Source organism: Lewinella sp. 4G2 (assembly GCF_001625015.1).
Taxonomy (GTDB): Bacteria; Bacteroidota; Bacteroidia; order Chitinophagales; family Saprospiraceae; genus Neolewinella.
In genome coordinates, this window is record NZ_LVWJ02000014.1 from 2,249,188 (window position 1) to 2,306,858 (window position 57,671).

Genomic DNA, 57,671 nt, shown 5'->3' on the forward strand with positions numbered 1-57,671 from the left:
CACCCGCGGCAGCGCCCAGGATATTTGGGAGGGCGATGTGCATACCATTAATGTAGGAGTCGGGCGCTATTCCGGTGGAGGAATGCAATTCGTGCCCCACGCCGATCCGTTTGGCCACCAATTGGCGCTAACGGTAGCCCAAAAACTACCCCGTTGGAAGGTGATGGCCAACAGTTGGCGCTTCTATGCCGGAAGCATTGGCCAGGTGAAGGGTGTCCGAACCAGCCACTTAAACAGCGTTCACCTGCAGCCTACCGCCGGCACCCTAGAGTGTGAAGCCGACGGCGAATGGCTGGGCAGTGGCCCCGTTACCGTTTCCGTGGCACGTGACCGCCTCCGCGTACTAACGGCTATTTAGCTTCGCCCAGGATACGCTCCAAAATGCGTAGCGTGCACAAGTAAACCGGCTTCACGCCAGATACACCGAGCGGGCCCGAGGCCAACGTATGGCCGGTCTGTAGCGGATTATCCGAAGCGTAATACGCGTAGCGCAACTTAAGATCAGGATTGACGGACCGGCGAATGTGCGTCGCCGCCTGGATGGCTTTCTGGTAATGTGCGCCCTCCATTTCCAGGCCGGCTGCCCGCCAGGAACTGGTGAGGAAGTAATCCAGAATGGGTATGTTTTGCAGACTCGTCCCGAGTACCGTCACCATCGGGCCGGTATATACGCCGAGGCCCTGATCCTCAAAATCGGCGGCGCTGAAGTCATTTTGGAAGGGGTAATTATCCGCCGTTCCTTCAAAGATGTGGGCATCGGGTACCATGATGTCGCCCTTCTTCCCCTCGAGAATACCGGCCTTTCCCATGATATTGATGCTCTCTACCGGCATGTCGTATACCCGTCCGGATGCGGGGTCGTGATAAGGGCGGAGGAGTTCGTCCATGCTCTCGTACGCCTGCTCGCCGAAGGCGTAATCCATTACCAGGATGACCGGCGCCTGGTCCGGCACCCGCGTGGGGCGAAATCCAATTTCGGCGCTGATCACCTTCGGGTCGAAGGCCGCCGTATCGAGGATCTGTACGCCCAGGTTCGTGCCGCTCGTATCTGCAATCTCCGTCAGCCCATTCTCGAAGGCTAATTTGAATACTTCCGGACGCAAGTGCTTGAATTCCGCCTGGCTCATGGACCGGGCGTACTCAAACATTCCCTTCAAGTTTTTAATCTTGCCGGAAAGGGCCGCCGGTGAAAAGAGGGCATTGACGACGCTGTGCAAATTGGCGCTGATGATGTGCAGGGGCCGCTCGATCAACTTGCGCTCCAGGAGCACTGCCTTGATGTTCTCCGCCCAGAGTTCGCCGTGGTAATGGTGGCCGGTATTTTCCCGGAGGGTATTGGAAAAGGATATCTCTCGGTCGTCATTCTTCTCCTCTTCGGCCTTTGCCAGTGAGCCCAACCAGTAGGTGATGTGGAAAAGGCTGTTCACTTTTTCTTCGGCGGCAAACCGCTGGCAACTGCTGACGACTTCGTTATACGTCCGCCCCAATAAAGTGCTGAGGTAGGTATAGGCCGTCTCCAACTTGAATTCGCGGCCAATCCGTTCATCCTCCACAATTTTGCCGAGTAGGGCCCACTCCCGTTTGGGTCGGCCCTTGCTGTCGAGACTGTTGCGGTAGATTTTCGTTCCTTCGGCGTACAGGAAAGTGAGATGGGTGAGGATATCGTAAATATCGCTGCGGCCCCGCGTCATTTCGATGTACATTTCATTGTTATCGATCCGAAAGGCATTGCGCCGCCGGGCCGGAGCAACGATGGGTTCGAAGTGGCTGTTTTCGTACCCTTCACGGCTGATGAGTTTCAAAAACTGACATTCCTCAATTCCCTTCGGTAGGCGGGTCATGACGTAGTGCAGACCGTTGAGTTCCACCCGCTCCTCGTCGGCAATCGTCCCGTATATCTCGGGTTGTAGGACCATTAGGTTGTCCATCAGCGTCTTTCCACTCATCCCACCCGGCTTGTAACTGCCGCGGATCAGCAGGTGACGCATGGCGATATAAAGCCGCTGTACGGCGGTGCGAGATTCTTGGGCGCGGGTTCTGGTGGGCATAAAAATTCTTGTTTTCGGAATAAAATCACCTATCTTAGGCAAAAGGTACCACCCTTCGCAACTATTTGTGGCGGGCGGGCTTCCTATCACCGCGTGGCACGGCGAGTAGTTGTGTACACGTGCGTTTAAAGAATTGTTGACCCCACCCAGTATTGAAATATTTAGTAGGCGATTCCTACCGTCTCTCAAGAAAAAGCTTTCGAGTTTTCTGCCCCTCATGCTTCACGGTATGAGGGGTTTTCTGTTAAGGAAAAGCCCCTCCGTTCGGTTGAAGGGAGGGGCTTTGCAATCTGGAATCAGATCCTTGTAATCTGTTTGGATTATTTGATCTCAAACAGCGACTGGTCGATGTCGGTATTGACTTTTGCGTCGGTCACCTTCATTTCGATGGGGAATGGGGCAACGCCGGTCATTTCCATGGAGTAGGGGAACATCACGCCACCTACCTCGCGGTAGTCACTCAGCTCAAAGGTAGCCGTAACCGGACCTTGGGGCTGTACGTAGCGCACTTGGAGACCACTCTCTACGTCGAAGTAGTGCTGGCTAGTCCCACTCGCCTTTTTAGCAGAAATGACGATCACGTCTTTACCGTTGATCTTCTCCATGCCGCTCACCTCCAAAATATCAGGGGTATTCAGGAACTCAGCGATGGGGAACAGGGCGGCCTGCTCAGCCATGGCGTTGGTGATCTCGTCGCTCTCCGGCATCATTTGGCCCTGTTGCATCATCATCGCCTTCCCGTTGTTGTAACGCTGGTCGGCGGCGACCTGGCCCATCATTTCGGTCTGGCTGGAGAAGAGTTGCCCACCTTCTTTATACATGGTCTGCTTCATGGTCATACCCTGGATGGTGGCCTCCATGACCATTGCGTAGTTATTCACCTTGGCCAGTGCATCCTTGCCACCGATGGCGTCAACGTACTTCATGATGACGTCCTTCGGGGAGACATCGGTCGGCGCAGCCATGGCGGCCATGTCTACCATTTTGCCGTTCTCATCGTAGTAGTTCACCTTTCCGCTGGCGGCAAATTTGGCCAGTTTATCGGCAACCGCCTTATCGCCGACCACGATGATGTGGACGTTGTTGGGGCGAATTACATCTTCGGCTACTTCCAGTAAATCGTTAGCGCTGGCCTTTTCTACTTTTTGTAAGTAGGTAGGGTAGAAGTCGCGGTCCAAACCGTAACGTACCGTGTTCAACGCGTAGCTGGCGATGCGTTGGGGGCTTTCCAGTGCGCGGCCGAAGGAGCCGGTCAACTGAGCTTTGGTGCGGGCCATTTCCTCGGCGGTAACGGGCTCGGAACTGATCTTGCGGAGTTCATTCATAAATTCCATCACGGCGGAATCCGTCACTTCGGAGCGTACGCTGGAGTTAGCGGAGAAGCTACCCACCAGTTCGTCGTCGTTTACGCTGGAGTAGGCGCCGTAGGTGTAGGCTTTGTCCTCCCGTAGGTTCTGGAACAAACGGCCGTTGAAGCCGCTACCCAGGATGCGGTTCACGATGTCGGCACGGATAGCTTCCTTAGTTCCCGGTTCCAGCTCTACCGGAGAGGTAATTACGATGTTGGACTGTACGGCACCGGCGCGAGGAACGAAGTTTACGGTCGTACCCTCAGGGGCGGCGGGCATGGGGAAGTCCGGCTCGGGAACAACTTTGGATTTCCAACTACCAAAATGCTTTTTGGCCATCATCTCCGCTTCGCTGCGGGTGAGGTCACCCACCATTACGAGGTAGCTGCGATTGGGTACGAAGTACGTGTTGTAGTATTCCTCGAGGATGGGCAGGTCGATCTTTTCGAGCGACTCTTCCGTCATGAGCTCACCGTAGGGGTGGTTTTCACCGTAGGTCAGTACGCGACGTACGCGGCTAGCGATGGCATCGGGGTTACCCAGTTGGCTCTTGAGACCGGCGCGGGCGTCATCCTTTACCTTCTCCCATTCTGAAGCCGGGAATTTGGCGTCCAACACAACGTCAGCCATCAGTTTGATGACGTCATTCTTGTACTTGGAGATGGTTGCTGCGTAAGCGCCACTTCCACTAGTGGAGAGGCTGGCACCAATGAAGTCGACCTTCTCGTCGATCTGTTCCTTGGTCATCGTGGAGGTCGCCCGGCGGAGCATATCGCCCATCATACCGGAGGCACCGGCGTAGTCACCCTCTAAGTGCGGTGGCACGTCGATGTAGAGCTGGTAGCTCACGCGTGGCAGCTTGTGGTTTTCCACGAGAACGACCTGGAGGCCATTATCCAGTGTGAAATCCTGAAAATCGCCGAGTTGTATTTCCGGGGCTTCCCCTGGTTTCGGGGCCATTTTGCGGAAATCTTCCTGCGCGGTCATTTGGGCGCTGACGCAGGTGCACAGTAATAGGGCAAGAAAGCCATTAAATATATTCTTCATTTGTTAGTTGTAATCGTTATTGAAAGTGTTTGGAGTAGCGAGTGTCGAGTTGCGAGTTTTAAGTATCGAGTTGCAAGTATCAAGTAGCGAGTACTACTCGCAACTCGCTACTTACAACTTGCCTACTTACTTAGACGCTTCTCCCGGCATCCAGTACAGGACGACGCGGTTATTACTGTTGTAGTACTTCTTCGCTACCCGCTGGATGTCCTCGCGCGTGACGGCGTTAAACCGCTCTGTTTCAGTATTGATCAGGTTGGCGTCACCCTGGTACATTTCGTAATCAGCAAGGCTCTCGGCGATGCCGGACATGGAGCCGTAACCGCTGATCGCGTCCACTTCTACGTTATTCTTCAGCTTTTGGAACTCCCGCTCACTGATGAGTTGGTTCTGCAGTTTCGCTACCTCGGTATCGAAGAGCCCCTCGACCATCTTCAGGTCGGTACCCGGCTTGACGATGGCAAAAGCAATAGCTAGGCCCGGCGCCTGGGTGAAGCTTGGGAAGGTGCCCGCCTGAACGGCGACCTGCTTCTCGTCCACCAATACTTTATTGAGGCGGGAGCTTTGCCCGGAGCTCAGTACTTGATTCATAAGGCTGATGGCGTAATAGTCGGGGTGGTTGCGCTCCGGCGTCCGGTAACCCATCACGAGGGCGGGTAGGGGAGCCTTGGAGTCGTACACCGTATCGCGGACTTCACCGGCTAGTGGCGGCTCCACGATGGTAACACGGGGTGGCTCGGCGCCGCGGGGGATTGTACTGAAGTACTTCTCTACCAATTTCTTGGTTTCGTTAATGTCAATATCTCCGGCAATGGAGAGGATCGCGTTGTTGGGCACGTAGTAGCGCTCGTAGAAGAGTTTGTAATCCTTCTCTTCGGCGCTCTCCAGATCCTTCATGTAGCCAATGTTGGGATCTTTGTAGGGATGCTTCGTAAAGCCGTGCTTGAACAGTTCGTAGAGCAGGGAACCGTAAGGTTGGTTATCCATCCGTTGGCGGCGCTCTTCCTTCACGACGTCGCGCTGCGTATCTACGCCTTCCTGGGTCACCTTAGCGTGAAGGAGACGCTCGGATTCTAACCATAAGCCCAGTTCCAATTGATTGCTGGGGAGGATCTCATAGTAGTAAGTCCGGTCCTGGCTGGTATTGGCGTTGAGTACACCACCAGCATCTTCTACGTATTTAGCGAATTGGCCACGTTCAGTGATGTTTTCCGAACCTTCAAATAGCAGGTGCTCGAAGAAGTGAGCGAATCCCGTCCGGCCTTCGAAGGAATCTTTACCACCTACTTCGTACATGATGGAGACGGCAACGATGGGGGTTGACCGGTTTTGGTGCAGGATGACCTTCAGGCCATTATCGAGTTCGTACTTGGTGAACTCAATGTTCGTCTTTTGGGCATTCATTCCGGTTACCATTAGGCAAGCGAACAATAGTCCACAGCATTTTTGTAAAATCATAAGGAGTGGTTGATTAGTGGTTGAGTCGTTAACGGGTTAATGAGTGTTCCACCTTCCAAGAGGTAGAAGCATGAACAATAGAGCAACGTGTTTTGGGCCTTTGGGTTGGAAATACACCCGGTAAACCCTACGTACACGCACAATAAGTCGACCAAAATGCCATTGGCGACCGACCAACAAAGAGAAAACCCTTCCGCCGCAAGGCAAAAGGGTCTCAAAAAAGGGTTTCGGTGTTTGTTTCATTTCTCTGCTGCGACGTAATCGACGTCAAAACGGGTGCTTATTGCTGGACTTTAAAGAATATCTTTTACGGTGCGTTGGCTCAAATCTAGGGTTACCATTTGGACTTTTGCCGCCGCCTGCTCTATAGACGTAGGGGAGGAGCGGCTTCGTTGGTCAACTCTTAAAATGAGTTAAGAAGATGCACCTAAATTCCATTTTGGTGGCTGGGAATTGCATTAACGATCGAAACGACCAACAGGTGCTTGACATTCATCGCTAAAGAATTTTAACGTTTGCCGTCAAAACAGGAGCGCTTCTACCCAAATTGATGGATAGAAGCGCTCGGATGCTTAGCGAATTAAAAAAGCGTTAAGCCATTATTTGGGGAGGAATTACTCCGTTACCAAACGGCTGGGGCTACCGGTAGCCGCCCGGCGCAATTCCATTTCTTCAGCGTATGCCTTGGGCGTGAGTTCCGTAAAGTCCTTGAAGACCTTGTAGAAGGTACTCTTGTTTTTAAAGCCGGAACGCTGGGCAATGCCGAAGAACGTCTGGTTGTAGTAGTCTCCCCGATCAATCTGCCGTTTGACCTCCTCAATCCGGTAGTTATTGATGAAGCTCAGGAAATTGCAGTCGCCGTAGTGGTTGATCACCTGGCTCAGGTACTTCGTATTGGTATCGAGACGGATGGAGAGCTTACGCAGGGTCAGGTTAGCGTCGAGGTACAGCTTTTCCGCCTGAACGATTGATTTGATTCGTTCGAAGAGGCGAACCTCCGTAGCGCCCCGTAGGCTACTCGTCCGGTAGCGGTGGTCCAGGTTCATTACCGAGATCTCGCTGTCGTTGGGCGTGCGGCCGTGATCTACCTCGAAAGCAAGGAAGTTGACGAGTTCGTCGTGCTTGTCGAAGATGGGATGAATGACGAGACGGCACAGGTAAGGCTCACCGTTCTTACGGTAATTGGTGATGGTTTCCTTGAAGGATTCCCGACTAGCGAGACCTTTGCGGATGCTTTCTACCACGTCCGGTTCCGTGCCGGGGCCCTGAAGTACCTGGCCGGGCTTCATGCCCAGTACCTCGTGCAGTTCGTAGCCAGTGATGTACTCAAAGTCTTTATTGACCCAGAGTATGGATTGCTTGGCGTCCGTTAAAATTGTAGCAACATAGTTCATGATGAGAGGTGGTGTGACGTTCACTTACGCTACAAAGCAAAGATCGGTGCGAAAAGAAGAATAGCTAAAGAATGACCACGTGGTCCCTCTAAAGATACGGTTATTTGATCGGGCAAGTCACTGGGTAGGAGGCTGGGCACTCAGGAAATCGCAAAAGCAAAGAATAAGGAAGCGGATTTAAAGAAAATTTTTAGCCAAAAGACTAGTTTTGTCGCAACCTAGTATGTAATCAACATTACAAAGGTATGAAAAGTTGAATGCTTCTTTACGCGTTTAGCCACGAATATCTTTCTCCCTAAACCCGATCTATGGTTGTCTACCCCAATCCTCAACCTCACGCTGACAATTTTGCTTTCAGGGGATTGGGTAAGGAAGAGTGGCTCTGTCAAATTATCAGTCAGGCGGTCGCAGACGGTAAACAGGTAGGCATTAACCACTTTGATGCCACGGCCAGGGATCGCGCCTTCTACCGCATTGGTGAACTGAGGCAAATGCAGGATAGGCCATCCAGCGTCGTTGTTAGGAGGACCGTTTTCGGGCAGTATACCTTTAGTGAAACGGTAGGCATTTGGCTGCAGAGTGGCCGCAACTCCGCCGCCCTTTTACTCAGTCCTTTTCTGGATACTGAAGGCTTTACCTTTGACGCCGCCGAGTACCTCGACCTCAAAGACCGCCTCCAACTAGCCGCCCGGAAATACAGCGCTGCCTCGGATAGCGCTCAGGGGCTCGGTAACCTGAACACTGGCTTCTTTCGCCACCAATCCGCCGCCGAAGCTGCCACCTTCATCCAACAACAGGTTGCCGCCTTTATTGCCAGCGGCGAGGCACTACAACAGGATTACCTAACGGCCATCAACCGACACGCTCGCGAAGGAAGTTTTGCGGCCCGGGAAGCTATCCGGCAGAACGCTGCTGAACTGTCTGCCTTTTCTGCGCAACTAACCCAAGCTACCCAACTAGAGGGGAGAAAGCGGAAGCGTTTTCTCAACGATTGGCTCCAGCAGTTACAGGCTTATCAATCCGCCGCCAGTCGCTCTCCCTCCGCCGCACCAAAGGGAAAGGATATCCGTAGCTATCGCGTCCTGCTCGACCCGGAATGGCAAGCCCACAATGCCACCATTGATCAGCTAGACCGCCATTTGAGGGAAACCGCCATTGCGCTAAGCCCGGAAACGGTTAGCCGTGATGTCGCGGTATCCGAAAACCTGCGCCACTTGGCCCAACGGCTGGAAGATTTTTTGCGTAGCCTCGACGAGGTGGGGCTCTACCAACTCCCCCTCAGCACTTCCAGCGCCGCCACGACGCCCCGGCAACTGGGCATCCTGGAGCGCGTCGTGGAACAATTACGGACGACCCGCACCCACCTGCCCAAGTTCCCAGCCTTCTACGAACGGCAAACCTTTTGGTACGCTCAACCAGCTCGTCTGCGGCGCATCTTAGCTCCCCTGCTCGAATTGCCCCAGGAGCAGTGGGAACCTGCCTTCACGGCCTGGTACTTCGAGCGGTGTCTCGACCGGGAGACGCAGCCCCAGGCCGGTCAATCGGAAGACCCAAAGGCCAACGCAATAATACCGGGAGAAGTCTTTGATCTAAATGAGCACCCCGAACGCCCAGCGGACTTACGGGTCGACTTCACCGGCTCGGCCACACCAGCTCCCGATCAATATTGCGCTTTCCCACTTTCGGAGGTAACCGCCCCTCATGTATCCATTGCCGGTTCCCCCTCCGCCACCCTGTTTTTCGTTCAACCTTATTACCATCACCTCGCGCCGCAGTGGCAGACCGGTGCGGCTACTGAAACGGACGTTTTAGTCATTGCCATCGACGGTCGGGTAGCTACGCTATCGGGTGATCTAAACGTAAAGGGTAGTAGCCTTGAGATCACCCTTCCGAATAACTTCAGCCCCGACGAGCGCGACTGGTTTTTGCGTAACTGGGAACAGCTTTTTACTGATCGAAATGGAATAACTTTATACCATGACTGGTCCGATGCCATGGTCACTTCCGCGTTACTGAGCGACGGGTTATCGGCAGACTTTCTGGCTGCTATCCTCATTCGCGCTGCCTCCGCCGCCATGGCTACCCCATTCGATTCCGCGGAAATGGCGGCCATTGGTAATGAACTTTGGCGTCGTCTTAGCATCCCGTTGCCCGATCCGCATCCCCTCACCGAGGCCATTGCCCGCTACCTGCGCCGCCGTGATTTTCCTGACTTCGTTGCGGCCCACGAACCCTGGCGCGATACTTTTTTGCCCCTTGTAATCACGAGCAAAACATCCGGAAGGAAGACGGTCTATCTGCCCGATGGCCAGTTACCAGGGGGCGCTGCCGCGGGTGCTAGGCGGGAGATGCTAGCAACGGTTGGCTACGAAATAGTGAATTTGGATGCTTACCAGATCTGGCGATCTCCCGACGCGGAATTGAAACGACTATTTGGGGTGTAAAGCATGAGCCAATCTGTCTATCTGCCCTCCCGCTCCTTTCGCTTACGGTCCCGCCTGAGTGAGGCGAAGAACTCCTTAAAGGTGTCGAATTCTCTACGCCAGGATATACCGGTACCGATCTCCAGGCGGCCCGCGCTCACAATGTCCGGCTCAATCCTTTCGTAGAACCGCAGACGTAGCGTCCGGGCATCGTTGAGGATGTATTCTATGGCCAGATCGTTACCAATAAAGGTGTTAGAGGAATTGAGGCCACCCAGCTGGTTGTTATTAAATACGTTCAGGTCATTACTGATCCGCAAGCGGTTATTAAAATCCCGACTGACGGTGAAACCGAAAGCACTGCTCCGCCCGTCCGCACCGTCCGCAATGGAGGTGTTGCGATAAGAGTTGTACGCAAAGTCGAAGTCGAAGCCTGAGATAAAGGCGTCCTCCCCAAAGGCATTTTGCACGAGATTATTGATCAACAAGCTGAAGTAGTTGGAGAACCATTCACTCAGCGTGTTGATGGCCGCATCCGAAACTCCAAATGATAAATCCGACGGCAGAAACTGCCCCGCAACGATTAGGCCGAAAACCTGGCGATTCAGTTCGTTCTGGTCCAGCAGTAATTGCTGGCGTTTGTTGTTCGCGTAATTCTGTAACTGAGAATCCAGGTTAGGGAAGGCCAGGTCAAAGTTGATGTCCGGCTTGGTCAATAGCCCTTTCAGCTTGAGGGTAAGATCGACGTCGGTAGCCCGGCTAGCGTTGGTCAACACGGTTTGGTCTGCGTTCGTCGTGAGGTATTCCTGAATGAAGTTGAGGATGGGCGTTCTCAGGTTTTCGTAGTCGGCCTCTAGGTCAAGGGTAGCTTCGAAGGGGTCTCCCGTCCAGGTCACCTTCCCGCCCGGCCGAACGGAAAATTCCTTGTTGAGGAAACGCTGGAAGGTGAAGAGGTAACTTCCCTGCGTGATGTTGTAGTCCCCGTACATCTCCAGGTTCCCGTCACGCGGGATGTTGAGGGATAAGTTGCCATTTCCCTGCCCACGCAGGATGTCTCCCACCTCTTCATCGAAGATGATTTCGCCGACGGCCTGTTCGGTGACGGTCAAATCCATATTGAGGCTGACGCCAGTAGGCTCGGTGGCTTGGCGGACTGGTTCATCGATGTACACCCCGCGATTAACGAAGCGGATATCGTCCATCGGCCCGGCGGTGCTACTGTAGTTTACGGGGATGCTCAGTCTGGAGTCCCTCCCCACGGTGGCATTTACGTAGATATCCGTCTGCCGGAAGTTTCCGGTGAATCTGATGAAGCCCTGCCCTAGGACCGTTCCAAAAAAGAGGGGATTATCGCCCGGGGCCAGTTCAAGGGCGAGGAATCGATTGGTCTCGATCCGGGCGTTGAGGCCCAGGTTTTTTAGCCGATCGTGAGTGACCCCTCCACTAAGGGTAGCGACGTTACCGAAACGGTCCTTTAATTGGCCACCGGCGAGGTCGAAGAGGTTGTTATTGATCCGTACGCGGTTCCGGTCGAAAGTATAGCGGGTCTTCAGGTAGTCGATCGTCATTCCACCGTTGGAGGCTTCGATGTAGCCGCCTACGTCTAATTTGTTAGTGGGACCATTTACACCGAGCCGGGCGTCAAAAACGCCTTCAATATTGGAGACCGATCCTCCCACCCAGTACCGGGCCAAACGCAGTGGGTAACCCGCAATGTCGACGTCCATATCCAAATAACCTTGCACCTGCGACAGCGCCGGATTATCTACCAGGTCAGCTAAATTGTACCGAGCACTGGTGATGAGTTGCGCGGTATCCTGCGTGAGGGTCATGTAAGCATCGACCTGGCTTTTAGGGTTCTCGGCCCGCAAATCAGCGCGGAGGATGCCGTAATCATCACCGTTCATCCGGAAGGTATCTGCGCGCAATTCTGCCTTAATACCCTGTTGCCGAAAGACGTCGGCTACGGATACGTTGACGTCGATGTCTCCACTGAAATCCAGCGGTTCGTAGCTCCAAAGGGAATCAATGAGGCCGAGATCCAAATTTTGGAATTCCAAATTGAGGCCTTTATCTCCGTACTTATTTAACTCGATCTGGCGCCGACCGCTGCGCAAGGAGAAATTTTTGGTATCAATGTAGTCCGGGCCGAATACCAGGAAATTCCCCGGTCTTGTCGTCCAAACCTGTTGGAAGATCTCGATGTCGGACTGGCCAAAGCGCAACTCAAAATTCTGCTCGTCGGGCAGGCTCAACGTGCCGTCGAGGCTGATGCGGCTCAGTAGTTTATTGTCGGCGTCCGCACCGTAGGAAAGCCCGAACGTAAGCTGGTCATTATCGATCAAACTCTGCAGCTTGACGAGGTTGAGTAGGTGGCGGCCCTTCACGAAAGTGGAATCAAAGGCCACGTCCACCTCCGCTTCACCCTGATTGCCCGTCAAATTGACGAGGAACTGCCCAGTACGAATATCACCAAACTCGAAGGAGGGGCCGGATAGGGCTACCTTAAGCTCATCCGAAAAGCCATCATAACGCCCTTCGATGTTGATGTCGCGCAAGGGGCCCAGGGTGGGGGCGATGAGCCGATTCAGCCCACGGGAGTCACTGATGGCCAGGTTAAAACTAAACCGATTCGGCGCCGGCACCCGGCGTGGCGGGTTGATTTTGAGGCGTGAAGTCCAGTCCGGATAGTACTCCGTGAGGTAGCGCGTGAAACTGGTAGTAACCTCCTCAATGTCAAAACGGCCAATGATTTGCCCATTCAGAAGGTCGCTTTTGATGTCGATGACTTTAGCCCCATCGGAGTTGAAGCTCGAAGCGGCGGAAAATCGGTCGATAGGAATGTCGAGCGTGTCCAACAGGATATTGAAGCTGTCAAGAAGTACGGTTCCTTCCATTTCGCTGAAGTCCGTCCCCAGTAGATTGAGGTCGATATTACCCGCCAGCGTGATCGGCTTGTTGCCGAGGTTCAGCGCCAACAGATCCAGCTGTTTGATGGATGCGTCGAAGTCAAAAATGGGAATGGTATCACGAAAGTCAATCCGCCCCAGGAAGTTGAGGTCAATATTATCGTCCGATATGTCGAGGCTCCCGTTGAAGAAGCGCTCTTCCAACCGGCCGTCGATGAGGGCATTTTCGTAGCGGTAGCCCCGGAACGTAAAATTGGCTACCCGCGCCGCAAGATCCGCGCTGGCCGCCGTCGGTTCCAGCCCCACGCCGTTGTTGACCGATCCGGTAAAGGTGACCTTGCCGAACTCCTCATTACCCGTCCAGGCACCAAGGTCAAATTCGTTGAGGGCCAGGGCACCACTGTAGGTGGCGGGCCGGTTGTCGTCCAGCACGAGGGCCATGTTAAAGTCGGCCGCCCCGATCTCGGAAGTCAGTTGGCCCGTGGCTACGAAGTCGGTGAAGAAGCCATCGAAACGGCCGGAGAGCCGCAGGTTGCCCAGTTGGTCTACGTTGGGGGGAAGGTCCAGCGTCGGGATCAACCTGCGGATGGTAGATACATTGGTCGTCAGCCGGCGCAGATCGAGGTTGAGGGATTCCGAACCGGGCCGGGCCAGGTTACGGGAACCAAAGCTGCCGACGAAGCGGGTATTACGGTCCAGCGTGAGGTCCACGTCCCGTCCCCTTAGGTTATTGACTTTGCCACTGAAGTCTCCCGCAATGGAGATCTGGCTACCACGGTTATCCCGGAAGAAGGGGTTGAACCGCAACTTGCGGGCAAAGTAAAGCACGTCCCGCACGGCCACCCGGCTCTGCTTCACCTTGACGGTCATGCGTACCTCATCGTTGAATTCGATCCAGTCATCCCAACTACTAAATCGGAACCGGAGTGAATCGGATAGCCGACTCTGGGCCGTCACCAGGTCGAGGTCGTACAACTGAAGTTCGGTAGGGGTGATCTTGAGATCCTGCACACTCAGGCGGTCCAGCACGAAGCCGGACTTTTCTTCGAGGGAAAGGTGCTTGAGTGCGCCCAAAAAATTACCGTCCTGGAAGTCCACGTCGATCAACTCCAGATCGATATTGGACATTCCGAGACGGGCAAAGTCAACGGCGGAGATGTCCGATTTGGCGATCGGCTCCTTGCGGTAATTATTGAGCGTGTAGGCGCCGTCGATCACCTCTACGCTGTTAACGAGGATGCGCAGGGCATTGGAATCCGCCGCCTGCACCATACTGTCAAGTTTGATCAGGGCTTCCGGAAGTGGATTGGGAGGGATGGACGTCTGGGTAAAGCGGGGCTCCCGCAGTTCCATGTCCGAGATCCGCAGCTCCTTATTGGGTAAGTCCAACGCATCAAACCGGATGACGCCAGACGTGAGGGAGGCATCAAAACGCTGTCCCTTCACACTGTCGTTCTGGACGAAGTTAATGTTGAACAGATCCAGGTGGTCAAGCCTGATGTTGAGTGGGTTACTTTCCTTGTTGGGGTTGGCCGGAAAGAGTTTGTTGATCGCCGTGGTGAGATTGGTCTCCGCATCACCGAGATCTCGTCGGATCTGAAACCGCGTGTCGCGGATGGTGATCTTTTCAATGGCCAGGCCCGAGAGAAAGTCGAAATCGGCTTCCAGGCTGCCACCGTAGAGGAGCGTATCTCCGTATTTATCCTCAACGAAGAGGTCCTCAATCGTCAGTTGGTCCAACCAGGAAAGACGCACCTTGCCAACCGTGACGTTCGTCTCCAGTGTTTTACTAACGCGGTGGGTAACGAAGTCCGCCAGCGCGTGCTGCACGGCCGGTAATTGGAACAACAGAAATAGAAGAATGACCGCTAGCACGAACCACACGACTACCTTCCGCACCACCGACCAGCCCCTCCGCTTCTGGCGGGGAGCCTCCGAGGGGGGCGTAGTTGTGGGAGTGGGGTCTTCCTTCATTATTCAGTCTGCGAAAATAGGGCGCGTACCACCAGCTACGGGGCTCACCAAAGAATAAGGCATACGTTTGGTGAAATAGGACACCTACTTGCAACGGAATAACGGGACGGGTACCGCAAATGATCTAAGGCGGCGCTGCTCTTAACTGACTTTAATGTCCAGCATCAGAGCAACCCCCAATCTGCCTGCTTGACCTGCTGAAGTGTCTCTGGATCTATTACCCATGTCCGCAGTGTGAGAACCACTTTGGCCACCCGACGTTAGGCGGGTAAACTATCCAACCATGTTTAATTTCTTCAAGAAGAACCCTACTAAAGACCTCGAAAAGCGCCACAAAGTGCTGATGCAAGAAGCCATGTCCCTCCAGCGCAACGGGGACCTGAAAGGCTACGCCGCCAAACTTGATGAAGCGGAGAAGGTCATGGACAAGATCGTAGAGCTCAGCAATAAGTAGACGTGGCGCATAAGAAACCCAACCTGCCAGAGAAGATCTGCCCGGTCTGCGGCCGCCCCTTCGCCTGGCGCAAGAAGTGGGAAAAGGTCTGGGAAGACGTCAAGTATTGCAGCGAGAAGTGTCGCCGCAACAAGGGGAAGTAAGTACGGCGCTTGCTAAGCTGAAGGACGCTTCGGTAGTATCAACTACAGGAAAAAAGCGCGCACTACGGAGACATCATCCGTAGCCAGTAGACCAAATTTCTCCTCGATGTAGATGATTTTTCGGCGGAACATCTGTTCCACGGGGCCGTCGTTGCGCTGCGTCAACAGGAAAGTGATGATCTCGTCTTCCGTGACCGGTTTATACGGGTCGTGGCTAAAGGGTTCAAACGTCAAAATTCCGAGGGAAGCAATGGCCAGGTCGAGGCAATTCTCGCAGCTGATGCGTTTGTCGTGGCCCGCCCACCAGCTAGTAAATTCTTCCGTGTTCAGGTGGTTTCCCAGGTAGTCCGGCGTTGCGTACTGGCTCATCTCGATGGTCTCGCCGTCACAGGATACCATCCCGGAACCGATCACCACGAGTTCGGCCCTGCGCTCCGTTTCGTCGAGCACACCAACCGTCGCGGTGAGTTGGAGCGCTTCCTGACTGAGGTTCAGTAAGCTACGGAGGGTGTTCAATTCCTCCAACAGCATAGCCATTGTTTCCCGTAGCAATTCACCCGTAGTAGGAGAACTTTTTTCGGCAAAATTCTTGAGGGCAAATTCTCCGGCAATCTTCTCGAGCAGGGTGGCAATGAGTGCTGCGGTAAAGTATCCTTTATCGCCCGCGTCCGTACCGTTCACGATGGCGATCAAGTGGTGGCGGTCGCTAAGTTCGGCTACTGCAACGGAGTCATCATTATGGTTTGCGTGGTGGGTGCCAATCTGGTTGTGGGTGAGAATTCTCATTGGCAGTATAAGGGTATAACTAACGAAGACGTTGCAGCAAAAAGCTACATTTGTTGGGCAAAGTTACCATAAAATCATTCTCACCATGATCCAGCCATTTCACCTCGCCGCACCCGTGGATGACCTCGAAGCCGCGCGCCACTTTTACGGAACCGTACTCGGCTGCCCGGAAGGCCGCACTGATACGGAATGGATCGATTTTGACCTTTTCGGCCACCAACTCGTCGCCCACCTCGCTCCGAAGAAGGAGGCCCCGGATCACCGCAACGAGGTAGATGGCAAACACGTCCCCGTTCCTCACTTCGGCGTCGTCCTTGAATGGGAACAGTTCGAATCCTTTGCCGATCGGCTACGCAGCCACGGCGTGAAATTTGAGATCGAGCCCTACGTCCGCTTCACGGGCCTGCCCGGTGAGCAGTACACGATGTTCTTTTACGACCCCGCCGGCAATGCGCTGGAGTTCAAGGCCTTCAAGGATATCTCTCGTCTCTTCGCCAAAAGTCTGAACGGTTAGGCTGGTCTTGCTCCGCCCACAATTAATTTCTGGCGCTGCCGCAGGTGCCAGGTAAAGGGATTAAAGGGGACCGGTCAGTAACCGAAAAGAGCAGCTTAGGATGCTCGTTGGTTCCTCCGTTTAAGGACGAAACTAACGGTAGCCGTCACCAGCGCCGCAAAAAAGATGGCCCCGAAACTGAAGCGGAGGGAGGCGAAGTCGGAGATCATCCCCAGAATCGCCGGGCTGGCCAGAAAACCTACGTACCCCATCCCCGCCACTACGGATATCCCTTCCGCGGAACTGACGCCCTTCGCCCGACCGGCCAGCCGAAACAGCTCGGGGACGATCACCGAAAAGCCCAGACCCACGAGTGCAAATCCGAAGAGCGCCGGCCAGAAGAAAGCACTCAGCACAAAACTGAGCCCGACGGCTGAGATCAGTGAGCCACCGATGATGATGTTGTAAGGCCCGATCCGCTCGGAAATACCATCCGCAAAGAACCGACCCAACGTCATCGTAATGGAGAAGGCCACGTAGCCAAACCCGGCGATCTTATCGGAGTAGATACTGATCACGTCCAGGAAGTAAAGCTTGCTCCAGTGCTCAATCGCTCCCTCGCTACCCATAATTAGGACGGCCAGCACCGTCAACCCGAGTAAGGGTTTGATGAGCGAGAGTTTAAACTTCCCTTCTTCCCCCCGGTCCGCCTCCCGGCTTTTGATATCACCGTAGTAGCGGAAGGCAATCAAGTGACTGATGAAAATCAGCGCTGCGACCGTCAGGAAATGGTAGATCGGGGCGGGGAACACGTCCAATAGCAAACTCCCCAGCCCGGCGCCAATGACGCCCCCAATGCTGAAAAATCCGTGGGCGGCAGACATGATGTTCACTTCATCCCGCGCCTCCAGTTCGGAGATGATGGAGTTCATGCCAATGTCCAGCAAGGAAGAAAATAGGCCACAGCAAAAAAGGGCCGTACAGAGCAAAACGTAGGTTGGAGCGATGACCGGTAAGCACATCAAGCAAGCAAATCCAACGACTGATAGGAAGGTGAGCCGGCCCAAACCAAAAATTCGGTAAAGCACCGAGGAAGGGGGAATGGCGCACACCAAACCGATGGAAAAGCAGAAAAGCGCCAGCCCGATTTGCCCGTCATCGAGGCCCAGGCGGTCCTTCACGCCGGGGACGTACAGCACCCACGTAGAAATTACAATGTTCAGCGAGGTGTACAGCCAGGCTGGAGCCAGGTAAGCGGGGTTGTTCAGGATGCGGACGAGGCTATTCATGGCCACGAAATTACCCCGCCGAAACCTAAGTCGTGCGCTTTAAATACTGTTTGATGAGACTTTCGGGGGCAGGCCTCCAACCGCCATCAAGCAAACTGCCACACCAATTGGTTGATGAAGAAGAACAGGACGAGGTAGATCCACAGCCCGTCCAGGAAGTGCCAGTAGATCGTCAGCAAGCGCAGGTTAAGACGCTTGGCCGGGTCCGAAAAGTAAACGAGCACGCTGACGGGCTCCTTCATGTACTTCCGGGCCTTGTATAGAAAGACGCCCAGGAAGGGGATACCCCCGATCACGTGCGCAAAGTGAAGGCCAGATATTACGTAGAGGTAGCCTGCAGAATTGTCCGACGTGATGTAGATCTGCTGGGCGAACAACTGGTACCAGGCAATACACTGCATGAGCAGAAAAAAGAAGGATAGGCCCATCGTCGCCCACAGCATATTGGTATACCCCTTGGTATCGTCCGCCAGGTAGGCCTTCTTGGCGCGGATCATCGTGTAACTACTCCCCAGTAAAATGGCCGTGTTCACCAAAAACAGGAGGGGCAGTTTGATGGGTGGCAGGTCGGATTGCACCCGCGTATACACAAATGCCGCCGTCATCGTTAGAAACAACATCGTTAGGCTGAAGAGTACCAGCGTCAGGTAAACGTTCTTGGGGTGAAAGGCAAAGTTGTCTTCCGTAGGGTCCTCCGCCGTAAGGTGGGCGGTTTCGTAGGGGCGTTCGTCTTTCATCGTTGGGTGGCACGCGTAGTTAGGCTTACCTAACCCACGGAGCCGGGATGTGTTGCGAAAATTGAGTCTGCTTACGGTCAAGGAACAGCCGATTCACAATTGTAGTTACGGGCGGCCAGGAAGGGTGCGCTATCGCAGTTGGCCGCTCAACTCGTAGAGCACCAATCCGGCGGCAATGGCCACGTTAAAACTGTGCTTGGTCCCAAACTGCTCGATCTCCAGGCAACCGTCACAGTTGTCGATGATGCTTTGTTGTACCCCCTGTACCTCGTTACCGAGGACGATGGCCAGCGGGCTATGGCCTTCCGCCCTGAATTGTCGTAGCTGAATTGATCCATGGGTCTGCTCTACGGCGAAGGTCTTTATTCCCTTTGCCTTGAGTTCCTGGATCAATTCGGTAGCGTTATCATGGTAAGACCAAGCTACGGACGCCGAAGCGCCCAACGCAGTCTTGAGAATGTCCCGGTGGGGTGGGGTAGCGGTAATTCCGCAGAGGTAGACGTGCTCGATGGCCAGGCAGTCCGCCGTGCGGAACATACTCCCTACGTTGTTGGCCGAACGGATGTCATCCAGTACCAGGGAGACGGGAATCTTGGGCGCGGTGGCGTATTCCGTCGGGGAAAGGCGCTCCAACTCCGCCATTGATTTCTTTTGGGCCATGGGGTAAAGATCAGGATTACGCGGCTAAACCATTATGACGAAGGCGCAAACGTAAAATGGGATGAACGCCGGTAAGCGAACATCCCATTTCAATGTTGTCGATTAACAAGCTAGTAGTTGATTACTAGTGGCCGAGGTAGTTTTTCAGCAGCTTGGAGCGGTTCGTACCGCGCAGCTTGTTGATCGCCTTATCCTTTATCTGGCGCACGCGTTCCCGCGTCAAACCAAACTTTTCACCAATGTCTTCGAGGGACATGGGGTGTTCGACTCCAATACCGTAGTACAACTTGATGACGTCACACTGGCGCTCCGTGAGGGTGCCGAGGCTGCGGTCAATCTCGCGGCGGAGAGATTCTTTGTATTCCAGGTTGGTGTCCGTACCGGGGGTGGCGGAGTTGGCCAGGACGTCCAAAAGGCTGTTGTCCTCACCTTCCACAAACGGCGCGTCCATAGAAACGTGGCGGGCGGCGACGGAGAGGGTTGTCTCTACTTCGGAGGCGTTGATCTCCAGCTCACCGGCCAGTTCTTCGCTGCTGGGCTCCCGCTCGAAAGCTTGCTCCAGGCGGCTGAAGGCCTTGTTGATCTTGTTGAGGCTACCTACTTTGTTGAGGGGGAGACGGACAATCCGGCTCTGCTCGGCCAGGGCCTGCAGGATGGACTGGCGAATCCACCAAACGGCGTAGGAGATGAACTTAAAACCACGGGTTTCGTCAAAACGCTGAGCGGCCTTGATGAGGCCGAGGTTGCCCTCGTTGATGAGGTCGGAAAGGGAAAGACCCTGGTTCTGGTACTGCTTAGCTACCGATACGACGAAGCGTAGGTTGGCTTTGGTCAGCTTCTCCAGTGCGATCTGGTCGCCCTGCTTAATACGCTTAGCCAGGTCGACTTCTTCCTCGGGCGTCAGCAGGTCTACTTTACCAATTTCCTGGAGGTATTTCTCCAGTGACTGACTCTCGCGATTCGTGATCGACTTCGTGATCTTTAACTGTCTCATATATGACCTTACGTTTTGAGTAGGCTAGGCCGGAGGGCCTAGGCGTTGAATTCGGGGCGCAAAATTACGGGGAATAGTAATGGCAGTCAAGGGGCAAATGACTGGCTACTAGCAAACAACTATTTAACAACAGCATGTAAGCGGCTTAAGTTGGGTGATTTAGTTTTTTTGGTAGTCTCACCTTTTATACTTTAATTGCCCCCACCCCGGGGCTATCTCTCTTCGGGTAGACAACACCCCACAAAACAACACATGGACCGTATTAAATTTACTTCAGAATTCATCTGTCGCGCTTCCCCCAACATGGTTTATCAGTTTCTGACGGACCCCGCCTGCATCACCCGCTGGTTCTGCGACGAAGTAGATATCATGGACCAAACCTACACCTTCGTCTGGAACGGCGCCGCCGAAATCGCTGAACTCATCGAGGACAAGGAAGGGCAAACCGTCCGCTTCGCGTGGGAAGACGCAGAGGACGACGATGAATACCTGGACTTCAGCATCAGCAAAAGCCCCGTTACCGGCGAAACCATCGTACACGTCACCGACTTTGCGGACGACGACGAGGTGGAAGATCAACGCGCCCTCTGGCTGACGCAGCTAGCCCGCATGAAGGCGGAAATGGGTGGGTAAGCGCCACGCCGCTTCCATCATCCTTGAACCGTTTAAATCTTTTTTCACTACCAGGACTCCTCGCTGGCATCATCACCCACCACTGGATACTGCGTGGTGGATTGGTAGCGAGCGGTAAGCACGCTCGTGCTACCTAAAATGGATAAGGGCAAGTACTTATTTGGTGGGCTATTGCTTAACGGCTAAATTGCCCAAACAACCCGTTTCCGTCCGTTTGCAAATTGCAAGCATCAGCGCGGAAGGGCAACCCAGAACCGTTATGCCCCGCATTACTATTCTTCTTGGTCTGACGCTCGGCGAACCTCGTCTGCTCTCGGGTCGGGCTAATATCCCTACCTACAGCCCCGCTATCCTTCTCCGTTACCTGGAGTCCTTCTACGCTTTGGGTGCCCCCTCCATTAATCGATCTGCCCTGCGCATTGAGCAGTACCGACAGGTCATCGCCGTGCACGAGGCGCAGACCAAACGGGAACCCTTCTACGCAAAGACCTTCCGGGCCGACCAACTGGCCACCGCCGAAGAACTACTCTCCCGGCGCGACGAATTGCTAGACGGCGGCTTCGACCTGCTAACGGAAGCCACGGAGGCCGTGCCAGAACGAATTCGTACTACCTTAGAATTAGAAAGGATCCTACTGGATGATTCCAATGACCTGGACTTATTACCCGGCCAGGCCGATCGTCTCCGCAGCCTCATTGCTGCCCTTCCAGAGGATCGCCATCCGCGCCTGCACGTGTTACTCAACGAACCCCGCGAGTTGTTACCCCCCGGTACGCAGCGGCTGCTGACCGGTTTAGAAGCCGTAGGCGATACCATCGCTCAGTTACCCGAACCTGCGGCCCCCGCCACGAATAGCGACCTCCACCGCTGGCAACGCCATCTGCGGGGGGGAGCACCGACCGAAGCGGACACATCCCTGCGTGGCGACGGCAGCCTGATCATCCTCCGCGCGCAGCGGGAGACCCACTTAGCGGCTTACCTGGCCCGTACGCTGCGAGAGAACCCAAGCTGGCGCCCGTCCGCGTTACTGACGGTCCGCAACCAAACGCTGGATAACGCCATCACGATGGAAGGGCTACCAAGCATGGGCGTCCCCTCGAGTTCCCTCGCCCGGCCAACGCTACAGGTACTCAAATTGGTCACGGCATTCCTTTGGGAACCGATTGAGGTTGAAAGGATCATGGAGTTTGTCAGTCTCGTAAGCAAACCGCTACACTACCGGCTGGCCCAGAAAATTGCCGTCTTCCTGGCCGATACGCCGGGGATGTTCGGGCCCCGCTGGCGCGCCATGATCGAAGGCTTCTTCCGCGCCGAACAAGCTCGTGGGAAGTACTCCACCAAGAAGCTCAAGCAGATCCGCGACCAGTACGAGATGTGGTTCGAACGCCGCCGGTACCGCCGGGAAGAAACAGTCCCCAAACTTCAACTCCGCTTCCTTTTCCTCCAACTCCGCGAATGGGCCCGTGAAGAACGGCAGGAGCGCCGGGACGCGGACACCCGCGACGGACGGCCCGCGGATGACTACGCCGGCCTGCTCGTCCTCTACGCCCAGGCCCAGCGTGCCGTCGAACTATTGGATGCGCAGCCCGAAACCGGTCTCAACTACCTCTCCGTCGAACGCTTGGTCCGGACGATCTACGAGCCCGCTCCCGCTCAGTTCCGCCCCGAAGAGCAGGGCGCCCTGCCCGCCATCTTTGCACCTGCGTCAGCGGCAACTCTACCTACTGAACCCGGTGTGGAAAGTGTGCTGTGGTGGGACTTCATCGAAAACGAACCGGACTATTTCTTCAGCCGCTACTATCCTCCCGAGGTGGCCTACCTGGCGGAATTAAACGTTGCCATCAACGGGCCGGATACTAAAAATGCCCTCTCCAATTGGCAGCAAATGCGGCCGGTACTTAACGCCGGGAAACAACTCGTGCTGTGCTTACCGGACCGAGTAGATGGCGCCGAAGTCGAGCCACACCCACTACTCGGCGATCTCGAAGCGGCCTTCCCCGAAGGATCCCTCGAACGAATTACCATTGACATTGACAAGACGACCAGCGCCAAGCAAATACCCGGCCTGGACTGCCCGGTCTTTGCCGACGTGCCGCTGCATCCACTGGAAGGCCCCGTCCCTCACCTCCATGTGGAACGCTTGCGAGATCTGCCGGAACGTGACAAGGAAAGCCCCACTTCGGTAGAGGACTTTATGTTTTACCCGCACAAATACGTTTTCCGCCACGCCCTAAAGCTGAAGGGGACGCCAATTCTTCGCATCGCCTCCGAAGGGCGCCTCCGCGGTAACCTGGCCCACCGCTTGATTGAGCAACTACTTAAGGAAATTGGTAGCGACCGTAACCGGATGACCCGTAGCGAGGTAGATGGGTGGATCGATGCCAACGCCGATCGGCTCTTCCGGAATCAGGGTGCCGTCCTGCTACAGTACGGTCAGGAACCAGAACGAATTCAGTTCATCCGGACTATGAAAAAATCCGCCTGGTCACTGGTCTACGCCATCCGCGAGAACGGTTGGCTGGTGCGTGGCTCCGAGGAATATGTGCACGGCGATCTGGAAGCGATGGGCCAGCAACTGCACGGCCGCGCCGATCTGGTCCTGAGCCGGGAGGCCAACGGCATCCACGAAGTAGCCGTGGTAGATCTGAAATGGCAGGGGAAGGGGCTCTTCCAGAACTTGCTGCGCAACGCCCGCGACGTCCAGCTGGCGCTCTACGGTGATTTCATCGCCCAAAATAAGATGGCTGATGAGGATGGAGCCCTGTTGCACCGGCAACCCGGCCGCGTCCATACCGCCTACTTCTTGATCCGCTTCGGAAAGATTCTGGCCCGCAATCAGGTCGCCTTCCGCCAGGCAGAAACGGTGGGTGACGAGGAGGCAAATAGCGTCCAGCTAGAAACGCTCCGCAAGATTCGCAACACTTACAACTGGCGCTGGGAACTCATTCGCAACGGTGATTTGGAGATACGCTGCGCCGAGACCGCCGGCCACCTCGATGACCTTTACCGCGAACTGGCCTGGGAGGATCTTTTCGAACAGGAAAACGACACTTCCCGCTTTGACGATTACCAGTCTTTGATTGGCCTCGTCCGTTAATCCACCTTTATCCATCTCCTTCGCAAAACTCCGTTCAGTGCGTACGTTCCTGCTCCTCTTCTGCCTGCTTTTGGTTAGTTCTTCCGCTACCGCTCAAAAGTTTACTGAGGTGACTCACCTCGGCCGTCTCCACCTCAAGGTAGAAACACGCTCGGCTACCTATCTCTATGACCCGGTGGCCGGTGGTTTTTCCAGCATCATCGACCCGGCGGGGGCAGATTGGGTGGCTTACCGAGATACGCCCTGGGGCGAGTATCCCGCTTCGGCGGCCTCCAGCTACCGTGGGGTTCCCAACCTGGTGTTTCGGGGAGACGACGACGGTGCGGGGCACCCCGGCCACAAAAAGTGCAAGAGTGAGTTACGGGACGGCAAGATCTATACCGAAACCCTGAGCGGGGAGTGGGCCTGGAATTGGTCCTTCACCAGGAAGGGGGCCATTCTCGCCGTCACCAAAGTGCCTGCGGGCAAAAAGTACTGGTTCCTCTACGAAGGCCCGGCCGGTGGGCGCTACCAGCCCAAGACCACCTACTGGGCTACTGGCCTGACGCCACCGAGTTATGCCATTCCGGACCATTTTACCGGTGGCACCCACCGCGATTACCACCAACTCATGTACTTCGGCCAGGACGACTCTCGCTACGTATTCGGCATGCTCCAGGCTACGCCCGATACCCACCGCGACCACATCAGCTACCTGGGCAACGAAGAGATCGGTGCGGCCAATAGCCCCGACGGAATGGTCGTTGCCGGCTTCGGGCGTGACGAAGGCGCCACCCCACTGCTAGAAGATCCGCAAATTTTCGCAATTGCCATCATCAAAAAGGGGAAAGCGAGGCGCATCAAAAAGACGTTACATAAATTAGGCAAGGCCGATAAATAATTGGCTGGGGTTCCTTCCTACGTTGATTTGGGCGCTGCCGCGGGTGCGGAGAAAAAGGGTGAAAAAACAGGACCAAACCCGTAACGTTTGGGGTGAATTTGTGCATGAACGGGCAAACCCGTACCCATGAACAAGTTTTACTTCGTCTTACTCCCATTGCTAGTGGTTTTCTCCGCAGGCGGATTGACAGCGCAGTGTGCCGCCCCCTCCCTGGGCAGCTCGGCCACCGAAGATCAACGATTTGCCACCCTGCGCCCGACCCGGATTGCCGGGGCCACGGGCTACCGTGTGGTGCTTTCCGCCGACGCTTTCCGCGACCCGATCATCAGCCCGGATACGACCTACGAATTTGGGCCGGACGAACAGATCATCCTCTACGGCCTTGAACCGGCGACCCGTTACCGCGTCAACATCCAGGCGATTTGTGGAGCGGAGGTGAGCTCTTTCAGTAATCGGCTGATCTTCACCACTGAGGACGACGGCCCGCCACTGCTCGACGATCGCGACGGAGGCTTTAACTACTTCGTCAGCGCCAGCACCAGGTATAATCCCGTGCCGGGGACGACCCTGGCGGCCACCAACCAGGGAAACCCAGCCGGGCCCTGCGGGGGTGATGCGGACGATGACGTCTGGTACAGTTTCAGCCCCATTTGGCCCAAGTACACCTTCACGGTTGATCCCGTGAGCGGTACGGACTCCGCCCTGGTTGTCGAGATCTACGACGAGCGGCAGGACACCCTCGTCGCCTGCCGGGCCGGCCTGCCTGGTGAGACGGTAAATATCACCCTGGAGAATATTCCCGTCAATCAGGACCCGCAGAACCGTTTTGAGTACGACCTCCGGGTCTACACTGCCGGGACCAACGGATACGCGGTCTTCGAGATCGGGGCCGCCGGAGAAATCCTGCCGGTCGCGGATGAAACGGGCTGTATCGCCGCCGAATCGATCACCCTGGACGGGACGGGCCAGGCCAATGCATTCGTAGACGTCCTGAACCAGGAGGGCGAGGTGATCGTCAGCATCGAAAATACCCAGCCGCTGGGAGTCGTGGACGTCAGCTACTTCGAGGACGCCGCTGGTGCCCGCCTCTTCGGGCCGAATGACCTTCCTTACCTCGGTCGGAACATCAGCATTAACCCCACGGTACAACCTGCGGGGCCGGTCCGCGTGAGGAGTTACCTGACACAGGCCGCGGTGGATGCTTTCCTGATGGAAAACAATATCGCAAGCGTCTCCGAACTCGGGGTTACGAAAGTGGCCACCGGAGATTGTTCCGCCGAGTACACGGGCGGAGGCGTCATCGCCAGCTTTGAAGATGCGGGCCGCTACGGCAGTGGATACTACGTTGACGTCGTCGTTACCTCATTCAGTGAATTCTTCTTTTCCGCGGCGGACCGAGCGCTGGGAGAAGCGTCAAGCACGCGTTCCACCACCAATTTGACGGATATGCGCACTGCCCCAAATCCCTTTACCCATTCCTTTAAAGTAGACTTTTACGCCCGGTCCGGTGGAGAGTTACGTATCAGCCTGCACGACGTAGCCGGCAAGCGGGTACAGCAGCGTACGGAGCGCGTAGCGGCGGGTCTCAACCAAATCAACGTTGAAGGTTTGGGAGACTTGCCGAAGGGTACTTACTTCCTCCGGCTTATAGATGCGGACGGTGGCGTAGTCGTCAGACGGGTCCTTAAGCAATAATTCCGTCCCTGGCTAAGCCAATTGGTCCTGTTTGCTTGCCCACCAAACCTTGCACCCGCGCCAGCGCCCAGCTAACGCTACGTGATAAAAGGTGCACTATCCTTGATGGGGAACAATTGAGGTGTCCTTACTAGAAGCCTCCGGCAAAGCTACCGGTGATGAGGAAGCGCATTACGAAGACCAGCGCAATACTAACGGCCAGACCAAAGGAGACTTTAGCCAGATCCCGACCGATGTCCCTGAACGCATCCTTGATGTTGAGGCGGCCGGGGATTGTCTCGTAGTAAGCGATGGCAGCGCGGGCGATCATCGCGACGGCCATCACGACGATAATTTCATCGGGCACTTTGTCCCGGAGGTAAACCACGTAACCGATGAGGGCCAGGAGGACGACGTTCATGCCTAAACCGGCGTAGTGGAAACTCTTTGCCCGGGCGAGGTCGCTGGGCTCCTTGTCCAACTCCAAACGGTAGCGAATGGCAATCTCCCGGCCGGCCAGCAGACCGAGGAAGACCCAGGTAGTGGACATTGGTACTTGAGAGAATTCCTTGAAGAAAAGCAGGATCAGACCGTAGTTGAAATCAACGATAGTAGCCGAGCGGATGTCGGTCGTATTCGTCTTTTGCTTGACGATCTTCTGGATGTTGCCGCCCTTGCTGTAAAAGATGATGGCCAGCATCGTCAGAAGGATACCTAGAGAAACCAGGATTTCCGTCAGCGTCAGTGCGCGTGGCAGGTAGACGTAGATGTTGGCGAAATCCTGAATGAGCCACTGGCCCCAAAGGAAGCCCGTGGACGCCCACTGCAACACCGTCCAGGTACGCTTCTCGCCGGGCGTGATGGGGTTGTTAATGAACTTCTTATCAAATAGACGGGTAATCAACTGCCACACCAGGATGGCCACGCAAAAGGCCAGCGCGTAGCCAAGAATGGACTTCATCGTCATGTCGTACAAACCCTTGGGCTTAAAGAAAGTCAGTACGAGGAAGGAGGTACTTACCGGAATGCCCGTCCGCGTAAGGATCATGAGCACCAGTGGCGGCAGGAGGTAGGGCCAGGGCATATCCTCCACGAAGGCGTACTTGGCCAGGCGGCCGTAACTCACGTCGCCATCGTAGGTGTGCCAACCCCAGAGCAGCGTAAAGGCCAGGATGCCACCCGCGAAGAGCCACAGGACCCACCACGGCTTCTCCTCGTTGGAAGACAAAAAGGTACCCAGCGTCTGGATGGAATCATTACCGACAACGGCGTAGCCGGCCAGGATGAAGCCGAGCCACATGATGATCAAAGAGGGATCCATAAAGACGAAAGTTCTGGGGTAGCGGAAGAGGATAGGCTAGTGAGCCTAAGTAAATAATCCCCCAAAAGTAACCGTACGTTCGGCCGCGTGGGTTAAGTCTACATTAATTCCCCCGCCAAACGTCCTGAATCAAATGGCCAGGATGGAAGCCATTTCGATGAGTTTGGATTCGGGCTTCTTCTCCTTGTAGATGCTGTCCTCGAAGGGGTAGGTAGTGATGAGATCATTTACGATCCCCACGGCTACGTTCTCTTCCCCTTCTAGCAGTCGGTTAACCGCGGCGTGCCCAAGGCGGCTGGCCAGGAGACGGTCCAGCGCCGTCGGGGCACCACCGCGTTGGAGGTGGCCGATGACGGTGACCTTCGGCTCCATACTCGCTAACTCATCCTTGATGCGCTCCGCAATGCCGGCGGCGCCACCCATGGGGTGCCCTTCGGCGACAATCACCACGCTGAAGAGCTTGCCGCGGGCCTTGTTCTTTTTAAGGACGTTCTTAAGATCCTCCAGATTCGTTTGCGCCTCGGGAATCAGTACGCTGGAAGCACCCGACCCGATGGCGGTATGTAGGGCGATGTAACCGGAGTGGCGGCCCATCACCTCCACGAAGAAAAGGCGGTTGTGGCTATCCGCCGTGTCCCGAATCTTATCTACGGCATCGATGGCGGTGTTGACGGCCGTATCGAAACCAATGGTGTAGTCCGTGCCAAAAAGATCGTTATCGATCGTACCGGGTACGCCGATGAAGGGAACGTTGTGCTCTTCGCTGAAGACCTTGGCGCCCGTAAACGTACCGTTACCACCAATGGCGATACAGGCATCGATGTCGTATGCCTTAAGGTGTTCGGCGGCCTGGGCGCGGCCCTCCGGCGTCATGAAGCGCTTGGAGCGCGCCGTGCGGAGTACCGTTCCGCCCCGCTGGATGATATTGGCAACGTCGCGCCGTTCCATCCGCTTAAAGTGGCCGTCGATCATACCCTCGTAACCCCGCTCGATACCGTAGACGTGGAGTTTATTCCAGGCAGCCGTGCGGACGACGGCCCGCAGCGCGGCGTTCATGCCCGGGGCGTCCCCTCCGGAGGTAAATACGGCGATGCGGCGAATGTCCTTTCTATCCATGGTACAGAGTATCTGATTGGCGAAGCCGCAAAGCTATAAAAGCCACCGCCGTTGTAAAAGCTAATCGAAGGTTAGTTACTGTCGGTTATCCGCCAGCGAGTGGGCCGGCCCTTCAGCCAAAAAATACCGTAACCATGACCGGTGCTTAGTGCATTGTTCGCCGGTGGAAATTGGCCAGGGCTTCGATGGGTTTATGGACGAAGCGTCCCATCTTCAAGTTACGCTCCGCCATCGCCGCCTGCAGGATGGTCTTGAAGTGGTAGGCGATGGAACCAATGTAGTGAACGGGTACGTTCAGGTGGCCCTCGTACTTGCGCACGTGGCGGTCCAGGAATTCACCGAAGCTGTCAAAAACGATCTTTTGGACGAGGGGGTGATCCAGGTGCTCCCCCATAAAGCGCGTAAAGCTGGCCATGTAGGTGTTCGGGATCGGCGATCCGTAGATATTGTCCAGAATATCCGACTTATCGATCTTGATGTGTTCCTCGAAGGCGTCCCGGATGTCATTGTCCAGTTCCCGGTAGAAATAGGCCCGCAGGAAGGCTTTACCGATGTGGCTCCCGCTCCCTTCGTCGCCCAGCATGAAGCCGAGGTTGGTTACGTTGTCCACCACGTCCCGGCCATCGTACAAACAGGTGTTGCTACCGGTACCGAGGATGCAGGCGATGCCTGGCTCGGAGCCACAACTGGCCCGGGCGGCACCGAGCAGGTCGTGCATTACGGTGATCTCCGCTGTGGGGTAGGCTGCCTGCAGCACTTCGCGGATGGGGAGCTTGCGGGTGTAGTCCCAACAACCCGCGCCGTAGTAGTGGATCTCTGTCGGCTTGAGGTTGGGTAGTAATTCGCTACTCAATTTTTCCACTTCACCCTGTAACAAATCACGGGGGTGAACGACGGGGTTGAAACCCTTCGTATGGGCGTAAGAGCTTTCTCCGTCTTTGGCCACCCAGGCCCAGTCCGCCTTCGTCGAGCCGGCATCCGCAATCAATAACATAGCTGAAGTTTAGGCAGGCGAAGGTAGCCAACAAGCAGCAAGATTTCAGACGCTTTTTTGCCGGCTTGGCTAGTGGCTAATCATAGATTCAGGGTATCTCAACTAAGTACCAGTCTAACATTGGGCGCTGCCGCAGGTGCAAGGTGAGGGGGAAGCAAAAACGCAGTGAAATAGGGTGCCTCCTCCTTCCAGGAAAAGTTGATACGGAAGAAGAACCTTTATTGCGGAAAGATGGAGACGAACGGAATTACCGAGGCAGCTGCCCTAACCAGTCCAGGACGATCTTATTGAACCCCACCTTATCCTCCAGATTACAAAGGTGGCCACGGCCCTGCATCACGGCCAACTCCGCCGTGGGAGCGTGCTTGTCGGCGTAACGCTGGGCTGCATCAAGGAAGACATGATCCTGCTCCCCCATCACCAAGAGGGTAGGGCGCTGCAGGGGGCGTTCGTAGAAGGCCCGGACGACGCTAAAGAAATCGCGGTACAGACCCAGCCACTTCAGGAATTCCCCCGGGGCGAGCTTCTTGGATTGCCGCCGGTACATCTTCCGGCTGAAGGCGTGGTTCTTGCGCGGCATCACGATGATGATGAAGGAATCGTAGATCCACCGGAAAGGGATGAAGTAGCTTAGGAACTTTCCACTGTGGGCGAAGCTCTTGATGCGCCAATCCGCTTTAAACACGCCACCGACCATGATCATGGATTGGATCATCTCCGGCCGCCGGGCATCCAGTCGCTGCAGGATGATGCTACCGAGGCTGAGCGACATGAAGTGAGCCCGCTCGATCTTGGCTTCGTCTAGGGCCTTGAGCACGTCGTTGGTTACGATGTCGAAGGTGTAACTCTCGTACGGAGGCTGCACGTTCTTGCTCGATCCATGGTCCCGCAGGTCCAGTAGGCAAAGGTTGTACTCCCCCTGAAAAGCCGTGACCTGGTGCTTCCAGGTGACCGACGAACCGCCCGCCCCGTGGATGAACACCACCCAGTCCTTATCCGGGCCGGCGTGGACGAGGTCGTAATGGATCGTATCAGTCAAGGCGGTGGCTTTTGTGGGCAACGAAGATACATGATAGTGCAAGGAGCGGGGCTAATGTTCGCGCTTTACCGGGCGGGCCAGGTTAAGTGAACGCAAAGACCCGCCTGAATCTAGACCTTAAGATTAAGCCAGTATTAAATTCGGCCTACGTTTTAATTACCTGTGCCAAAGTAGCTTGTGCGCGGCGGTTGGGGTGGCGATATTGCGGATGCCTTCCACCACAGGCATTTACCTCAGCCCGTTTGCCAACTTGCAATCGCTTTCACTAAGTCTTCCGAAGTGTCCATTGATACCTATCCTTTTTCTGAAACCCGGGGTGAACGTTTCCCCCCCGTCCGCTTAGCCATCTTCCACTTGCAGGATGTATGCGTCCGGATCCCGCGTTCCCTGCGTAACCATTTGCGGACGGCCTCCCTGGAGCTAGCCCCACAGATTGAGGCTACCTTCCGCTGGCTGAGAAAGCGCCAGGTCCGGATCGCCCTCCTGAGTGACTTTGACGAAGCCGGTACTAATATCCTCCTAGAGCGCCTTTCCTGGGAATTAGGTGGTGACCAACTCATTCAGGCAGTCGTACCTGAACAAGGGGTGGGGGAGAACCCAATCCGGCAGGCCATGGACCTGGCCGGAGTCTCGGACCCCCACCAAGTAACCCTTATCGCCGATACGCCAGACCTGCTGAACTTCGGCACCCAGGCCCAAGTACGCCTTAACCTTGGTGTGACGAGTGGGAAACACAGCTACGAAGTGCTCAACTCCACGCCGTGCCGGGCCTTGCTGGACAATACCATCCAGATCGTCAATTATCTACTCGACGAGGTGCCCCAACTTGCGGCTGCTGGTGGCGCCGGCTCTAACGGGTAGACCCTTTATTTTAGGAGTAGCTCCTGGTTAAGTACATCCTAATTGCGGAAGGGCATCGGCAACCTAACTATCCATTGTCGTTAGCCTCTTTTCACAGATTGGGTCCCTAACTATATCGCGATTCCCCGCGTTACCTTTGTCCCGTTCCCATTTACCCGGCACCTGCGGCAGCGCCCTGATCGAAATGATGTAATGGCCGCACCGTAACCGGAAACCAGCATTCTGCGCATGAGCTTTTTCAATAAGTTTTTCAATAAAGAAAAGAAAGAGGACCTCGATAAGGGCCTCGAAAAAACCAAGACCGGTTTTTTTGATAAGATCAGCCGCGCCGTGGCCGGCAAGGATACCGTGGACGAGGAGGTGCTTGACGAATTAGAGAACGTGCTGATCACCAGCGACGTCGGTTTGGATACCACCGTCAAGATCATTGAGAACATCGAAGCCCGTGTGGCGGAGGATAAGTACGTCAACACCAGCGAGCTGCACCAGATCCTGCGCGACGAGATCGTGGAACTGCTGGCCGAGAACAACGCCCAGGACTACGAAGATTACGAATTGCCACCCGTCACCGGAGACGGCCCGGCCATCATCCTGGTCGTCGGCGTGAATGGGGTAGGGAAGACCACCACGATCGGGAAGATCGCCCACCAGTATCAGAAAAAGGGCCATAAAGTGGTCCTTGGCGCCGCCGATACTTTCCGCGCTGCCGCCGTGGACCAGCTCAAGATCTGGAGCGAACGCGTTGGCTGTGAATTCTACTCCAAGGGAATGTATACCGACCCTGCGGCCGTGGCCTACGAAACTACGAAGTACGCCATTGATAATAAGATGGACGTAGCCATCATCGATACGGCCGGGCGCCTCCACACCAAGTTTAACCTGATGAAGGAGCTGTCGAAGATCAAACGCAGCGTCACTAAGGCCCTGCCCTCCGCTCCCCACCAGGTCCTCCTCGTGCTGGACGCAACCACCGGGCAAAACGCCATCGAACAGGCCAAAGCTTTCACTGAGGCCACCGACGTGACGGCCCTGGCGCTGACCAAACTTGACGGTACGGCTAAGGGCGGCGTAGCTATCGGGATCACCGATACCTTTAAAGTGCCCATCCGCTATATCGGCGTGGGGGAAGGAATCGATCACCTCCAGATCTTTAATAAGAAGGCCTTCGTGGAAAGCCTGTTTGGAGACGAGATGAAGGTATAAACACGGGCTAAGCGTAGGGACGGCTACATTTTGGTAGCTATTTGTTGGCGTATCCGCCGGTAAATTGCCACCTTAGCCGGTGATTCCCGCGGTTCGGGATGCTTTTGAGTTTATAATCCCAACTAATTCGCTTGGCCATCCTCACCTACTTTTCGGGGTGCGCCCCAACTGATACTGACATGAAGTTCGTTTTTGCCCTCCTGGCCTTTACCGGCCTGGTGCTCCCCCTCGGTGTACACGCCCAGGGGGCCACTCCCGTAAATGACGAATGCGCGAACGCCACCCCGGTGGCCGTACCTACATTCGGTACCACGAATTACTACGCCGTTGATACCCGGGATGCCAGTGGCTCCGTCCCCGCCCCTGGCTGTACCAGTGCCAGTGGTGACGATGACTTGTGGTATTCCTTCGTCGCCGGCTCCGATGGGATCATTTTCCGCTACCGCAACGCCGTCATTCCCGCCGGATCAACCGGTATTGGTTACGCGATCTACGCGGGGTGCGACGGCGAAGAAGTGGCCTGTAACTTCAATTTTGGCGACGGCGTGACCGGTAGCGATATCGTGGACCTGCTGACCCCACTCATCCCCGGAGAGACCTATAATATGCGGGTCTTCACCCAGGGCGCAGACGGTGGGGGAACCTTCGAGTTTGGCATTCAGGCCTACCAACGCAATGACGAATGCGCCGAGGCGGAAGAAATCTTTGTACAAATCCCCGGTGGCTGTGCCTATACCAACCTATCCACCCAGAACTTCTCCCGTACGCAGTCGCCCAGCAGTGCCTGCGCCCTGACGAGTAATAACGATGATGGTTGGTACCGTTTTCAGGCCACTTCCGAGTACGTGATTGCCGATTATGCTAATTTGATCGCAACGACTGGCTCCGCTACTGGGTTGGGTTACAGTTTGCACGATGGTTGCTCCGGGGTAGAATTAGCGTGTAGTTTCAGTATCGGAAGCAACGGCTCGGGGCGGGAAGTACTTAATCCACTTAGCCCCTTCAACCTTGGTCAGGTTTACCTGCTGCGTTTGTACCTGGAAGGACCGACCTCGTCGGGCACCTTCGATTTTTGTCTGCAGGAGGCCATCTGCTCGCCACCCTTCGTGCGCTACAGCGTCATTTTCGATGAATGTGAAACGGTGGGCGCTCAGGTGGTAGCCACCGCATTCGATCTGGGCGGCGGCGATTCCCTGCTCATCGTTAATGACTTAACGAACGATACGCTGGTCTTCAAGAGCACTGGTTCGGACACCACCGCTGCCTTCCCACTTGAGGGACAGGCTACGTTTACCGCCCTCAACCAGATTTCTACAGCTTGCGATAAATCGGAAACCGTGGACGTGTATTGCCCCGCAGACAACCAGACTTGTGACACGAGCCGCGACCTCCTGATTAACGATCCGGGTTCTTGCGATCTGCTCAACGAGGCTAAAAATTGGAACACGGGAACCAGCGAATACCCCATCGATCCATCTTGCGGGACTTACCGTGGGGGAGATCTCTTTTACGTATTTACGGCACCTACTAATACTCTGGAGGTGACGGTGCAGGAGAACCCCTTCAGTACGCTGGCCCTTTCCGTCAATGAACTGAATTGCCTCGATGGCGGTACGGAGATTGACTGCAAAACCGTAAACGGTACTGGCCGGTCGGTTACGCTAGAAGGCATGACTATCGGGGCACAATACACGCTACGCGTTTACGACCGGGGGGATAACGACTTTGGTACAGCCGTTTTCTGTGTTCAGGCCGAAGCAAATCTTCCCGCTGAATTGGTCGACTTCTCCGGTCTGGTGAGACCGAAGACCAATGAGATTAGCTGGATTACCGCCAGCGAGGTGGGGGTTAGCCACTTCGCGGTGATGCGGAGCGCAAACGGTACCTCAGGTTGGGAAACGATCGCCAACGAGCCCGCGGCCAACACCTCCGCCGCTACTACTTATACCATTACCGATAACTCTCCACTGGCGACCGCTTTCTACCGCCTGAATACGGTAGATCTGGACGGAAGCGTCGCTACTTCGGCAATCATCCAACTCCAGCGCGACAAAGTATTGACGGATGTACGGGTATTCCCAAATCCGGTGGGGGAGGAACTGCAGTTGCAGTTCGTTGCGGGTTCCTCGCCGGGCGTCTTGACGGTCCTGGACGCACGTGGGCGTGAGGTGATTCGGCAAATTGCCCCGGTCGCCGATCGGGTGACGGTAAATGTTGCCACGCTCAGCCCGGGCATCTACACCATTCGGACGGTCATCGCGGGTGAATTGGTCGTCAAACGTTTCGTCCGGAAGTAGGGCGCGGCCGCGGGTGCCAAACGTAGGACCGAGGAAAAAGAGGGCGTCTAAAAGTCTAGTATCAAGCTATTTAGGAAGGTCAGACCCTACCGAGGGGAGCCGCACGGTAGGCTGTGCGTATTGGGTGAAGGAATTTAATTCTCACACTTGCTTGCGTACTAGGAAATAAACAAAATAGTCCTTACCTTTGCGCTCGCTTTTGAAGGAGGTAGGCCTCTGGTAAAAAAGAAAGCGTCATAAAGCAAATAAACGTATGCCTACAATTAATCAACTTGTGCGTAAAGGGCGCAAGCAAATCACGGAAACGAGCAACTCTCGGGCCCTGGACGCATGTCCACAGAAGCGCGGCGTATGTACGCGTGTTTACACTACCACTCCTAAGAAGCCGAACTCGGCCCTCCGGAAAGTAGCAAAGGTTCGTCTTACGAACGGTATCGAAGTCATCGCCTACATCCCCGGTGAAGGCCACAACCTCCAGGAGCACAGTATCGTACTGATCCGCGGTGGTCGTGTGAAGGACCTTCCTGGTGTACGTTACACCATCGTCCGTGGTGCACTCGATACGGCTGGTGTAGCCAACCGCCGCCAGGCCCGTTCCAAGTACGGTGCCAAGCGCCCCAAGAAATAATCCAAGGAGGCAACTCCCGGCGCGTACTGTGACGTTTGCCCCCCGGCAGCGTCTACTGCACGAGCTACTTCTCAACAATATTCTTAAGTAAGATGAGCCACCTCAGCATAGGTGGCCATTTGGCGGGGTAAGCCCGCCATCTGAAGCGATTAAGCTATGCGTAAAAGAAAACCAAAAGTTCGGGTCATTGCACCCGACCCCCGTTACGGAGACCCCGTAGTAACTCAATTCGTTAACATGCTCATGCTCTCCGGTAAGAAGAGTACTGCATTCCGTGTCTTCTACGAAGCGATGGACCTCATCAAAGAGCGCGTCGCCAACGAAGAGATCGACGAGCACGAAGTATGGAAGCGCGCGTTGAACAACGCCATGCCACAGGTCGAAGTACGCTCCAAGCGTATCGGTGGTGCTACTTTCCAGATCCCAACCGAGATCCGCGCCAAGCGCAAGATGAGCATCGGCATGAAGTGGTTGATCCGCTTCGCCCGCTCTCGCTCCGGTAAGGGTATGGCCGAAAAGCTGTCCGCCGAGCTACTCGCCGCCAGCCGCAACGAAGGCATGGCCGTGAAGCGTAAGGAAGAAACGCACAAGATGGCCGAGTCTAACCGCGCCTTCGCCCACTACGGTCGCTAAATTAGTAGGGTAGTCTAGTAGTAGGGTAGTACCCGCATAATATGCGCTACTACCCGACTACCCGACTACCGTACTACTCTACTAAATCCTAATCTACTAATCCAACCAACCATGGCTACGGATCTTAAATACACCAGAAACATCGGCATTGCCGCGCACATTGATGCCGGTAAGACAACTACGACCGAACGCATTCTTTACTACACGGGCATCAGCCACAAGATTGGTGAGGTGCACGACGGTGCCGCTACCATGGACTGGATGGAGCAGGAGCAGGAGCGTGGTATCACCATTACCTCCGCTGCTACCCACACCAACTGGAAGTGGAAAGATCAGGACTACGTATTTAACATCATCGACACCCCCGGTCACGTTGACTTTACCGTTGAGGTAAACCGTTCACTCCGGGTACTCGATGGTCTCGTATTCCTTTTCTGCGCCGTATCCGGTGTAGAGCCTCAGTCAGAAACCAACTGGCGCCTTGCGGACAACTACAAGGTTCCCCGTATTGGATTCGTCAACAAGATGGACCGCTCCGGTGCTGACTTCCTCAGCGTAGTAAAAGACGTGGAAGAAAAGCTGGGCTCTAAGTCCATCCCACTGCAGATCCCCATTGGCGCCGAAGAGCGTTTCAAGGGCGTAGTTGACCTCATCACCATGCAGGCCATCGTCTGGAACGAGCACGACCAGGGTATGACCTTCGAAGTGATCGATATGCCAGAAGAACTCGTCGACATCGTTGACGAATGGCGTGAGAAACTGCTCGAAGCTGTTGCTGAATACGACGAAAGCCTCCTCGAGAAGTACTTCGAAGATCCTGAGTCCATCACCGTTGAAGAAGTACGCAAAGCTGTTCGTGACGCCGTCACCGACGCTGCTTTTGTACCAATGATGTGTGGTTCTGCCTTTAAGAACAAAGGTGTACAGGCCGTTCTCGATGCCGTGTGTGCTTACCTGCCCAGCCCAGTGGATATCCCGCCGGTCCGTGGTACGCACCCCGACGACGAGGAGCAGGAGCTCTTCCGCAAGCCCGACGTAAATGAGCCGTTTGCAGCTCTCGCGTTCAAGATCGCTACTGACCCCTTCGTAGGTCGCCTGGCCTTCATGCGCGTTTACTCCGGTAAGCTGGAAGCTGGTTCTTACGTAAAGAACACCCGGTCTGGCAACAAGGAGCGGATCTCCCGCCTCTACCAGATGCACGCTAACAAGCAGGAGCAGATTGACAAAGTGGAAGCCGGTGACATCGCCGCTGCCGTAGGTTTCAAGGACATCCGTACCGGTGATACGCTTTGTGACGAGGCTAACCCCATCGTGCTGGAATCCATGGTCTTCCCCGATCCCGTTATCGGTGTAGCCGTAGAGCCCAAAACGCAGAAGGACCTTGATAAGCTCGGTATGGCCCTGGCCAAACTGGCGGAAGAGGACCCCACCTTCACCGTGAAGTACGACGAGGACACCAACCAGACCGTAATTTCCGGTATGGGTGAGCTTCACCTCGAAATCATCGTCGACCGCCTCAAGCGTGAGTTCAAAGTGGAAGCCAACGTTGGTGCGCCACAGGTAACTTACAAAGAAGCGCTGTTCAACACGGTTGATCACCGTGAGCGCCTCAAGAAGCAGTCCGGTGGTTCTGGTCTCTTCGCCGACATGAGCTTCACCCTCGGCCCCGCCGATCAGGAGTTCCTCGACAGCGAAGAGTTCAAATCCGGTAAGGAAAACATGCAATTCGAGTGGGCCATCGTTGGTGGTGCCATCGATAAGAACTACCAGAAGCCAATCAAGGACGGTTTCCAGTCCATGATGAAGAACGGCATCCTGGCCGGTTACAACATCGACAGCATGAAGGTGAAGGTTTACGACGGTGGTATGCACTCCGTTGACTCCAAGCCCCTCGCTTTCGAACTCTGTGCGAAGGAAGGTTTCAAAGCCGCCGCCAAGCAGTGTAACCCCAAGTTGCTGGAGCCCATCATGGAGGTCGTCATCGTCACCCCCGAAGAGTACACCGGTAACGTAATCGGTGACCTCAACCGCCGCCGTGGCCTGCCGAAAGGACAGGAGCCCATGAACGGTGGTGCCGTACGGATCACCGCCGAAGTGCCCCTCGCAAACATGTTCGGTTACGTAACCGACTTACGTACGATCACTTCTGGCCGTGCCAACTCTTCCATGACCTTCAGCCACTTCAACGAAGCTCCCAAGGGCATCGCTGACGAGGTGATCAAGGAAGCTAAAGGCGCTGACGCATAATGCAACCCTCTCTTCCAGCTCCGTCGCGTGCCATCGCGACGGGGCTGGAAGTCTTTAAACTCTACGGTTACCGGAAAGCCGCGTAACCTCTTTTCTTTGAAAAATTACAAACTGGCATGAATCAGAAAATTCGCATCAAACTGCGTTCTTACGATCATAACCTCGTGGACAAGTCCACCGAGAAGATCGTCAAGACCGTAAAGAACAGTGGGGCCATCGTTACTGGCCCGATTCCGCTGCCCACCGAAAAAGACATCTACACTGTCCTGCGGTCACCGCACGTCAATAAGAAGTCTCGGGAGCAGTTTCAATTGCGCACGCATAAGCGGCTGATTGAGATCTACACCCCCAACCAAAAAACGGTGGACGCGCTTTCCAAGCTCGAACTCCCTAGTGGTGTAGACATCCAGGTTAAGCTGACCTAAAATCTGCTATTTTTCATTTGCGCGTTGATGTCTGCGCAAAAGTCAGCCGACGCTCCCTTTGGGTCGCTTACGCCAGACTTTCGCACAGACCGCGAAAACGGAAAATATCAGGGTAAAGTCAGTGTAACCACAATCAACTTCCTTTCACGGCAATCGTGAGAGGGCATTTTTCAACTGTTCCCCAACCCGTAAACCTACGGGTAGAGGAATACTATCGCCCGCTACGGCATTTCCGCTAAGGGGTGATACTATAACTCAAGACCAATGAACGGTATTATTGGTAAAAAAGTCGGGATGACCTCCATCTTCGACCAAGCAGGCCGCAACGTCGCCTGTACCGTAATCGAAGCTGGCCCTTGCGTAGTTACGCAGGTCAAGACCAACGATTCGGATAAGTACAACTCCCTCCAGCTCGCTTACGGCGACAAGAAAGAGAAGTCCGTGAGCAAGCAGCTCGCTGGCCACTTCGCCGCCGCCAACACCAGCCCCAAGGCTGAAGTGGTTGAGTTCCGCGATATGGACATCGAAAAAGCACTCGGTGAGACCGTAACTGTGGACGAGGTATTCGCCGAAGGTGATACTTGCGCTGCTGTCGGTACCTCAAAGGGTAAAGGCTTCCAGGGTGTCGTCAAGCGCCACAACTTCAAAGGTGTGAACGACGCTACTCACGGTCAGCATAACCGCCAACGTGCTCCTGGTTCGATCGGTGCTGCTTCCTACCCCGCGCGGGTATTCAAGGGTATGCGTATGGCCGGCCGTGACGGTGGCACTCGCGTAACCATCAAGGGTCTCAAAGTCCTGCGCATCTTCGCGGACAAAAACCTGATCCTCGTAAAGGGTGCCGTTCCCGGCCCCAAAGGCGGAACCGTAATCCTCCACAAATAATCATCCCCCTAGCTAAAACTCACATAGGTGAGGCTTTAGGTAGATCATAAATATCTGCAACATGAAACTCCAAGTTCAAAGCGCTAAGGGCGGTGATGTAGGCCGTGAGGTAGAACTGCCCGCCAACATCTTTGGCGTTGAGCCCAACGAGCACGCCGTATACCTGGCCGTAAAGGCTTACCTGGCCGCACAGCGCCAGGGTACGCACAAAGCAAAAGAACGCGGTGAGATCGCCGGTTCCACCAAGAAGCTACACCGCCAGAAAGGCACCGGTGGTAGCCGTAAGGGTGACATCAAGAACCCACTCTTCCGCAGTGGTGGCCGGGTCTTCGGTCCACGTCCCCGCACTTACAATATCAAGCTGAACAAGAAGGTCAAGCAACTGGCCCGTGCTTCCGCTCTTACTACGAAAGCCCAGTCGGGCTCCGTAAAAGTGGTAGAAGACCTTAAGTTTGATGCCCCCAAAACCAAGGACTACGTGTCTTTCCTCAACGCACAGGAGCTCACCGGTAAGGTGTTGCTCGTTACCGCTGAGAAAGATAACTACGTCTACCGTTCCGCCCGCAACCTCAAGGGTAGCGAAGTGGTCGCGGTTTCCGAACTCAATACCTACGATGTCATGAAGGCCGGTACGGTCCTCATCGCTGAAGGTGCCATTGAAAAACTGAAAGAGCAGTTCAACTAAGCACGGCGATGATCTAATCCGCGGCTCAGCGAGCGGTGGACAATTATTCCGAGCTACTTAACTACAACTAACATGTCTAAGCAAATCTTAATCAAGCCGGTCGTATCCGAGAAGGCTGAGCTGCTTTCAGAAAGCCAGAATCACTACTCGTTCGTAGTAGCGAAGACAGCTAATAAGATCGAGATCCGGAACGCCATCGAAGCACGCTACGGCGTCACGGTGAACCGCGTCAACACGGCCATCATGCCGGGTAAGGCCAAGAACCGTTCTACCAAGTCCGGTATCCTGCGCGGTCGCGTTCCCGCCTTCAAGAAAGCCATCGTCACTTTGGCTGAAGGTGAGACCATCGATCTTTACAACGAAGCATAATCGATAGGGGAGGGCTGGTGCTTGCACCGGGCCTCCCCTCCATTAATAACCACCGGTAGGTGGGGAGGCAGAAAGAGGCGTCGATTCCAAATTCTGTTATACTGGTTCTTCCGGAATCAGTGCATACTCCGAGATCTACCGGGACAATTTGAGCAATAATGCCAATCAAGAAGTTTAAGCCCGTATCGCCGGGTTCCCGCTTCCACGTCGGAAACAAATTCGACGAGCTGACGGGAGACAAGCCGGAGAAGTCGCTCCTGGCACCCCTCAAAAAGAGTGGTGGCCGGAACCGTACCGGTAAAATGACCGTCCGCCAGCGTGGTGGTGGTCACAAGCGTCGTTACCGTATCATCGACTTCCGCCGTAACCACGACGGAGTCATGGCCACGGTCAAGACCATTGAGTATGATCCCAACCGTACCGCTTTCATCGCACTGCTGGAGTACACGGATGGTAAGAAAACTTACATCATCGCTCCGCAGGGCCTGAAGGTAGGTGATCAGATCTCCTCTGGCGCCGACGCCGCACCCACTACGGGTAATACACTCTTCCTAGCCGATGTGCCGCTGGGTTCTCCCATTCACGCCATCGAACTACAGCCAGGTAAGGGTGCTGCCCTCGCTCGCTCCGCCGGTACTAACGGCACGCTGATGGGTAAGGAAGGCCGCTTCGTCTCCGTGAAACTCCCCTCCGGTGAGGTTCGCCGTATCCTGAAGACCTGCCGTGCTACTATCGGTACGACATCTAATCCGGACCACGGTCTCACGGTAGCTGGTAAGGCTGGCCGTAACCGTTGGGCTGGCAAGCGCCCTCGCGTTCGTGGTGTAGCCATGAACCCTGTCGATCACCCCATGGGTGGTGGCGAAGGTCGCGCTTCTGGTGGTCACCCGCGCTCACGTACGGGTATCATGGCCAAAGGCCAGAAGACGCGCAACGTCAACAAGGCAAGCAACAAATTGATCATCACCCGTCGCAAGACCAAGAACAAGAAATAATCTATGGCACGTTCGCTTAAGAAAGGCCCTTACGTTTTTCACCGTCTTTACGAAAAGGTCGTCAAGGCCCAGGAAGGTGGTGGCCGTAAGAGCATGATCAAAACCTGGTCCCGCTCTTCCATGATCATCCCCGATATGGTAGGTCTGACCATCGCCGTTCACAATGGCAAAACCCACGTCCCCGTCTACGTCACGGAGAACATGGTTGGCCACAAACTCGGTGAATTCGCCCCAACCCGCTCATTCCGCGGCCACGGTGGCAAGAAGAAGTAATTAATCTGGCGCTAACGCTGGTGCGAAGTTGGAGGGCAAGTAATACGGTCAATCCCTACTACTTGCAACCGAGCTTTGCACCCGCGGCAGCGCCTATTGTTAAACGAGTGAAGGTAGAGTAGATCCTCGTGGGTCACCCCGCCCGGTTTACTAACCCGTTCCCTCGAAATTATCCAATAATGGAAGCAGTATCTAAGTTAAACAGCATCCCGATGTCCGTCCGCAAGATGCGGCTGGTCGTGGATCTGATTCGCGGTAAAAAAGTCAGTGATGCCATTGGTATCCTGGACTTCTCCAAGCAGGAGGCCGCCATTTGGTTGAAGAAGAATCTTCTGACCGCAGTAGCAAACTGGGAAGTAAAAGCTGGTGGCACCGAAGCCGCTGATGATTACGACCTCGTAGTTACCGAAGCATTTGCCGACGCAGGCGCGCAGATCAAGCGCTTCCGCCCGGCTCCACACGGCCGTGCGCACCGCATCCGCAAGCACAGCTGCCACATCACCCTCAAAGTCGCCAATCAGATTGCGCTTCCCGAGGTTTCCACTAACGAAGAGATCGAAGCATAATCATGGGACAAAAGACTAATCCAATTGGTAACCGCCTCGGTTACATTCGTGGCTGGGACAGCAACTGGTTTGCTGACAAGGACTACGCCGCCAACGTCATCGAAGATGAAAAACTGCGCACTTACCTCGGTTCAAGGATCGAAAAGGGTGGTATCGCACGCATCATCATCGAGCGTACACTGAAGCGGGTAACGCTGACGATCCACACCAGCCGCCCCGGTATCATTATTGGTAAGGGTGGTAGCGAGATCGATCAGATTCGCGAAGAGCTTCGCCGCCTGACGAAGAAGGACATCCAGATCAACATCATTGAGATCCGTAAGCCGGAACTTGACGCTACGATCGTTGCGGAATCCATCGCCAAGCAGATCGAAGCGCGGATCAACTACCGCCGCGCAATCAAGACCAGTATTCAGTCAACGATGCGCGCATCCGCCGAAGGCATCAAGGTGCGTATCTCCGGTCGCTTGAACGGCTCGGACATGAGCCGGACGGAGGAATTTAAGGAAGGCCGTACGCCGCTCCATACTTTCCGCGCCGATATCGACTACGCTCATAAAGAAGCGCACACCGTTTACGGACGTATTGGTATCAAAGTATGGCTCTGTAAGGGAGAGGTACTCGGTAAGCGTGACCTCAACCCGAACGCTGGCCTCGCAACCAAAGGCGGTGACCGCCGTGGTGGTGGCCGTGGCGATCGTGGTGACCGCCGTGGCGGAGGCCGTGGAGACCGCCGTGGTGGTGGTGGCGGACGCCGCTAATGATCACCTGACCGAATGAATGGTGATTGGCGTAAACGCCGATCCCTTCATTCAGCACAAGATGGGCTGACGGCCTATCACTTACTAGCGGTTCTGCCGCACTGACTGACTCAACCGCCGTAGGCGAGAGCAATATCGAAAAGGAAGATCATCAAGCGACTGCTTGCGCTGAGTTCCGACAAAGAAGCAAGGAAGCGCTTCCGGTCATACCGGAAGCGCCAACTTGTTTTCTTTTATGACCAAACGGGGAAAGAATGCAGTCTTTCCCTTTTACGGGTCAACAAAAAATCCTACCTTTGCCCCGCTCTAAGGAGAACCTCGGGTAAAGTCGAGGTGTAAATGATGGATTTTCAGTCATTTGCCCACAAAATTTGTCGTTTTCGCTCAGTCTCAATGTGCTGGGAGAGAATAAATTAACTAAGATGTTACAGCCTAAAAGAACGAAATATCGCAAGCAGCAGAAGGGCCGCAACCGTGGCCTTGCTCAGCGTGGTAACAAGGTAGATTTTGGAACCTTCGGCCTGAAGAGTCTCGATATCGGCCGTATCACCAGCCGCCAGATTGAAGCTGCACGTATTGCCATGACGCGTAATATGAAGCGTGAGGGTAAGGTGTGGATCCGCATTTTCCCGGACAAGCCCATTACCAGCAAGCCGTTGGAGGTACGTATGGGTAAGGGTAAAGGTGCCCTTGATTACTACGTAGCTAACGTTCAGCCGGGCCGCATCATGTTCGAATTGGATGGCGTATCGCGCGAAGTTGCCGAGGAATCCCTCCGCCTCGCCGCTCAGAAGTTGCCAGTTCAGACGCGTATCGTCACTCGCCTCGACTACGTAGGTTAACCAACAATAAATCCCAAGTCCGCTGCCGGTGTCACCGAAGTGCGGCAAAACCATAATACTATGGCCAGTAACAAATCCGTCGAGCTGCGTAGTGCGTCCGATGCTGATCTTCAGGAACAGCTGAACGACACTGCCTCCAGCCTGGACAAAATGAAGTTCGATCATACCGTCAGCGGTATCGAGAACCCTCTTCAACTGCGCACGGTCCGTCGTGACCTTGCTCGTATCAAAACCGAAATTCGCCGTCGCGAACTTGAGGCCATGGCTCCCGAGGAGCTCGCCAAGCGTGACCAGATTCAAAGACGTCGTCGTAAAAAGTAATCAAGCATGAGCAACGAGGAAAATAAAGAGCAAGAAGGCGGTCTCATTGAGAACATCGCTGAAGCTGCAGGAGAAGTTGTAGGCGCTGCTGTTGAAACAGTCACTACAGCTGCCGAAACAGTTACCGAAGCCGTTAGCGGCGCCGTGAACTATTTTGCCACCGAGGAAGAAGTAGTATCATCTGACCGCAACGAACGTAAGAGCCGCGTTGGGCTCGTCGCTAGTAACAAGATGGACAAGACCATCAGTGTTACTATCCAGCGTCGCCTCCAGCACCCCATCTACGGTAAGTACGTAAAGAAATCAAAGAAGCTGATCGCCCACGACGAGAACAACGATTGCCAGATTGGTGATTTGGTTCGCATCATGGAGTGCCGCCCCCTTAGCCGCCGCAAGCGCTGGCGTTTGGTGGAGGTCATCGAAAAAGCCAAGTAATTAACCACCCAAAACTAGCTACTCATGATCCAACAGGAATCACGGTTACGCGTAGCCGATAACAGCGGTGCCAAAGAGGTACTCTGTATTCGCGTACTTGGCGGCTCTAAGCGTCGCTATGCCAGCATCGGCGACCAGATCGTTATCTCCGTCAAGGAGTCTGCCCCGGGTGGAAACGTAAAGAAAGGTTCGGTATCCCGCGCCGTTGTTGTTCGCACACGTAAGGAGATCCGCCGTAAGGACGGTTCTTACATCCGCTTCGACGACAATGCAGTTGTACTCCTTAACGCAAACGAAGAGCCCCGTGGCACCCGTATTTTCGGCCCCGTCGCTCGTGAACTTCGTGATAAGGATTACATGAAGATCGTATCACTCGCCCCCGAGGTACTTTAAGCCTCACCCCCAAACCGTTTTGGAGCGATTGCTCCGAACACAATAACAAATAACAATGGCTAACAAGTCCTATAAAGATAAGCAGAAGCGCTTTGCGCCGAAGCTGAAGATCAAGAAGGGTGACCGGGTGGTAGTAATCGCCGGCGCCGATCGTGATCTATCTCGGCCACGGGAAGTACTCGAAGTACTCGTAGCTGAGAACCGGGCCGTCGTCGAAGGTGTGAACATTCGCAAAAAGCACCAGCGCGCAACGGAAACCGACCAGGGTGGCATCGTAGAGAAAGCTGCCTCCATTCACCTAAGTAACCTGATGCTGCTGACCGCCGACGATCAGCCTACTCGCGTAGGCCGTAAAGCAGATGATAACGGTAAACTTGTACGCTACGGTAAGCGTGACGGAAACATCATTAAGTAATGAGCTATACTCCCCGACTGAAAAAGAAGTACGACGAAGAGATTCGTAGTAAGCTGATGGAAGAGTTCAATTACAAGAGCTCCATGGAAGTGCCCGCACTGCTGAAGATCTGTATCAACCAGGGTGTTGGTCAGGCCACGCAGGACCGGAAACTCGTTGAGAACGCAGTGAAGGAAATGTCCCTCGTAGCTGGTCAGCAAGCAGTGATTACCAAGTCAAAGAAATCTGTCTCCAACTTCCGTCTGCGTGACGGCATGGGCATCGGTGCTAAGGTGACCCTGCGCCGCGAGAAGATGTACGACTTCCTCGATCGCCTCATCGCTACTGCCCTCCCACGGGTACGTGACTTCCGCGGTATCAACGATAAGAGCTTCGATGGCCGTGGTAACTACACCTTTGGCGTAACGGAGCAAATCATCTTCCCGGAGATCAGCCTCGACGACGTGGCTAACCTGACGGGTTACGATATCACTTTCGTGACCAGTGCTAAGACCGACGCTGAAGGTATGGCGCTATTGAAGGCACTCGGCCTTCCTTTCAAGAATCAAAACAACGCTTAAGCAATGGCACGTAAATCACTAATCGCACGGGAACGCAAGCGCGAACGTATGGTCGCCAAGTACGCTGAGAAGCGTGCCCAGCTTAAGGCTGAAGGCAACTGGGACGAGCTCGATAAGCTTCCCCGCAACTCCAACCCAATCCGTCTCCACAACCGCTGTGGTCTTACCGGTCGCCCTAAGGGTTACATGCGTAAGTTCGGTCTCTGCCGGGTCAAGTTCCGTGAAATGGCACTTGACGGCAAGATCCCGGGAGTTCGCAAGGCTTCCTGGTAGTTGGCCCTGAGGGTCACTACCCTCATACCAAAACTCACTTTACGACCTTTCGTAGGTCGCCTTTTTAACAGCTCCGGTAGTTCCATTCCGGGAAAACCACGGAGCGCAAATCTATAATGGCATGGCCGTTACTGATCCTATTGCTGACTACCTGACCCGCCTGCGCAATGCGCAGATCGCCGGTCACCGCGTAGTCACTATTCCTTCTTCCAAGCTGAAGAAGCGCATGACCGAGATCCTTTACGATCAAGGTTACATCCTCAAGTACAAGTTCGACGATACCGCCGGCAAGGGTAACCAGGGAGAGATCTCCGTGGCCCTTAAGTACGAGAAAGACACGCGCACGCCCGTTATTCGGAAGTTGATCCGCGTATCTAAGCCAGGTCTTCGTCGCTACGTCAAGGCGGATGCGCTACCCCGTGTAATTAACGGTCTGGGTATTGCCATCGTGTCCACTTCTAAAGGTCTCATGACCGATAAGCAGGCGCGTAAGGACAACATCGGAGGCGAGGTTCTTTGCTACGTCTACTAATCAACCAATAGAAACACGTCTGCAGGCGAAGCCTTGGCTTCTGACCGTAAGACTCAAACCATACAGGATATGTCCAGAATTGGTAAAAATCCCATCACCGTTCCCAGCGGCGTCAGCATCGACGTCAGCAAGGGCAACTTGGTGACGGTTAAAGGCCCTAAAGGCCAACTCACGCAGCAGGTCCACCCCGATCTCTCCGTAGAGGTAAAGGACGGTGAAGCCGTTGTTTCCCGCCCGAGTAATTCTAAGCGCCACCGCAGCTACCACGGTCTTTACCGTTCGCTCATCGACAATATGGTCGTTGGCGTAACTGAAGGCTACACGCTTGAGCTCGAGGTAGTAGGTGTCGGTTACCGTGCTGAGAACCAGGGCAACCAGCTCACGCTTACGCTTGGCTACTCTCACCCAATTATCTTCCTCATCCCCGAAGAGGTGTCTGTAGAAACGGTTAGCGCGAAGGGTAAGGCTCCGGTCATCAAGCTGTCCAGCACGGATAAGCAATTGGTCGGTCAGATTGCCGCGAAGATCCGTTCACTCCGCAAGCCGGAGCCGTACAAAGGCAAGGGTATCAAGTTTGTCGGTGAAGAACTCCGCCGCAAAGCTGGTAAGACTGCCGCTAAGAAGTAAGGTTTCCTAACCCCCGCAGGGGATAATAATCAAGTAGTAATGCAACTAACTAAACTAAAGCGGAGGAAACGGATCCACAGCCGTGTACGGAAGAAGATCTCCGGCACGCCCGACCAACCGCGTCTGAACGTCTACCGTTCCAACAAATACATTTACGCCCAGCTCATCGATGATGTAAACGGCGTTACCCTCGCTTCCGCTTCCAGCTTCGAAGCTGCCGTTGCGCAAGAAGGTGATAAGTCTGCTCAGGCAACTGCCGTAGGTAAGCTGATCGCCGAACGTGCTGCCGCCAAGGGTATCCAAAACGTCCTCTTCGACCGGGGAGGCTATCTTTTTCACGGGCGTGTTAAGTCACTCGCCAACGGTGCTCGCGAGGGTGGCCTTAAATTCTAAATCAACCTAACTATGGCTGAGCAAAGAAATTCAGGCGGCGGACGTAACCGCCGTGACGGTCGCAAGGGCGGTCGCAAAGATGGTAACCAGCAAGAGTCTGACCTGCGCGAAAAGATGGTAGCCCTTAACCGGGTAACCAAGGTAAACAAGGGTGGCCGTACGTTCACCTTCGCCGCAATCGTTGTGGTGGGTGACGGAAAAGGCAAAGTCGGTTATGGCATGGGTAAAGCTCGTGACATCTCCGAAGCTATCCAGAAAGCTACCGACAACGCTCGCAAGAGCATCATCAAGGTGCCACTGCACAAAGGGACTATCCCGCACGAGCAGCTTGGTAAGTACGGTGCCGGTAAGGTGCTCCTCAAGCCCGCTTCCGAAGGTACGGGTGTAATTGCAGGCGGTGCCATGCGCGCTGTTCTCGACATCGCTGGCGTGAACAACGTACTCGCTAAATCACAGGGTTCTTCTAACCCGCACAACGTGATCAAGGCAACCATCGATGCACTTAAAAAGCTACGTAGCCCCATGGCAATTGCCAAGCAGCGTGGTATTTCAATGGAAAAGTTGTTCGAAGGGTAACCTTCAGGACCGACTGCAAATACTATAGCAGCTATGGCTAAAGTTAAAATTACCCAGATCAAAAGCGTTATCGACCGCCCGAAAAAGCAGAAAGCTACCATCGCGGCACTTGGTCTCAAGCGTATGCACCAGACCGTGGAGCGGGAGAACACCCCCGTCGTCATGGGAATGGTAAAGGCAGTAAGCCACCTCGTTAAAGTAGAGGAAGCGTAAGGAAATGTTGTCGCCCGGTGGTCTCCACCGATCGATGATCTTCTCCGGACGTTCCCGTTAAAATAATTCCGTCATGGAACTCAACAATCTTAAACCAGCCGCCGGCGCTACGAAGTCCGGTAAGCGTATTGCACGTGGTCAGGGCTCCGGCCGTGGCGGTACCTCGACCCGTGGTCACAAAGGTGCTAAGTCTCGTTCTGGTTACAAGAGCAAGCGTAACTTCGAAGGTGGCCAGATGCCGCTGCAGATGCGTTTGCCAAAGCGTGGCTTCAACAGCCCGAACCGCACTGAGTACGTTGCCCTCAACCTGGGCCGCCTACAGGCGATCAGCGAGAAGCACGGCCTCACGGAAATCACTCCAGCTGCGCTCTACGCTGCCGGTATCATCAAGAAGAATGACCTCTTGAAGGTCCTCGGAACTGGTGAGATCTCCGCAAAGCTGACGATCAGCGCCCACGCTGCTTCCAATACTGCCAAGGAAGCTATTGAAAAAGCTGGCGGTAGTATCACTATCGCCTAAAACTCCCTTCCCATGAAGTTTTTTGAGACGCTCAAAAACATCTGGACGATCGAGGAACTCCGTAAGCGCATCCTGTTTACGTTGCTGCTCATCGCCATCTACCGCCTGGGTTCGTACATCGTACTCCCCGGTGCTGATGTCGTCGCGCTGAAAGCTCAGCTCGAAGGCTCCGGTAGCCCAACGGATCTCCTGGGTCTGATCAATCTCTTCACTGGTGGTGCGTTCAACAACGCGTCCATCATGGCGCTGGGCATCATGCCATACATCACGGCGAGTATCATCGTTCAGCTCCTTGGTTTCGCGGTGCCTTACTTCCAGAAGCTACAGACTACCGAAGGGGAGTCCGGCCGCAAGAAGATCAACCAGATCACCCGTGCGCTTACGGTAGCGATTACCCTCGTGCAGGGTGCCGGTTACCTTACGTACATTAGCTCCAATGGTGGCCAATCCGCCGCCGTATCCGACTCGATCTTCTGGTTGAGTGGTATTGTCATCCTTTCTACCGGTACCATCTTCGCGATGTGGCTGGGTGAGCGGATCACGGACCGTGGTATTGGTAATGGTGTATCCCTCCTCATCACCGTAGGTATCATCGTGGGTCTTCCCGCAGCCCTTGGTTTTGAATTACAGGATAAGTTCTCCAACGGTGGCCTCCTGGTCTTCGTTCTGGAGATGGTGGCTTTCTTCCTCGTAACCTTACTGACGGTCATGATCGTCACCGGTGTACGGAAGATTCCACTGCAATTCGCCCAACGTGCTGTTGGCCGTGGTGAAAGCACGGCGCCAACCGCAACTAACCGTGACTACATTCCGCTGAAGGTTAACGCTTCCGGTGTAATGCCGATCATCTTCGCTCAGGCGCTGATGCTACTTCCAGTATCCCTTGCGGGATTCGGCGGTGGCCCTGAGGCTGAAGCCACCTGGTTGGTACAGCAGTTCAACGACTTTACGAGCCCGTTGTACAACGTGGTCTACTTCTTCCTCGTCGTCATCTTCACCTACGTCTATACGGCCCTGGTGGTGAACCCCGGCCAGTACACGGAGTACCTCAGCCGTCAGAATGCCTTCATTCCCGGTGTTCGCGGTGGCGAAGAAACCGAAGCTTACATTGATGCCATCACCAGCCGCATTACGCTGCCAGGTTCCATCATCCTCGGTTTAATCGCTATCCTTCCGGCGCTCGTAGCTACCCTCGGCGTGAACCAGGCATTTGCCATCTTCTTCGGTGGTACCTCCCTGATCATCATGGTAGGTGTGGTCCTTGATACGCTCGACCAGATCAATAGCTACCTGCTTATGCGTAAGTATGACGGACTCGTCCAGGACGGAACCGTCGTCGGTCGCAACAGCGGTAGCCGCATGCAGAGCCTCGGAGCTGACTTCTAAGCGTCATCTCCACAGATTAAGAAAGCCTCTCCAACCATCCGGTTGGGGAGGCTTTCTTCGTTTCGGGCCTCCCGGTTTTCTGGTTCACCTTTCGTGGTTGCTAGGCAATACAGGCACTGCTGCTAATGACAGTACGTAATCCTCAGCCCGCCTACTTGAGATTATCCTTCTTGACTTCTTATCTCAGCATTGTCGGAACAACTGTTACAGACAGGTCGGCGCATAGCTAAGTGGATGGTGGGAGGGCCAAGGTCTCAGGGTTAACCGTGGTGAGAACATTCGTGATGTCGGAAGTCGATGTAGCCGTACAAGTCTGAATCACTTCTCTCGTCTCGTTCCGGTCTACAGATTTAGTCCCTTCGGTAAATAATGATCTCACCCGGGAGGGTGTCCATCGGAGAGAACTCGAGCAGTAAGCGTCGGCTCAGCGGTGTGTCTGCGTCAGGGTCGCTTACCCGGCCCATCAGGTACCGTAGATTGGGGTTTGCGAGCAGGCGGTCCGCTTCTCCCAGTTCATCCACCTGAAAGGCCCGCACGTGATGGTCCAGGAACAGCAAGGAGGAGTGGACGTAGGGTGTGGGTACGTCACGGTACAACAGGTGGTAAGTGATCTGCCAGCCATTCAGGCCAAAGAAGGTTTCGTTGGGCGCCAGCTTATATTCCATGTACGCAGCGATGCGGGTGGGTTTATCATCCTTGCCGTTGAATCGGGCGAAGTGAGCTAAGCCCACGATGAGGCCCACACCAATTAGTATAGCCGGGGTATACTTTTTAAGCCAGTCCCAGCTTAATGCCGGGAATGCTGTTTTGCCAAGGGCCCACCAACTTCCTGCCAGGGCTGCCAATAACGGATGGAGCTGTACCTGATAATGGCCGAAGCGTTTACCGGTGATAAGGACCACCATCGTCACCAGGGTAAAGGACAGGAGCAGAAATCTCGTCCATACGGTATGGGGCCGGTCCGAGTTCCCATTACTTCGCACCAGCGACAGCGCCCCTAAAATGACAAACGGGGCGAAGCGAAGGCAGTAATCCCCCATGTATTTCAAGCGGAGGTACCAGGGTAACTCAATGGGGTAGGCGCCATTCACTTCAAAGAGGTAGAATTGAAGTGTATCGAGCATGCCCAGGTTAGCGTAGTACAGATAGACACCCAAAAGTGGCAATGCAAAACCGAGCAATAGGGTAGTGCCGGCCGTGAGCGTCCTGATTACCAGACCCTGGCGCAAATAATACCAGACCAGGAACAGGCCAATTGCCAGCGACTCCGCCGCGGCGAATGGTTTAATCGTCATAGCCAAACCAAGTAGCAACCCAGCGACCGGCCAGTGCCAGAATGAATCGTTCTCGGCCGCAGTTACGCGGGGGGCTACGGCCAGGCCGGCGGCGGCGATCGTGAGGCAATTGAAAAAGATCTCCGTATTGGGCGACAATCCGTAGTAGGAGAAGACGCTGCAAATGAGGACATACTTCAGACCGGCAGCTATTCCCGCACGTTGACTGCTGAGCGCGCGGTGGCTCGCCAGGTAGAGGCCCCAGCCCCCTAGCGCAACCACCAGGGCGGCGGCCAGTCGAAGGAGCCAAATGGCGCCACCCGTCAACTTAATAAGTGCAGCGTAGACCAGGAAGATGCCGATCGGTTTCGTATCGATCACGTCACGGAGGTAGACTTCACCGTTCAGTAGTTCATCCGCGATGACGATGTACGTACTCTCGTCGTGATTGATGACCGAAATGAAGAAAGAACCCCACCGCAATAGAATAGCGAAGGCCGCAAACAAACCCAACCACTGGGTAGCACTCAGATCTCGATAAAATCGGCGGGTAAGAATGATCAGACGGTTTAATGGACGGGTCGGCTGGCGATTACGATGGTCACCCGGGTACCCGGAAATTCCTGGCCGGGGTAAAGATCGGAAGTTTCCATAGTAAAGAGGAGGTCTTCATTCTCGCTGAGTAAGTTCTTGCGGTCGTTGATGATCTCCATAGCCCGTGAAGTATGCCGTTTATCACTTGTACGGCGTTGCGCGGCGTCCCGGCCAATTCCGTTGTCGGAGACGACAATCGTTATGCGGTCATCGTCCTCGGCGTCCAGTTGGAAGCTTAAGCGGAGTTCGCCACCCCGGTCGCGCGGGTGCAGCCCGTGATTGATGGCGTTCTCAATGATCGGTTGCAGAAGAAAGGATGGGATCTCGTCCATGTCCCGCTCAATATTTTCATCGACGGTGAGCGCAAACGTAAACTTGCCGGGGAAACGAAGCTGTTCGAGGCGTACGTACAGGCTGATGAGATCCACTTCATTTTCGATCGTCGTCATCGGCGAACGGGAGGCCTCCAGGAAAAGCCGCATCAACCGGCTAAAATCCGTAAGGTAATCGGCGGCGCGGTCGGTGTCTTCCTGGTAGACGAATTCACGGATGGCGTTCATCGCGTTAGAGATGAAGTGAGGATTCATCTGTTGCCGCAGCGTCCGCAATTCCAGCGCCTGGACCTTACGGCTAGCTTCGTAGCGCTCCTTCAACCGGCTGAAACGGGAGCGGACGATGATAGTAGCGATCCCTGCGAGTAAAAGCCCAACGGCTAGGTAGAAGCCTGGCTTCTCGTACCAGGCGCGCTCTACGGTAATGAATAATGAGTTTCTGGCGGAAGCGATGTTACCATCCGCGTCGGTGGCCCGGTACTGAAATTCGTACTCCCCCGGAGGCAAACGGGTGTAACGAACGTTGGGCGTAGTGGTGGCCGTCCGCCAGTCCGGGTCGAGCCCGACGAGCCGGGTCTCGTACTGCAGCTCCCGTCCTTTTCGGTAATCCGGAACGGTGTACTCCAGCGTGAAGTACACCGTTGAGGGTGAGATATTCAACAGTCCCCCCTCCGCCGCTAAAGGTTGAATCACCTCCTTCTTTCCGCGGTCACCATCCAGTAATCGGTACCGTAGTAGGACAGGATAATAAGGACTCTCCTGGCGCTGCAAGTCCTGGCTCGAAAAGGAGACAAAACCGTTAATGCCGCCGGCATACCAAGTGTCCGTTCCCCGGTCGTAGTGCAGGGAGGAGCTATTGAATTCGTTGTCGCCGAGCCCTTCCCGGGTAGTGAAGGTGCGGGTGAAGCCATCACGGTAGTACACTAACCCGTTGAATGTAGTGATGACCAATCCGGTGTCAAGGCTACCCATAATCCCGGCGACGCTGTTATTGGGGAGGGGGATGAAGGTATTTTCCGACCGTACCTCGTTGCTTTCTACTAGGGCGCCGATTTCAGAAAATTGCTTTGTATCCACGTCGAAGGCCCAGATGCCGGCATCAAGCGTGCCCAATAGCAGCCGGGCGGATGATTCGGGGTGGATGTCCAAAATCCGCGTGGGTACGTTTCCTCCGATCCGGTGGCGGCTCAGGTGTAGTGTGGCAATGTCAAATTCGTAGAGCCCATCAATCGATCCGATCCATAGGCGGCTGCCATCGGCGGAAAGGATGGCGTCTCGGGGGTAACCATTTAGGCTACTCCTGCCGGATTTTACGGGGTATTCGGAGATCGTTTCCGTATCCAGGTCAAATCGGTAGATTCGTCCACCCGCTCCTCCGCCGGTGTGTTCCGCCGGGAGCCAGATGCAATTCCGGTTGCTGTCCAGCACGGCGTAGCGGAATACTTGCTGGAGGTCCGGCGCGGTAAACACTCGCCAATCGTCGGTGGCGGGGTCGTAGCGGTACAGGTGCGCCCGAGTTGAATCGGGTGAGCGAAAGCAACTGTGGCCGTAAACGTAGCCCCGGTAATTCAGCATGTTGGTGCCGCAGCCGAACTGATCGATAATGTGGCCACGCTCATCCCGGATGGGTAGGGTATCTACTTTGCTGGCACCCGGTTTGAGGGTGTACCAGGCATCCATGGCGGAATCCTTATTCACGTAGGTAATGCCGTCGGGAGAAGTGGTAAACCCGCGCATCACGTGGCCAAACTTGCTTTTGGTTACGTTGGGGTCGTAGAAGTACTTTTTAAAATTCCTGGTGCGGGAGGTTCCAAAATCAATCAGATTTAAGCCGCCGTAGCTGGCCAGGTCGATGCATTTGCTGAAGTCCCGACCGTAGGCTCCCAGGATACGGTCGTCCAATTTTTCGATCCACTTTAAATCGTGGTTACTCGTTTGCAGGATCAGGTGCCACCGCTCGGCGCGTAGGTTGTAGGCTTCAATGTAGCCAATTAGCACGTTGCCCACTTCGTCCTCCGCAAGATGGTTATACCGAGCGCGGGGTAGGGTAGTGGAGGGTATTTCTCTAAACTGCGCCTCCTGAAATGTCGTCCGAAACGTAGTCGTGTCCGTCAGGCACCACAATTCCCCAGTGCGTAGCAAGCGGAGCTGATTAATGCTACTGGCAGGTAGGCCAATCGATTTTTCGCGGCCATTTTTCTGCCAAATTATCCTTTGTTCACGGCGACAGATCCACTGGTCCTGATTGGCGTAAATCAAACGATCAGTTTCCTGCTCAAGCGGGCTCGGCAGCAGGTGCAGAGGAAAGGGTGTAAACGGTGCGGAAGCGGCATCGGTTCTCTCGTGGCTGGCGTACCGGAGTTGAAAGATTGAATCTCCCGCAACGTAGGTGAAAGGCGTTTGGTGACCAGTCCTGACGGTTTGGATATTACCCCGGTGTAGGTTGGATAAGCGTAAACCGTAGCTGCGCAAAGCGTAGGGGTCGAAGATCTCTACGGAGTCCAGCACGGTGGGGTGGGGAGCGTAGATCAAACCATCCTCCCCGAGGGTGAAGTTGCCCGAAAAGGTTTCGGAGATGCCCGGGATGGCCTCAAACTGATATCCATCGTACCGAATGATCCTGTTGGCGGCTCCTAGCCAGATGATGCCATTGGTGTCCCGGACAGTAGTGTGTACGATTCGCCCCGGTACGCCGTCCTCAAGGGAGTATTTGCTCAACGTGGCATTCGTACCATCGTAGAGTTGGCCGGACAGATTGGTGGTAGCCAACAAGAGGTTAGCTACGTAAAAGAACCAGAGCCGTGCATGCGTAACTGACCGGAACATCGTTTTGGGGCTTCCCACAAAGTAAGGGCTTTGGCGATGACTTTCTCTCTACGCATCAATTGGTTTTCGCTGAAGCACCTTTCGTAAGCTCACTGCTGTGGGTATGGCCTTGAGCTTTGGGATTAGCTGCACTATGCCTATTATTTTGTCAATGGCGTAAAGAACAATAGTTGGGAGCCGTCACTTATTTAAGTAGCCTCTCTAATGTTTTACACTGTCAATTACACTTCACATGATTAACGCTATCCTCATCGATGACGAACCCGCCGCGAATAGGAGCCTGAACGCTATGCTGGAACGGTATCATCCCGAAGTGGTTGTTAAAGGGACTGCTGTGGATGTGGCCAGTGGCTTAAAGGCCATTAAGCAGATCAACCCAGACCTACTGTTCCTGGATATCAACATGCCGGACGGTAGCGGAATTGATTTAATTCGGGGCCTGGACCCGGGGAATAGGCCTGAAGTGATCTTCGTAACCAGCGAGGTGAATTACTCCATGCAGGCCGTCAAGGTAGCAGCCCTGGGTTATCTCGTGAAACCCGTTGATAAAAGTGAGCTGAAGATCTCACTGGAAATCGCCAAGGTGAGGATTGAACAGCGCAACAGTGAAGCGCGGCTAAGAGCCCTCCTCAGCAACGCAGATGGCGACAACTACGCAGCCAAGCAGATCAGTATTCCTTCGGATAACGGAGTGGAATTCGTGACGGCAGGCGAGATCCTTTACTGTTCCGGTCTGGAAGGCTACACCAACATTCATTTAAGCGACGGCACCAAACGGCTATCCTCTTACAGCCTCGGTGAATACCGAAAAATGCTGGAGCCCTTCGGGTTTTTTGTCGTTCATCGGTCCCACTTAGTAAACCGGGCTCAGGTGCGTGGTTTGGCACGGGGAGGTGACCTGGTCCTCAAAAATGGAGAGCAGGTGGCCATCAGCCGGCGGCGGAAAGAAGCGGTCCTGCAATGGATAAAAAATGGATAGCGTTGCGGCTCTTTAGGGCTGATTTTGATGGCTGAATAGATGGCTCATCCATTTAATTCAACCGTTCAAAGGATGAACTCCACCGCTCGTGGAATTGGCCTCAACTTTCTGTCTTCGGTTCGTTTCTTGCAAGTGTAACCCGACTGACACGCGTGGATACACATTGTCCTAGATTCCAGTTAAAACGAGGAAAGCTTTATACACAACACTTGAATACTGTATTTCGCAACAGTACCCGACGCTCGACCCTGAGCGGGCGGGTGCTTTGCTTTTGGCGTATACCATTCCCGCTACCGTCCAACGTATCTTTGGATTTCTTCTCTTTCAAGTTCTACAACTCAAGCTGGTGGAGAATCGTTAAAAACTCGTCGCTGTGGATGGCGACTCACCATTTGATCAAGTTCCTTACATGTCAAGATTCTTCTTTACTTCCCTCTGCC

At 54.8% G+C, this 57,671-nt stretch carries 55 protein-coding genes (2 of these 55 only partly in view); 39 read left to right on the top strand and 16 right to left on the bottom strand.

Features of this window, described 5'->3' with window-relative positions; translation table 11 throughout:
• Nucleotides 1-358 carry the 3' portion of a diacylglycerol kinase family protein gene (locus A3850_RS09585; protein WP_068215974.1) on the top strand. The gene continues 638 nt to the left of window position 1, outside the view, so 358 of the gene's 996 nt are visible here — the last part of the coding sequence; its start codon lies off the left edge, out of view; its stop codon occupies nt 356-358.
• Here the strand turns inward: A3850_RS09585 and A3850_RS09590 are convergent.
• From A3850_RS09590 to A3850_RS09605, 4 genes are all read right to left on the bottom strand, one after another.
• Nucleotides 351-2,048: a hypothetical protein gene (locus tag A3850_RS09590; RefSeq protein WP_068215975.1), complete on the bottom strand. Its 1,698-nt coding sequence runs from the start codon at nt 2,046-2,048 to the stop codon at nt 351-353. The two genes, A3850_RS09585 and A3850_RS09590, sit on opposite strands and share 8 nt — an antisense overlap.
• Before the next feature lie 320 nt (nt 2,049-2,368).
• Nucleotides 2,369-4,444 carry an insulinase family protein gene (locus A3850_RS09595; protein ID WP_068215976.1) on the bottom strand — a complete coding sequence of 692 codons (2,076 nt, stop codon included), beginning with the start codon at nt 4,442-4,444 and terminating at the stop codon, nt 2,369-2,371.
• A gap of 126 nt (nt 4,445-4,570) precedes the next feature.
• Nucleotides 4,571-5,848 (bottom strand): pitrilysin family protein, encoded by a 1,278-nt coding sequence (locus A3850_RS09600; RefSeq protein WP_231915304.1) that lies wholly within the window; start codon nt 5,846-5,848, stop codon nt 4,571-4,573.
• Between the two features lie 668 nt (nt 5,849-6,516).
• Nucleotides 6,517-7,296: a PAS domain-containing protein gene (locus tag A3850_RS09605; RefSeq protein WP_068215978.1), complete on the bottom strand. Its 780-nt coding sequence runs from the start codon at nt 7,294-7,296 to the stop codon at nt 6,517-6,519.
• Nucleotides 7,297-7,604: 308 nt separating this feature from the next.
• Here A3850_RS09605 and A3850_RS09610 point away from each other — a divergent pair, with 308 nt between their 5' ends.
• Nucleotides 7,605-9,740 carry a hypothetical protein gene (locus tag A3850_RS09610; protein ID WP_068215979.1) on the top strand — a complete coding sequence of 712 codons (2,136 nt, stop codon included), beginning with the start codon at nt 7,605-7,607 and terminating at the stop codon, nt 9,738-9,740.
• A gap of 17 nt (nt 9,741-9,757) precedes the next feature.
• Here A3850_RS09610 and A3850_RS09615 read toward each other — a convergent pair whose 3' ends face one another.
• On the bottom strand, nt 9,758-14,602 hold the full coding sequence (locus tag A3850_RS09615) for a translocation/assembly module TamB domain-containing protein (protein ID WP_068215981.1): 4,845 nt from the start codon (nt 14,600-14,602) through the stop codon (nt 9,758-9,760).
• Between the two features lie 283 nt (nt 14,603-14,885).
• Here A3850_RS09615 and A3850_RS20180 point away from each other — a divergent pair, with 283 nt between their 5' ends.
• Together A3850_RS20180 and A3850_RS19515 are read left to right on the top strand one after the other, a co-directional pair.
• The gene (locus A3850_RS20180) at nt 14,886-15,056 is read left to right on the top strand and encodes a DUF6435 family protein (RefSeq protein WP_157501029.1); all 171 of its coding nucleotides are present in this window, start codon (nt 14,886-14,888) and stop codon (nt 15,054-15,056) included.
• A gap of 2 nt (nt 15,057-15,058) precedes the next feature.
• Entirely contained in the window at nt 15,059-15,199 is a 141-nt protein-coding gene (locus A3850_RS19515; RefSeq protein ID WP_076639937.1) for a DUF2256 domain-containing protein, read from the top strand.
• 42 nt (nt 15,200-15,241) lie between these two features.
• On the opposite strand, the gene A3850_RS09620 is transcribed toward A3850_RS19515, so the two are convergent.
• Nucleotides 15,242-15,985 carry a hypothetical protein gene (locus tag A3850_RS09620; RefSeq protein WP_068215983.1) on the bottom strand — a complete coding sequence of 248 codons (744 nt, stop codon included), beginning with the start codon at nt 15,983-15,985 and terminating at the stop codon, nt 15,242-15,244.
• An 85-nt stretch (nt 15,986-16,070) separates the two neighbouring features.
• On the opposite strand from A3850_RS09620, the gene A3850_RS09625 reads away from it, so the two are divergent.
• Nucleotides 16,071-16,499: a VOC family protein gene (locus A3850_RS09625; RefSeq protein WP_068215986.1), complete on the top strand. Its 429-nt coding sequence runs from the start codon at nt 16,071-16,073 to the stop codon at nt 16,497-16,499.
• 95 nt (nt 16,500-16,594) lie between these two features.
• Here the strand turns inward: A3850_RS09625 and A3850_RS09630 are convergent, their stop codons facing one another.
• The 4 genes from A3850_RS09630 to A3850_RS09645 all read right to left on the bottom strand — a co-directional run bounded on the left by A3850_RS09630 (nt 16,595) and on the right by A3850_RS09645 (nt 20,158).
• Nucleotides 16,595-17,767, bottom strand: a complete 1,173-nt coding sequence (locus A3850_RS09630; protein ID WP_068215988.1) for an MFS transporter — start codon at nt 17,765-17,767, stop codon at nt 16,595-16,597.
• An 86-nt stretch (nt 17,768-17,853) separates the two neighbouring features.
• Nucleotides 17,854-18,504: a cytochrome c oxidase subunit 3 gene (locus tag A3850_RS09635; RefSeq protein ID WP_068215990.1), complete on the bottom strand. Its 651-nt coding sequence runs from the start codon at nt 18,502-18,504 to the stop codon at nt 17,854-17,856.
• Between the two features lie 129 nt (nt 18,505-18,633).
• Complete coding sequence (locus A3850_RS09640) at nt 18,634-19,164, bottom strand: RNA methyltransferase (protein ID WP_068215993.1); 531 nt, start codon at nt 19,162-19,164, stop codon at nt 18,634-18,636.
• Nucleotides 19,165-19,288: 124 nt separating this feature from the next.
• Nucleotides 19,289-20,158, bottom strand: coding sequence for an RNA polymerase sigma factor RpoD/SigA (locus A3850_RS09645; RefSeq protein WP_068215996.1), 870 nt, complete (start codon nt 20,156-20,158; stop codon nt 19,289-19,291).
• 252 nt (nt 20,159-20,410) lie between these two features.
• Here A3850_RS09645 and A3850_RS09650 point away from each other — a divergent pair, with 252 nt between their 5' ends.
• The 4 genes from A3850_RS09650 to A3850_RS09665 all read left to right on the top strand — a co-directional run bounded on the left by A3850_RS09650 (nt 20,411) and on the right by A3850_RS09665 (nt 26,463).
• The gene (locus A3850_RS09650) at nt 20,411-20,791 is read left to right on the top strand and encodes an START-like domain-containing protein (protein ID WP_068215998.1); all 381 of its coding nucleotides are present in this window, start codon (nt 20,411-20,413) and stop codon (nt 20,789-20,791) included.
• 259 nt (nt 20,792-21,050) lie between these two features.
• Complete coding sequence (locus tag A3850_RS09655) at nt 21,051-23,888, top strand: PD-(D/E)XK nuclease family protein (RefSeq protein WP_157501031.1); 2,838 nt, start codon at nt 21,051-21,053, stop codon at nt 23,886-23,888.
• Between the two features lie 37 nt (nt 23,889-23,925).
• Nucleotides 23,926-24,768: a hypothetical protein gene (locus A3850_RS09660; protein WP_068216002.1), complete on the top strand. Its 843-nt coding sequence runs from the start codon at nt 23,926-23,928 to the stop codon at nt 24,766-24,768.
• Nucleotides 24,769-24,894: 126 nt separating this feature from the next.
• Complete coding sequence (locus A3850_RS09665; protein WP_068216004.1) at nt 24,895-26,463, top strand: T9SS type A sorting domain-containing protein; 1,569 nt, start codon at nt 24,895-24,897, stop codon at nt 26,461-26,463.
• Between the two features lie 130 nt (nt 26,464-26,593).
• Here the strand turns inward: A3850_RS09665 and A3850_RS09670 are convergent, their stop codons facing one another.
• The 4 genes from A3850_RS09670 to A3850_RS09685 form a co-directional block, all read right to left on the bottom strand.
• A complete protein-coding gene (locus A3850_RS09670) occupies nt 26,594-27,742 on the bottom strand; it encodes a hypothetical protein (RefSeq protein WP_068219634.1) in 1,149 nt (382 codons plus the stop codon).
• Nucleotides 27,743-27,892: 150 nt separating this feature from the next.
• On the bottom strand, nt 27,893-28,879 hold the full coding sequence (pfkA, locus tag A3850_RS09675) for a 6-phosphofructokinase (protein ID WP_082921734.1): 987 nt from the start codon (nt 28,877-28,879) through the stop codon (nt 27,893-27,895).
• A 145-nt stretch (nt 28,880-29,024) separates the two neighbouring features.
• On the bottom strand, nt 29,025-29,873 hold the full coding sequence (locus tag A3850_RS09680) for a hypothetical protein (protein WP_068216006.1): 849 nt from the start codon (nt 29,871-29,873) through the stop codon (nt 29,025-29,027).
• Nucleotides 29,874-30,120: 247 nt separating this feature from the next.
• Entirely contained in the window at nt 30,121-30,912 is a 792-nt protein-coding gene (locus A3850_RS09685) for an alpha/beta fold hydrolase (RefSeq protein ID WP_197494028.1), read from the bottom strand.
• A 279-nt stretch (nt 30,913-31,191) separates the two neighbouring features.
• On the opposite strand from A3850_RS09685, the gene A3850_RS09690 reads away from it, so the two are divergent.
• The 28 genes from A3850_RS09690 to secY all read left to right on the top strand — a co-directional run bounded on the left by A3850_RS09690 (nt 31,192) and on the right by secY (nt 51,226).
• On the top strand, nt 31,192-31,773 hold the full coding sequence (locus tag A3850_RS09690; protein ID WP_157501033.1) for an HAD family hydrolase: 582 nt from the start codon (nt 31,192-31,194) through the stop codon (nt 31,771-31,773).
• A gap of 228 nt (nt 31,774-32,001) precedes the next feature.
• Nucleotides 32,002-32,976: a signal recognition particle-docking protein FtsY gene (gene ftsY / locus A3850_RS09695; RefSeq protein ID WP_068216010.1), complete on the top strand. Its 975-nt coding sequence runs from the start codon at nt 32,002-32,004 to the stop codon at nt 32,974-32,976.
• Nucleotides 32,977-33,155: 179 nt separating this feature from the next.
• Nucleotides 33,156-35,273 carry a T9SS type A sorting domain-containing protein gene (locus A3850_RS09700; RefSeq protein WP_068216012.1) on the top strand — a complete coding sequence of 706 codons (2,118 nt, stop codon included), beginning with the start codon at nt 33,156-33,158 and terminating at the stop codon, nt 35,271-35,273.
• Between the two features lie 253 nt (nt 35,274-35,526).
• The gene (gene rpsL / locus A3850_RS09705; protein ID WP_068216014.1) at nt 35,527-35,901 is read left to right on the top strand and encodes a 30S ribosomal protein S12; all 375 of its coding nucleotides are present in this window, start codon (nt 35,527-35,529) and stop codon (nt 35,899-35,901) included.
• 156 nt (nt 35,902-36,057) lie between these two features.
• Entirely contained in the window at nt 36,058-36,534 is a 477-nt protein-coding gene (gene rpsG / locus A3850_RS09710) for a 30S ribosomal protein S7 (protein WP_068216016.1), read from the top strand.
• Between the two features lie 111 nt (nt 36,535-36,645).
• Nucleotides 36,646-38,781: an elongation factor G gene (gene fusA, locus A3850_RS09715; protein ID WP_068216018.1), complete on the top strand. Its 2,136-nt coding sequence runs from the start codon at nt 36,646-36,648 to the stop codon at nt 38,779-38,781.
• A gap of 116 nt (nt 38,782-38,897) precedes the next feature.
• Nucleotides 38,898-39,206, top strand: coding sequence for a 30S ribosomal protein S10 (rpsJ, locus tag A3850_RS09720; protein ID WP_068216020.1), 309 nt, complete (start codon nt 38,898-38,900; stop codon nt 39,204-39,206).
• 264 nt (nt 39,207-39,470) lie between these two features.
• The gene (gene rplC, locus A3850_RS09725) at nt 39,471-40,091 is read left to right on the top strand and encodes a 50S ribosomal protein L3 (protein ID WP_068216021.1); all 621 of its coding nucleotides are present in this window, start codon (nt 39,471-39,473) and stop codon (nt 40,089-40,091) included.
• Nucleotides 40,092-40,152: 61 nt separating this feature from the next.
• Nucleotides 40,153-40,776, top strand: coding sequence for a 50S ribosomal protein L4 (gene rplD, locus A3850_RS09730; protein ID WP_068216023.1), 624 nt, complete (start codon nt 40,153-40,155; stop codon nt 40,774-40,776).
• Nucleotides 40,777-40,848: 72 nt separating this feature from the next.
• Entirely contained in the window at nt 40,849-41,145 is a 297-nt protein-coding gene (gene rplW / locus A3850_RS09735; RefSeq protein ID WP_068216025.1) for a 50S ribosomal protein L23, read from the top strand.
• 158 nt (nt 41,146-41,303) lie between these two features.
• Nucleotides 41,304-42,140, top strand: coding sequence for a 50S ribosomal protein L2 (rplB, locus tag A3850_RS09740; RefSeq protein ID WP_068216027.1), 837 nt, complete (start codon nt 41,304-41,306; stop codon nt 42,138-42,140).
• Nucleotides 42,141-42,143: 3 nt separating this feature from the next.
• The gene (rpsS, locus tag A3850_RS09745) at nt 42,144-42,413 is read left to right on the top strand and encodes a 30S ribosomal protein S19 (RefSeq protein ID WP_068216029.1); all 270 of its coding nucleotides are present in this window, start codon (nt 42,144-42,146) and stop codon (nt 42,411-42,413) included.
• 179 nt (nt 42,414-42,592) lie between these two features.
• Nucleotides 42,593-42,979 carry a 50S ribosomal protein L22 gene (gene rplV, locus A3850_RS09750; protein WP_068216030.1) on the top strand — a complete coding sequence of 129 codons (387 nt, stop codon included), beginning with the start codon at nt 42,593-42,595 and terminating at the stop codon, nt 42,977-42,979.
• 2 nt (nt 42,980-42,981) lie between these two features.
• Complete coding sequence (gene rpsC / locus A3850_RS09755) at nt 42,982-43,740, top strand: 30S ribosomal protein S3 (protein ID WP_068216032.1); 759 nt, start codon at nt 42,982-42,984, stop codon at nt 43,738-43,740.
• A gap of 422 nt (nt 43,741-44,162) precedes the next feature.
• Nucleotides 44,163-44,582, top strand: a complete 420-nt coding sequence (rplP, locus tag A3850_RS09760; RefSeq protein ID WP_068216034.1) for a 50S ribosomal protein L16 — start codon at nt 44,163-44,165, stop codon at nt 44,580-44,582.
• Nucleotides 44,583-44,642: 60 nt separating this feature from the next.
• Nucleotides 44,643-44,903: a 50S ribosomal protein L29 gene (gene rpmC / locus A3850_RS09765; protein ID WP_068216036.1), complete on the top strand. Its 261-nt coding sequence runs from the start codon at nt 44,643-44,645 to the stop codon at nt 44,901-44,903.
• 144 nt (nt 44,904-45,047) lie between these two features.
• Nucleotides 45,048-45,338 carry a 30S ribosomal protein S17 gene (gene rpsQ, locus A3850_RS20415; protein WP_076639971.1) on the top strand — a complete coding sequence of 97 codons (291 nt, stop codon included), beginning with the start codon at nt 45,048-45,050 and terminating at the stop codon, nt 45,336-45,338.
• Nucleotides 45,339-45,362: 24 nt separating this feature from the next.
• Entirely contained in the window at nt 45,363-45,731 is a 369-nt protein-coding gene (rplN, locus tag A3850_RS09775; RefSeq protein ID WP_068216038.1) for a 50S ribosomal protein L14, read from the top strand.
• A gap of 55 nt (nt 45,732-45,786) precedes the next feature.
• Nucleotides 45,787-46,146, top strand: coding sequence for a 50S ribosomal protein L24 (gene rplX / locus A3850_RS09780; RefSeq protein WP_068216040.1), 360 nt, complete (start codon nt 45,787-45,789; stop codon nt 46,144-46,146).
• Nucleotides 46,146-46,706 carry a 50S ribosomal protein L5 gene (rplE, locus tag A3850_RS09785; RefSeq protein ID WP_068216042.1) on the top strand — a complete coding sequence of 187 codons (561 nt, stop codon included), beginning with the start codon at nt 46,146-46,148 and terminating at the stop codon, nt 46,704-46,706. The genes rplX and rplE overlap by 1 nt, the downstream gene beginning before the upstream one ends.
• A gap of 3 nt (nt 46,707-46,709) precedes the next feature.
• On the top strand, nt 46,710-46,979 hold the full coding sequence (gene rpsN, locus A3850_RS09790; RefSeq protein WP_068216044.1) for a 30S ribosomal protein S14: 270 nt from the start codon (nt 46,710-46,712) through the stop codon (nt 46,977-46,979).
• 121 nt (nt 46,980-47,100) lie between these two features.
• Nucleotides 47,101-47,511, top strand: coding sequence for a 30S ribosomal protein S8 (gene rpsH, locus A3850_RS09795; RefSeq protein WP_068216045.1), 411 nt, complete (start codon nt 47,101-47,103; stop codon nt 47,509-47,511).
• A 69-nt stretch (nt 47,512-47,580) separates the two neighbouring features.
• Nucleotides 47,581-48,138, top strand: a complete 558-nt coding sequence (gene rplF / locus A3850_RS09800; RefSeq protein WP_068216047.1) for a 50S ribosomal protein L6 — start codon at nt 47,581-47,583, stop codon at nt 48,136-48,138.
• Nucleotides 48,139-48,177: 39 nt separating this feature from the next.
• Nucleotides 48,178-48,531, top strand: a complete 354-nt coding sequence (gene rplR / locus A3850_RS09805) for a 50S ribosomal protein L18 (protein ID WP_068216049.1) — start codon at nt 48,178-48,180, stop codon at nt 48,529-48,531.
• Between the two features lie 12 nt (nt 48,532-48,543).
• A complete protein-coding gene (gene rpsE, locus A3850_RS09810) occupies nt 48,544-49,107 on the top strand; it encodes a 30S ribosomal protein S5 (protein WP_076639938.1) in 564 nt (187 codons plus the stop codon).
• 33 nt (nt 49,108-49,140) lie between these two features.
• A complete protein-coding gene (gene rpmD / locus A3850_RS09815; RefSeq protein ID WP_068216051.1) occupies nt 49,141-49,320 on the top strand; it encodes a 50S ribosomal protein L30 in 180 nt (59 codons plus the stop codon).
• Between the two features lie 73 nt (nt 49,321-49,393).
• Complete coding sequence (gene rplO, locus A3850_RS09820; protein WP_068216052.1) at nt 49,394-49,840, top strand: 50S ribosomal protein L15; 447 nt, start codon at nt 49,394-49,396, stop codon at nt 49,838-49,840.
• Between the two features lie 12 nt (nt 49,841-49,852).
• Entirely contained in the window at nt 49,853-51,226 is a 1,374-nt protein-coding gene (gene secY / locus A3850_RS09825; protein WP_068216054.1) for a preprotein translocase subunit SecY, read from the top strand.
• Nucleotides 51,227-51,576: 350 nt separating this feature from the next.
• Here secY and A3850_RS09830 read toward each other — a convergent pair whose 3' ends face one another.
• Both A3850_RS09830 and A3850_RS09835 read right to left on the bottom strand, forming a co-directional pair.
• A complete protein-coding gene (locus A3850_RS09830; RefSeq protein WP_197494029.1) occupies nt 51,577-53,007 on the bottom strand; it encodes a glycosyltransferase family 39 protein in 1,431 nt (476 codons plus the stop codon).
• A 62-nt stretch (nt 53,008-53,069) separates the two neighbouring features.
• Entirely contained in the window at nt 53,070-56,270 is a 3,201-nt protein-coding gene (locus tag A3850_RS09835; RefSeq protein WP_157501035.1) for a sensor histidine kinase, read from the bottom strand.
• 214 nt (nt 56,271-56,484) lie between these two features.
• Here A3850_RS09835 and A3850_RS09840 point away from each other — a divergent pair, with 214 nt between their 5' ends.
• Entirely contained in the window at nt 56,485-57,231 is a 747-nt protein-coding gene (locus A3850_RS09840; RefSeq protein WP_068216060.1) for a LytTR family DNA-binding domain-containing protein, read from the top strand.
• A gap of 409 nt (nt 57,232-57,640) precedes the next feature.
• Nucleotides 57,641-57,671 carry the 5' portion of a M28 family peptidase gene (locus A3850_RS09845; RefSeq protein ID WP_068216062.1) on the top strand. 1,574 nt of this gene lie beyond the right edge of the window, so 31 of the gene's 1,605 nt are visible here — the first part of the coding sequence; it begins with the start codon at nt 57,641-57,643; the stop codon falls past the right edge of the window.

What these genes read in the sequence shown, in the direction of transcription:
- A3850_RS09590 (WP_068215975.1), bottom strand. Translation starts at nt 2,048, where the DNA reads ATGCCCACCAGAACCCGCGCCCAAGAATCTCGCACCGCCGTACAGCGG.
- A3850_RS09595 (WP_068215976.1), bottom strand. Translation starts at nt 4,444, where the DNA reads ATGAAGAATATATTTAATGGCTTTCTTGCCCTATTACTGTGCACCTGC.
- A3850_RS09600 (WP_231915304.1), bottom strand. Translation starts at nt 5,848, where the DNA reads ATGAATGCCCAAAAGACGAACATTGAGTTCACCAAGTACGAACTCGAT.
- A3850_RS09605 (WP_068215978.1), bottom strand. Translation starts at nt 7,296, where the DNA reads ATGAACTATGTTGCTACAATTTTAACGGACGCCAAGCAATCCATACTC.
- A3850_RS09610 (WP_068215979.1), top strand. Translation starts at nt 7,605, where the DNA reads ATGGTTGTCTACCCCAATCCTCAACCTCACGCTGACAATTTTGCTTTC.
- A3850_RS09615 (WP_068215981.1), bottom strand. Translation starts at nt 14,602, where the DNA reads ATGAAGGAAGACCCCACTCCCACAACTACGCCCCCCTCGGAGGCTCCC.
- A3850_RS20180 (WP_157501029.1), top strand. Translation starts at nt 14,886, where the DNA reads ATGTTTAATTTCTTCAAGAAGAACCCTACTAAAGACCTCGAAAAGCGC.
- A3850_RS09620 (WP_068215983.1), bottom strand. Translation starts at nt 15,985, where the DNA reads ATGAGAATTCTCACCCACAACCAGATTGGCACCCACCACGCAAACCAT.
- A3850_RS09625 (WP_068215986.1), top strand. Translation starts at nt 16,071, where the DNA reads ATGATCCAGCCATTTCACCTCGCCGCACCCGTGGATGACCTCGAAGCC.
- A3850_RS09630 (WP_068215988.1), bottom strand. Translation starts at nt 17,767, where the DNA reads ATGAATAGCCTCGTCCGCATCCTGAACAACCCCGCTTACCTGGCTCCA.
- A3850_RS09635 (WP_068215990.1), bottom strand. Translation starts at nt 18,504, where the DNA reads ATGAAAGACGAACGCCCCTACGAAACCGCCCACCTTACGGCGGAGGAC.
- A3850_RS09640 (WP_068215993.1), bottom strand. Translation starts at nt 19,164, where the DNA reads ATGGCCCAAAAGAAATCAATGGCGGAGTTGGAGCGCCTTTCCCCGACG.
- A3850_RS09645 (WP_068215996.1), bottom strand. Translation starts at nt 20,158, where the DNA reads ATGAGACAGTTAAAGATCACGAAGTCGATCACGAATCGCGAGAGTCAG.
- A3850_RS09650 (WP_068215998.1), top strand. Translation starts at nt 20,411, where the DNA reads ATGGACCGTATTAAATTTACTTCAGAATTCATCTGTCGCGCTTCCCCC.
- A3850_RS09655 (WP_157501031.1), top strand. Translation starts at nt 21,051, where the DNA reads ATGCCCCGCATTACTATTCTTCTTGGTCTGACGCTCGGCGAACCTCGT.
- A3850_RS09665 (WP_068216004.1), top strand. Translation starts at nt 24,895, where the DNA reads ATGAACAAGTTTTACTTCGTCTTACTCCCATTGCTAGTGGTTTTCTCC.
- A3850_RS09670 (WP_068219634.1), bottom strand. Translation starts at nt 27,742, where the DNA reads ATGTGGCTCGGCTTCATCCTGGCCGGCTACGCCGTTGTCGGTAATGAT.
- pfkA (WP_082921734.1), bottom strand. Translation starts at nt 28,879, where the DNA reads ATGGATAGAAAGGACATTCGCCGCATCGCCGTATTTACCTCCGGAGGG.
- A3850_RS09680 (WP_068216006.1), bottom strand. Translation starts at nt 29,873, where the DNA reads ATGTTATTGATTGCGGATGCCGGCTCGACGAAGGCGGACTGGGCCTGG.
- ftsY (WP_068216010.1), top strand. Translation starts at nt 32,002, where the DNA reads ATGAGCTTTTTCAATAAGTTTTTCAATAAAGAAAAGAAAGAGGACCTC.
- A3850_RS09700 (WP_068216012.1), top strand. Translation starts at nt 33,156, where the DNA reads ATGAAGTTCGTTTTTGCCCTCCTGGCCTTTACCGGCCTGGTGCTCCCC.
- rpsL (WP_068216014.1), top strand. Translation starts at nt 35,527, where the DNA reads ATGCCTACAATTAATCAACTTGTGCGTAAAGGGCGCAAGCAAATCACG.
- rpsG (WP_068216016.1), top strand. Translation starts at nt 36,058, where the DNA reads ATGCGTAAAAGAAAACCAAAAGTTCGGGTCATTGCACCCGACCCCCGT.
- fusA (WP_068216018.1), top strand. Translation starts at nt 36,646, where the DNA reads ATGGCTACGGATCTTAAATACACCAGAAACATCGGCATTGCCGCGCAC.
- rpsJ (WP_068216020.1), top strand. Translation starts at nt 38,898, where the DNA reads ATGAATCAGAAAATTCGCATCAAACTGCGTTCTTACGATCATAACCTC.
- rplC (WP_068216021.1), top strand. Translation starts at nt 39,471, where the DNA reads ATGAACGGTATTATTGGTAAAAAAGTCGGGATGACCTCCATCTTCGAC.
- rplD (WP_068216023.1), top strand. Translation starts at nt 40,153, where the DNA reads ATGAAACTCCAAGTTCAAAGCGCTAAGGGCGGTGATGTAGGCCGTGAG.
- rplW (WP_068216025.1), top strand. Translation starts at nt 40,849, where the DNA reads ATGTCTAAGCAAATCTTAATCAAGCCGGTCGTATCCGAGAAGGCTGAG.
- rplB (WP_068216027.1), top strand. Translation starts at nt 41,304, where the DNA reads ATGCCAATCAAGAAGTTTAAGCCCGTATCGCCGGGTTCCCGCTTCCAC.
- rpsS (WP_068216029.1), top strand. Translation starts at nt 42,144, where the DNA reads ATGGCACGTTCGCTTAAGAAAGGCCCTTACGTTTTTCACCGTCTTTAC.
- rplV (WP_068216030.1), top strand. Translation starts at nt 42,593, where the DNA reads ATGGAAGCAGTATCTAAGTTAAACAGCATCCCGATGTCCGTCCGCAAG.
- rpsC (WP_068216032.1), top strand. Translation starts at nt 42,982, where the DNA reads ATGGGACAAAAGACTAATCCAATTGGTAACCGCCTCGGTTACATTCGT.
- rplP (WP_068216034.1), top strand. Translation starts at nt 44,163, where the DNA reads ATGTTACAGCCTAAAAGAACGAAATATCGCAAGCAGCAGAAGGGCCGC.
- rpmC (WP_068216036.1), top strand. Translation starts at nt 44,643, where the DNA reads ATGGCCAGTAACAAATCCGTCGAGCTGCGTAGTGCGTCCGATGCTGAT.
- rplN (WP_068216038.1), top strand. Translation starts at nt 45,363, where the DNA reads ATGATCCAACAGGAATCACGGTTACGCGTAGCCGATAACAGCGGTGCC.
- rplX (WP_068216040.1), top strand. Translation starts at nt 45,787, where the DNA reads ATGGCTAACAAGTCCTATAAAGATAAGCAGAAGCGCTTTGCGCCGAAG.
- rplE (WP_068216042.1), top strand. Translation starts at nt 46,146, where the DNA reads ATGAGCTATACTCCCCGACTGAAAAAGAAGTACGACGAAGAGATTCGT.
- rpsN (WP_068216044.1), top strand. Translation starts at nt 46,710, where the DNA reads ATGGCACGTAAATCACTAATCGCACGGGAACGCAAGCGCGAACGTATG.
- rpsH (WP_068216045.1), top strand. Translation starts at nt 47,101, where the DNA reads ATGGCCGTTACTGATCCTATTGCTGACTACCTGACCCGCCTGCGCAAT.
- rplF (WP_068216047.1), top strand. Translation starts at nt 47,581, where the DNA reads ATGTCCAGAATTGGTAAAAATCCCATCACCGTTCCCAGCGGCGTCAGC.
- rplR (WP_068216049.1), top strand. Translation starts at nt 48,178, where the DNA reads ATGCAACTAACTAAACTAAAGCGGAGGAAACGGATCCACAGCCGTGTA.
- rpsE (WP_076639938.1), top strand. Translation starts at nt 48,544, where the DNA reads ATGGCTGAGCAAAGAAATTCAGGCGGCGGACGTAACCGCCGTGACGGT.
- rpmD (WP_068216051.1), top strand. Translation starts at nt 49,141, where the DNA reads ATGGCTAAAGTTAAAATTACCCAGATCAAAAGCGTTATCGACCGCCCG.
- rplO (WP_068216052.1), top strand. Translation starts at nt 49,394, where the DNA reads ATGGAACTCAACAATCTTAAACCAGCCGCCGGCGCTACGAAGTCCGGT.
- secY (WP_068216054.1), top strand. Translation starts at nt 49,853, where the DNA reads ATGAAGTTTTTTGAGACGCTCAAAAACATCTGGACGATCGAGGAACTC.
- A3850_RS09840 (WP_068216060.1), top strand. Translation starts at nt 56,485, where the DNA reads ATGATTAACGCTATCCTCATCGATGACGAACCCGCCGCGAATAGGAGC.